At 73.0% G+C, this 54,763-nt stretch carries 53 protein-coding genes, 1 tRNA gene and 2 pseudogenes (1 of these 56 cut by a window edge); 23 read left to right on the plus strand and 33 right to left on the minus strand.

Features of this window, described 5'->3' with window-relative positions; genetic code table 11:
* Nucleotides 1–599, minus strand: partial view of a serine hydrolase domain-containing protein gene (locus tag ACFVU3_RS14495; protein WP_390066218.1) — the 5' portion only. 493 nt of this gene lie to the left of the window's left edge; the window shows 599 of its 1,092 coding nt (coding positions 1–599); the start codon lies at nucleotides 597–599; its stop codon lies beyond the left edge, outside the window.
* A 450-nt stretch (nucleotides 600–1,049) separates the two neighbouring features.
* Here ACFVU3_RS14495 and ACFVU3_RS14500 point away from each other — a divergent pair, with 450 nt between their 5' ends.
* Together ACFVU3_RS14500 and ACFVU3_RS14505 are read left to right on the plus strand one after the other, a co-directional pair.
* Entirely contained in the window at nucleotides 1,050–1,340 is a 291-nt protein-coding gene (locus ACFVU3_RS14500; RefSeq protein WP_390066219.1) for a hypothetical protein, read from the plus strand.
* A gap of 1 nt (nucleotide 1,341) precedes the next feature.
* On the plus strand, nucleotides 1,342–2,859 hold the full coding sequence (locus tag ACFVU3_RS14505; protein WP_390066220.1) for a S1 RNA-binding domain-containing protein: 1,518 nt from the start codon (nucleotides 1,342–1,344) through the stop codon (nucleotides 2,857–2,859).
* 152 nt (nucleotides 2,860–3,011) lie between these two features.
* Here the strand turns inward: ACFVU3_RS14505 and ACFVU3_RS14510 are convergent, their stop codons facing one another.
* Nucleotides 3,012–3,743, minus strand: a complete 732-nt coding sequence (locus ACFVU3_RS14510; RefSeq protein ID WP_390066221.1) for an SOS response-associated peptidase — start codon at nucleotides 3,741–3,743, stop codon at nucleotides 3,012–3,014.
* A gap of 158 nt (nucleotides 3,744–3,901) precedes the next feature.
* On the opposite strand from ACFVU3_RS14510, the gene ACFVU3_RS14515 reads away from it, so the two are divergent.
* The gene (locus ACFVU3_RS14515; protein WP_390066222.1) at nucleotides 3,902–4,513 is read left to right on the plus strand and encodes a hypothetical protein; all 612 of its coding nucleotides are present in this window, start codon (nucleotides 3,902–3,904) and stop codon (nucleotides 4,511–4,513) included.
* Between the two features lie 180 nt (nucleotides 4,514–4,693).
* Here ACFVU3_RS14515 and ACFVU3_RS14520 read toward each other — a convergent pair whose 3' ends face one another.
* Nucleotides 4,694–4,999, minus strand: a complete 306-nt coding sequence (locus tag ACFVU3_RS14520) for a hypothetical protein (protein WP_390066223.1) — start codon at nucleotides 4,997–4,999, stop codon at nucleotides 4,694–4,696.
* 56 nt (nucleotides 5,000–5,055) lie between these two features.
* Entirely contained in the window at nucleotides 5,056–5,616 is a 561-nt protein-coding gene (locus ACFVU3_RS14525) for a GNAT family N-acetyltransferase (RefSeq protein WP_390066224.1), read from the minus strand.
* Nucleotides 5,617–6,364: 748 nt separating this feature from the next.
* On the opposite strand from ACFVU3_RS14525, the gene ACFVU3_RS14530 reads away from it, so the two are divergent.
* Nucleotides 6,365–8,839, plus strand: coding sequence for an FG-GAP repeat domain-containing protein (locus tag ACFVU3_RS14530; protein ID WP_390066225.1), 2,475 nt, complete (start codon nucleotides 6,365–6,367; stop codon nucleotides 8,837–8,839).
* Nucleotides 8,840–9,006: 167 nt separating this feature from the next.
* Here ACFVU3_RS14530 and ACFVU3_RS14535 read toward each other — a convergent pair whose 3' ends face one another.
* Nucleotides 9,007–9,288 (minus strand): hypothetical protein, encoded by a 282-nt coding sequence (locus ACFVU3_RS14535; protein WP_390066226.1) that lies wholly within the window; start codon nucleotides 9,286–9,288, stop codon nucleotides 9,007–9,009.
* 242 nt (nucleotides 9,289–9,530) lie between these two features.
* Between ACFVU3_RS14535 and ACFVU3_RS14540 the strand changes: the two genes are divergently transcribed.
* A complete protein-coding gene (locus tag ACFVU3_RS14540) occupies nucleotides 9,531–9,818 on the plus strand; it encodes a DUF3027 domain-containing protein (protein ID WP_390066227.1) in 288 nt (95 codons plus the stop codon).
* Nucleotides 9,819–9,868: 50 nt separating this feature from the next.
* Here the strand turns inward: ACFVU3_RS14540 and ACFVU3_RS14545 are convergent, their stop codons facing one another.
* On the minus strand, nucleotides 9,869–10,738 hold the full coding sequence (locus tag ACFVU3_RS14545) for a LysR family transcriptional regulator (RefSeq protein ID WP_390066228.1): 870 nt from the start codon (nucleotides 10,736–10,738) through the stop codon (nucleotides 9,869–9,871).
* A 131-nt stretch (nucleotides 10,739–10,869) separates the two neighbouring features.
* Here ACFVU3_RS14545 and ACFVU3_RS14550 point away from each other — a divergent pair, with 131 nt between their 5' ends.
* The 4 genes and pseudogenes from ACFVU3_RS14550 (at nucleotide 10,870) to ACFVU3_RS14565 (ending at nucleotide 13,693) form a co-directional block, all read left to right on the plus strand.
* On the plus strand, nucleotides 10,870–11,763 hold the full coding sequence (locus ACFVU3_RS14550) for a DMT family transporter (protein ID WP_390066278.1): 894 nt from the start codon (nucleotides 10,870–10,872) through the stop codon (nucleotides 11,761–11,763).
* Nucleotides 11,681–11,896 (plus strand): annotated as a pseudogene (locus ACFVU3_RS14555) (hypothetical protein); the annotation flags it as partial. The gene ACFVU3_RS14550 and the pseudogene ACFVU3_RS14555, both read left to right, overlap by 83 nt.
* A 57-nt stretch (nucleotides 11,897–11,953) precedes the next feature.
* Entirely contained in the window at nucleotides 11,954–12,085 is a 132-nt protein-coding gene (locus ACFVU3_RS14560) for a hypothetical protein (protein ID WP_390066281.1), read from the plus strand.
* A 570-nt stretch (nucleotides 12,086–12,655) separates the two neighbouring features.
* Nucleotides 12,656–13,693 (plus strand): SGNH/GDSL hydrolase family protein, encoded by a 1,038-nt coding sequence (locus tag ACFVU3_RS14565; protein WP_390066229.1) that lies wholly within the window; start codon nucleotides 12,656–12,658, stop codon nucleotides 13,691–13,693.
* A 260-nt stretch (nucleotides 13,694–13,953) separates the two neighbouring features.
* Here ACFVU3_RS14565 and ACFVU3_RS14570 read toward each other — a convergent pair whose 3' ends face one another.
* Entirely contained in the window at nucleotides 13,954–14,646 is a 693-nt protein-coding gene (locus ACFVU3_RS14570; protein WP_390066230.1) for a YoaK family protein, read from the minus strand.
* 510 nt (nucleotides 14,647–15,156) lie between these two features.
* On the opposite strand from ACFVU3_RS14570, the gene ACFVU3_RS14575 reads away from it, so the two are divergent.
* Nucleotides 15,157–15,573, plus strand: a complete 417-nt coding sequence (locus tag ACFVU3_RS14575) for a hypothetical protein (protein WP_390066231.1) — start codon at nucleotides 15,157–15,159, stop codon at nucleotides 15,571–15,573.
* A 239-nt stretch (nucleotides 15,574–15,812) separates the two neighbouring features.
* Here the strand turns inward: ACFVU3_RS14575 and ACFVU3_RS14580 are convergent, their stop codons facing one another.
* Both ACFVU3_RS14580 and ACFVU3_RS14585 read right to left on the minus strand, forming a co-directional pair.
* Entirely contained in the window at nucleotides 15,813–16,526 is a 714-nt protein-coding gene (locus ACFVU3_RS14580) for an alpha/beta fold hydrolase (RefSeq protein WP_390066232.1), read from the minus strand.
* 57 nt (nucleotides 16,527–16,583) lie between these two features.
* Nucleotides 16,584–17,186: a TetR/AcrR family transcriptional regulator gene (locus ACFVU3_RS14585; RefSeq protein WP_390066233.1), complete on the minus strand. Its 603-nt coding sequence runs from the start codon at nucleotides 17,184–17,186 to the stop codon at nucleotides 16,584–16,586.
* A gap of 54 nt (nucleotides 17,187–17,240) precedes the next feature.
* Here ACFVU3_RS14585 and ACFVU3_RS14590 point away from each other — a divergent pair, with 54 nt between their 5' ends.
* Both ACFVU3_RS14590 and ACFVU3_RS14595 read left to right on the plus strand, forming a co-directional pair.
* Nucleotides 17,241–18,149, plus strand: coding sequence for a haloalkane dehalogenase (locus ACFVU3_RS14590; protein ID WP_390066234.1), 909 nt, complete (start codon nucleotides 17,241–17,243; stop codon nucleotides 18,147–18,149).
* Between the two features lie 244 nt (nucleotides 18,150–18,393).
* On the plus strand, nucleotides 18,394–20,961 hold the full coding sequence (locus tag ACFVU3_RS14595; protein ID WP_390066235.1) for a hypothetical protein: 2,568 nt from the start codon (nucleotides 18,394–18,396) through the stop codon (nucleotides 20,959–20,961).
* 30 nt (nucleotides 20,962–20,991) lie between these two features.
* On the opposite strand, the gene ACFVU3_RS14600 is transcribed toward ACFVU3_RS14595, so the two are convergent.
* The 3 genes from ACFVU3_RS14600 to ACFVU3_RS14610 all read right to left on the minus strand — a co-directional run bounded on the left by ACFVU3_RS14600 (nucleotide 20,992) and on the right by ACFVU3_RS14610 (nucleotide 22,557).
* Nucleotides 20,992–21,369, minus strand: coding sequence for a fic family toxin-antitoxin system, toxin component (locus tag ACFVU3_RS14600; RefSeq protein WP_390066236.1), 378 nt, complete (start codon nucleotides 21,367–21,369; stop codon nucleotides 20,992–20,994).
* A complete protein-coding gene (locus ACFVU3_RS14605) occupies nucleotides 21,369–21,608 on the minus strand; it encodes a hypothetical protein (protein ID WP_390066237.1) in 240 nt (79 codons plus the stop codon). Before ACFVU3_RS14605 ends, ACFVU3_RS14600 begins: the two co-directional genes overlap by 1 nt.
* Before the next feature lie 256 nt (nucleotides 21,609–21,864).
* Nucleotides 21,865–22,557 (minus strand): TetR/AcrR family transcriptional regulator, encoded by a 693-nt coding sequence (locus tag ACFVU3_RS14610; protein WP_390066238.1) that lies wholly within the window; start codon nucleotides 22,555–22,557, stop codon nucleotides 21,865–21,867.
* 53 nt (nucleotides 22,558–22,610) lie between these two features.
* Here ACFVU3_RS14610 and ACFVU3_RS14615 point away from each other — a divergent pair, with 53 nt between their 5' ends.
* Nucleotides 22,611–23,729 carry an FAD-dependent oxidoreductase gene (locus ACFVU3_RS14615; RefSeq protein WP_390066239.1) on the plus strand — a complete coding sequence of 373 codons (1,119 nt, stop codon included), beginning with the start codon at nucleotides 22,611–22,613 and terminating at the stop codon, nucleotides 23,727–23,729.
* A 162-nt stretch (nucleotides 23,730–23,891) separates the two neighbouring features.
* On the opposite strand, the gene ACFVU3_RS14620 is transcribed toward ACFVU3_RS14615, so the two are convergent.
* Complete coding sequence (locus ACFVU3_RS14620) at nucleotides 23,892–24,770, minus strand: LysR family transcriptional regulator (RefSeq protein WP_390066240.1); 879 nt, start codon at nucleotides 24,768–24,770, stop codon at nucleotides 23,892–23,894.
* 145 nt (nucleotides 24,771–24,915) lie between these two features.
* Here ACFVU3_RS14620 and mgrA point away from each other — a divergent pair, with 145 nt between their 5' ends.
* Complete coding sequence (gene mgrA, locus ACFVU3_RS14625; RefSeq protein WP_390066279.1) at nucleotides 24,916–25,908, plus strand: L-glyceraldehyde 3-phosphate reductase; 993 nt, start codon at nucleotides 24,916–24,918, stop codon at nucleotides 25,906–25,908.
* Nucleotides 25,909–25,970: 62 nt separating this feature from the next.
* Nucleotides 25,971–26,957 carry a polyphosphate kinase 2 gene (gene ppk2 / locus ACFVU3_RS14630; RefSeq protein WP_390066241.1) on the plus strand — a complete coding sequence of 329 codons (987 nt, stop codon included), beginning with the start codon at nucleotides 25,971–25,973 and terminating at the stop codon, nucleotides 26,955–26,957.
* Nucleotides 26,958–27,082: 125 nt separating this feature from the next.
* Here ppk2 and ACFVU3_RS14635 read toward each other — a convergent pair whose 3' ends face one another.
* The 5 genes from ACFVU3_RS14635 to ACFVU3_RS14655 all read right to left on the minus strand — a co-directional run bounded on the left by ACFVU3_RS14635 (nucleotide 27,083) and on the right by ACFVU3_RS14655 (nucleotide 31,717).
* Nucleotides 27,083–27,502, minus strand: a complete 420-nt coding sequence (locus tag ACFVU3_RS14635; protein ID WP_390066242.1) for a subtilase-type protease inhibitor — start codon at nucleotides 27,500–27,502, stop codon at nucleotides 27,083–27,085.
* Nucleotides 27,503–27,863: 361 nt separating this feature from the next.
* A complete protein-coding gene (locus tag ACFVU3_RS14640) occupies nucleotides 27,864–28,973 on the minus strand; it encodes an aryl-sulfate sulfotransferase (protein WP_390066243.1) in 1,110 nt (369 codons plus the stop codon).
* Between the two features lie 94 nt (nucleotides 28,974–29,067).
* A complete protein-coding gene (locus ACFVU3_RS14645; protein WP_390066244.1) occupies nucleotides 29,068–30,060 on the minus strand; it encodes an ABC transporter substrate-binding protein in 993 nt (330 codons plus the stop codon).
* 86 nt (nucleotides 30,061–30,146) lie between these two features.
* The gene (locus ACFVU3_RS14650) at nucleotides 30,147–30,941 is read right to left on the minus strand and encodes an ABC transporter ATP-binding protein (protein WP_390066245.1); all 795 of its coding nucleotides are present in this window, start codon (nucleotides 30,939–30,941) and stop codon (nucleotides 30,147–30,149) included.
* Nucleotides 30,938–31,717 carry an ABC transporter permease gene (locus ACFVU3_RS14655; RefSeq protein WP_390066246.1) on the minus strand — a complete coding sequence of 260 codons (780 nt, stop codon included), beginning with the start codon at nucleotides 31,715–31,717 and terminating at the stop codon, nucleotides 30,938–30,940. The genes ACFVU3_RS14650 and ACFVU3_RS14655 overlap by 4 nt, the downstream gene beginning before the upstream one ends.
* Before the next feature lie 138 nt (nucleotides 31,718–31,855).
* On the opposite strand from ACFVU3_RS14655, the gene ACFVU3_RS14660 reads away from it, so the two are divergent.
* Nucleotides 31,856–32,425, plus strand: a complete 570-nt coding sequence (locus tag ACFVU3_RS14660; protein WP_390066247.1) for a helix-turn-helix domain-containing protein — start codon at nucleotides 31,856–31,858, stop codon at nucleotides 32,423–32,425.
* A 43-nt stretch (nucleotides 32,426–32,468) separates the two neighbouring features.
* Here the strand turns inward: ACFVU3_RS14660 and ACFVU3_RS14665 are convergent, their stop codons facing one another.
* The 3 genes from ACFVU3_RS14665 to ACFVU3_RS14675 form a co-directional block, all read right to left on the minus strand.
* Nucleotides 32,469–33,347: a DMT family transporter gene (locus tag ACFVU3_RS14665; RefSeq protein WP_390066248.1), complete on the minus strand. Its 879-nt coding sequence runs from the start codon at nucleotides 33,345–33,347 to the stop codon at nucleotides 32,469–32,471.
* Between the two features lie 88 nt (nucleotides 33,348–33,435).
* Nucleotides 33,436–34,413, minus strand: coding sequence for an alpha/beta hydrolase (locus tag ACFVU3_RS14670; RefSeq protein ID WP_390066249.1), 978 nt, complete (start codon nucleotides 34,411–34,413; stop codon nucleotides 33,436–33,438).
* Nucleotides 34,414–34,599: 186 nt separating this feature from the next.
* A complete protein-coding gene (locus tag ACFVU3_RS14675; protein ID WP_390066250.1) occupies nucleotides 34,600–36,804 on the minus strand; it encodes an FUSC family protein in 2,205 nt (734 codons plus the stop codon).
* A 271-nt stretch (nucleotides 36,805–37,075) separates the two neighbouring features.
* Between ACFVU3_RS14675 and ACFVU3_RS14680 the strand changes: the two genes are divergently transcribed.
* Nucleotides 37,076–38,275, plus strand: coding sequence for a cytochrome P450 (locus tag ACFVU3_RS14680; RefSeq protein ID WP_390066251.1), 1,200 nt, complete (start codon nucleotides 37,076–37,078; stop codon nucleotides 38,273–38,275).
* A 50-nt stretch (nucleotides 38,276–38,325) separates the two neighbouring features.
* Nucleotides 38,326–38,529 (plus strand): ferredoxin, encoded by a 204-nt coding sequence (locus ACFVU3_RS14685; RefSeq protein WP_390066252.1) that lies wholly within the window; start codon nucleotides 38,326–38,328, stop codon nucleotides 38,527–38,529.
* 244 nt (nucleotides 38,530–38,773) lie between these two features.
* Here ACFVU3_RS14685 and ACFVU3_RS14690 read toward each other — a convergent pair whose 3' ends face one another.
* Complete coding sequence (locus ACFVU3_RS14690; protein WP_390066253.1) at nucleotides 38,774–39,148, minus strand: FKBP-type peptidyl-prolyl cis-trans isomerase; 375 nt, start codon at nucleotides 39,146–39,148, stop codon at nucleotides 38,774–38,776.
* A gap of 227 nt (nucleotides 39,149–39,375) precedes the next feature.
* Here ACFVU3_RS14690 and ACFVU3_RS14695 point away from each other — a divergent pair, with 227 nt between their 5' ends.
* Nucleotides 39,376–39,933 carry a TetR/AcrR family transcriptional regulator gene (locus ACFVU3_RS14695; RefSeq protein WP_390066254.1) on the plus strand — a complete coding sequence of 186 codons (558 nt, stop codon included), beginning with the start codon at nucleotides 39,376–39,378 and terminating at the stop codon, nucleotides 39,931–39,933.
* A 71-nt stretch (nucleotides 39,934–40,004) separates the two neighbouring features.
* Nucleotides 40,005–41,690: an alpha/beta fold hydrolase gene (locus tag ACFVU3_RS14700; RefSeq protein ID WP_390066255.1), complete on the plus strand. Its 1,686-nt coding sequence runs from the start codon at nucleotides 40,005–40,007 to the stop codon at nucleotides 41,688–41,690.
* Nucleotides 41,691–41,787: 97 nt separating this feature from the next.
* On the opposite strand, the gene ACFVU3_RS14705 is transcribed toward ACFVU3_RS14700, so the two are convergent.
* From ACFVU3_RS14705 to ACFVU3_RS14750, 10 genes and pseudogenes are all read right to left on the minus strand, one after another.
* Nucleotides 41,788–43,242 (minus strand): amino acid permease, encoded by a 1,455-nt coding sequence (locus tag ACFVU3_RS14705; protein ID WP_390066256.1) that lies wholly within the window; start codon nucleotides 43,240–43,242, stop codon nucleotides 41,788–41,790.
* 122 nt (nucleotides 43,243–43,364) lie between these two features.
* Nucleotides 43,365–45,155, minus strand: a complete 1,791-nt coding sequence (locus ACFVU3_RS14710) for an LVIVD repeat-containing protein (RefSeq protein ID WP_390066257.1) — start codon at nucleotides 45,153–45,155, stop codon at nucleotides 43,365–43,367.
* Nucleotides 45,156–45,227: 72 nt separating this feature from the next.
* Nucleotides 45,228–46,472: a kynureninase gene (gene kynU, locus ACFVU3_RS14715; RefSeq protein ID WP_390066258.1), complete on the minus strand. Its 1,245-nt coding sequence runs from the start codon at nucleotides 46,470–46,472 to the stop codon at nucleotides 45,228–45,230.
* Between the two features lie 65 nt (nucleotides 46,473–46,537).
* Nucleotides 46,538–46,726, minus strand: a pseudogene (locus ACFVU3_RS14720) (4-hydroxy-2-oxovalerate aldolase); the annotation flags it as partial.
* A 146-nt stretch (nucleotides 46,727–46,872) separates the two neighbouring features.
* Nucleotides 46,873–47,895: an amidohydrolase family protein gene (locus tag ACFVU3_RS14725; protein ID WP_390066259.1), complete on the minus strand. Its 1,023-nt coding sequence runs from the start codon at nucleotides 47,893–47,895 to the stop codon at nucleotides 46,873–46,875.
* Nucleotides 47,892–48,464, minus strand: coding sequence for a 3-hydroxyanthranilate 3,4-dioxygenase (locus ACFVU3_RS14730; protein WP_390066260.1), 573 nt, complete (start codon nucleotides 48,462–48,464; stop codon nucleotides 47,892–47,894). Before ACFVU3_RS14730 ends, ACFVU3_RS14725 begins: the two co-directional genes overlap by 4 nt.
* A complete protein-coding gene (locus tag ACFVU3_RS14735; RefSeq protein WP_390066261.1) occupies nucleotides 48,461–48,880 on the minus strand; it encodes a RidA family protein in 420 nt (139 codons plus the stop codon). The genes ACFVU3_RS14730 and ACFVU3_RS14735 overlap by 4 nt, the downstream gene beginning before the upstream one ends.
* Nucleotides 48,877–49,644 carry a 2-keto-4-pentenoate hydratase gene (locus tag ACFVU3_RS14740; RefSeq protein WP_390066262.1) on the minus strand — a complete coding sequence of 256 codons (768 nt, stop codon included), beginning with the start codon at nucleotides 49,642–49,644 and terminating at the stop codon, nucleotides 48,877–48,879. Before ACFVU3_RS14740 ends, ACFVU3_RS14735 begins: the two co-directional genes overlap by 4 nt.
* A complete protein-coding gene (locus tag ACFVU3_RS14745) occupies nucleotides 49,641–50,480 on the minus strand; it encodes a 2-keto-4-pentenoate hydratase (protein WP_390066263.1) in 840 nt (279 codons plus the stop codon). The genes ACFVU3_RS14740 and ACFVU3_RS14745 overlap by 4 nt, the downstream gene beginning before the upstream one ends.
* A 17-nt stretch (nucleotides 50,481–50,497) precedes the next feature.
* Complete coding sequence (locus tag ACFVU3_RS14750) at nucleotides 50,498–51,913, minus strand: 2-hydroxymuconic semialdehyde dehydrogenase (RefSeq protein ID WP_390066264.1); 1,416 nt, start codon at nucleotides 51,911–51,913, stop codon at nucleotides 50,498–50,500.
* A gap of 219 nt (nucleotides 51,914–52,132) precedes the next feature.
* On the opposite strand from ACFVU3_RS14750, the gene ACFVU3_RS14755 reads away from it, so the two are divergent.
* The gene (locus ACFVU3_RS14755) at nucleotides 52,133–53,113 is read left to right on the plus strand and encodes a LysR substrate-binding domain-containing protein (protein ID WP_390066265.1); all 981 of its coding nucleotides are present in this window, start codon (nucleotides 52,133–52,135) and stop codon (nucleotides 53,111–53,113) included.
* A 177-nt stretch (nucleotides 53,114–53,290) separates the two neighbouring features.
* On the opposite strand, the gene ACFVU3_RS14760 is transcribed toward ACFVU3_RS14755, so the two are convergent.
* A tRNA-OTHER gene (locus ACFVU3_RS14760) sits at nucleotides 53,291–53,384 on the minus strand.
* A gap of 265 nt (nucleotides 53,385–53,649) precedes the next feature.
* On the opposite strand from ACFVU3_RS14760, the gene ACFVU3_RS14765 reads away from it, so the two are divergent.
* Together ACFVU3_RS14765 and ACFVU3_RS14770 are read left to right on the plus strand one after the other, a co-directional pair.
* Nucleotides 53,650–53,913: a hypothetical protein gene (locus tag ACFVU3_RS14765; protein WP_390066266.1), complete on the plus strand. Its 264-nt coding sequence runs from the start codon at nucleotides 53,650–53,652 to the stop codon at nucleotides 53,911–53,913.
* A 340-nt stretch (nucleotides 53,914–54,253) separates the two neighbouring features.
* On the plus strand, nucleotides 54,254–54,682 hold the full coding sequence (locus tag ACFVU3_RS14770) for an STAS domain-containing protein (protein WP_390066267.1): 429 nt from the start codon (nucleotides 54,254–54,256) through the stop codon (nucleotides 54,680–54,682).
* Nucleotides 54,683–54,763 lie beyond the last annotated feature (81 nt).

A 54,763-nucleotide genomic window follows, 5' to 3' on the forward strand; every position in this document is an offset into this window, starting at 1 on the left:
AAGACCTCCTCGGTGACGACCTCCTCGAAGGAGCGGCCGGTCACGGCCTCGATGAGCAGGCCGAGCAGGATGTAGCCGGCGCCGTTGTAGAGGTGCCGCTCGCCGGGCGGGAAGTGGGCCTGCTTGCCGGCGAACAGGGGCACGTAGTCCTTGTTGTCACGCAGCAGGTACAGCGGATGGGACTCGGTCAGGGCCAGCCACTCCGTCTCCCATTCCTCGCTGCCCTCCTCGAACCAGTCCCCGATGCCCGAGGTCATCGCCAGGGCCTGATGTACCGTCACCCGCGGGTCGAGGTGCGGCATGTGCTCCCGCACGTGGTCCACCAGCGCGTCGTCGAGGCGGATCTTCCTGGACTCGACGAGCTGCAGCACGGCCACCGCCGTGAACGTCTTGGACACCGAGGCCACGCGGAAGCGCGTACCAGGGGTGTTGGGCACGGACCAGCGCCGTGACGCCATCCCGAAGGCCCGGGTGAACAACGGCTCCGCGCCGCGCGTCACACGGACCGTGCCGGAGAACTCCTTCGAGCCCGCCCACGTGGCGACCGTCTCCTCCAGGCCCGCCGGATCGAAGCCGTCCACACCATCAGCCCCAGTCATCACAAACTCCCACAGAATCGAACCAGCCTCGGTCGATGATCATCAACGGCTCTCTGTCAGCGGTCAAACGCTTTTCCGGGTGGGGACCTTGGTGAGGCTCCATCCCCTCGGTGCTCGTGTCGTCGCCCTCCGGATCGGCGAGGTCGCGAGGTCTCTCGCCGGCTGTCGGACCACGGTCCGATGCGGGGCGGCCGGAGGTTCGGACCGTGCTCCGACGCGGAAAGCGCCGTCCGGGCGTGATCGTTGAGGGCATGACGGCAACACGGCTGAGCCCACCCGCCGCACAGGGCACGGACACTCCGGCCAAGGCTCCCCTGCTGCCCGTGACATGGGACAGTGACGCGCCCTTTCCGGGTCGGTGGGTGGGCGGGGTCTCCCTGGTGGTGGCGCCGTTGCTGCTGGGCGGCTGGTGATCTGTACGCTGAGCGGGGCTCGTCGTACGCTCTGGGCATGAGTGATCGTGTGGGCGCTGCGCGTCTCGGCCTGGACGATCGGGACATCACTGCCCAGTGCGAGATCCCGATCGGCCTTGACGTCCGGGACGAACGGATCTGCCTGGACCATGGGGCGACCGGAACCGGCCGTGAGCGGCCCGGCCTGGACCGGTCGCGCGCGGCCGGGCGTGCCGGCGAGGGCATCTCCATGGCACGGGCCAAGGACGCGCTCAAGGGGAAGCGGCCCCGGCTCACCGCCCGCCGGCAGACCCACCTGGTCCAGCGGCACCGGTCCGGCGGGGAGTGACGTGCTGCCCTACGTCTACCGGGTCACCAAGTACGACCCCGCCGACCGCGACCGGCACGGATACTACGACGGACCCGAGCCCTCCACCAGCGACCACGGACCGGTCGAAGCCGCCTACCTGCGAGCCGTCGCCGCCTTCGCCGAGGACACCGGCATCGAGCAGCTGGCCATCCGCGAGCCGCAGCTCGGTGGATTCGTCCATTTCGGCTTGGAGCCACCGGTCGACGGCTACGGCCTGGCCGGCCTCTTCCCCGCCGGCCCCGCCGGGTTCCACGACGGCGCACTGGTGTCGATCCCCGTCGCCACGGAACTGGTCCGGGCCATGCTCCGCGACAACGGCGCCTGGTGCCGGCTGGAGGCGGAGGGAGCGTTCACGGTGCACGTCGGCTGGGACCAGTACCTCTACATCGGCAGCAACCTGCCCTGCGAAGCCGCACTGGCCCGCAGCCGCGCGCTCGGCCTGTTCCCGGAACGCCTGGACGCATCACCGTACGACTTCGCCCCCGACGACCCCACGTATGTACAGCGCCCGGCCGACGCCGACTTCTGGGCCCGTCTGCACTGGACCGTCAGCACCCACCGCGCCGTGTTCCTGGAGGAGATCTCCGCCTCCAACGCCTCCCGGTGGCACCGCCTGACCCGCGACACCATCGAGACCGTGCGCTCCCAGCTGGCCCCACGCGCCCAGTTGGCTGTCTGGCCGGATCTGCTCACCGACGTCGACAAGGCCGTGGCCGCTCTGCCCGACGAGGGCCTGGTGGAGGTGATCAGGGAGGGCGAGGACGGGCAGATCACGAGCATGATCGTGGACGAGACCCAGTTCGAGGCAGTGACCGCCCAGCTCGCCGGCGCGCGTGCCGCCGGCGTCGTATCCATGTATGCCGGTGAAGATCTCCCGTCGTTCACCGCTGTGCTGCCCGACCGTGACGGTGTCCTGCGCGCTCGCTGGCAGACCGAGCCGACGCCCGGCGACCGGGACTGGGCGTTCCTGAAGACCCTGCGGCGCGGCCAGGTCGTCACCGGCACGGTGACGCGCATCGCCGACTTCGGCGTCACCTTCGTGGACATCGGCGGCTTCACCGCGATGATCGACATCCCCGAGCTGTCCTGGCGCCCGTTCGGCCACCCGTCCGACGTGGTCAGCGTCGGCCAGGAGGTCACAGCCGAAGTCCTCGACATCGACATGGTCCGGGAACGGGTGCCGCTGTCGCTGCGAGCCGTGCAGGAAGACCCGTGGCCGCAGGTGGCGCGGCGGATCGGGCAGGTGGTCACCGGACCGGTCACCAGGATCCTGCCGCAGGGCGTCCTCGTCCGGGTCGAAGACCGGGACGACGGCTTCGAGGGGCTCGTGCACACCAGCGAGCTGGACGCGTCACCCGGTGAGAACGTCGTCGAGGTCGGCGACGCCCTCACCGTGAAGATCATCGGGGTCGACGTCGCACGCCGCCGTGTCTCCTTGTCACAGACCCAGGCCCGCGCGACGCGTCCTGAGGGCGGCAGTGAGAGTGGATCGGCATGAGGGGCAAGGAGGCCGAGCCCGACCTGGGCGTTTCCGCGCTCTTGGCGGTCGCGGCGTTCACCCCGCTACGGCATCCGGCCGGAAGGCCATAGCGCGGGGTACAGGACCCTCCCAGGACCAGGTCTCTCCCGTGGACCTGCCACGGGCGCGCGTCATGCTTCGTCGACGAGGTGCGGCCCGTTGTTGCGGACGCTGTTCACGGCGGTGGAGACGGGACGGGCGTCGAGCCGGCCGTCAGCCGGCTGGGTGAGGAGGGCGCGCAGGTCGTCGGTGTCCTGGTGACGGGGATCGAGCCAGGTGTCGTAGTGGTCCGGCGAGAGGGCGAGTGGCATGCGGGGGTGGACCCGGCCGGCGGCGTCGGTGGCTTCCGTGGTGATGATCGTGCAGGTCGTCACCCAGGCTCCTGGATCGTCGTCGTGTGCGACGTCAGGATCGCGCCAGTACTCGTAGAGGCCGGCCAGAGCCATCACCTGCCCGTCGGTCGGATGGATGAAGTAGGGCTGCTTGGAGACCTTGCCCGACGTCCCGTCCCTGACCGGGTCCCACTCGTAGAAGCCGTCGGCGGGAAGCAGGCAGCGGCGGCGGGCGAAAGCACTGCGGAACGCGGGCTTCTCGTGCACCGTCTCCACTCGGGCGTTGATCATCCGCGCCCCGATCTTCACGTCCTTCGCCCAGGAAGGAACCAGGCCCCACCGCAGTGTCCGCAACTGCCTGGACACGTCGTCGCCGGTCCCCCGGTCCGCTCGTTCCAGGACCGCGTACACCTCGTCCGTCGGAGCGACGTTCCAGCTCGGGGCCAGGGCCTCCTCTGGGCACCAGTCCGTGACCTGGAAGAGCTGGGTCAGGTCCTGGGGACTGCGGGTGGATGCATAGCGGCCGCACATGTCTCCACTGTGCCACCCACGCCCGGCTCCGAGCCGCTCGCGCCCCCCGACACGCGAGCAGACCGCTGCCCGCCCGGGCTGCGCCGGGTCACCGCCGAGTTCAGCCCCGGAGACCCCTGTCGGTCGACACCGACATCGACGCGTGGCAGGGTGCCCACATGTCCAACGGCGTCTCCTATCCCGTCTTCCGCACGTCCGACCCGGCAGTGGCCCTCGCCACGGGGCGCCGGCTCCTCGCGCTGGGCGCGCGCGAGTATGCCCAGGTATCGGTGGACGTGGAGCTCCGCACCGTCACGGAGGTGCTGGAACTGCGTCGGTCGCTGCCGGACGCCTGGTTCCGCACGGAGAGTGAAGAGTTCTGGGCGAGGGAGTTCGATGACGCGCAGGCGGGCTTGCGGTGCGACTGGCACGCCGCCGAGCTTTCCGAGGATCCGGATGACCTCGCCGGCCTGCTCCCCCTCTGGGCGTCGATGGTGGACCAGCCGGTCGGCAGCGTCGAGGACGCCTTCACCACCTTGGTGGGGACCAGATACGGTTCGATCCGCTGGGACCAGGTGATCTGGCCGGCGGTGCCAGAGCGCGGGTACGACGGGCGGGTCCAACACGACGGGGTCACCCTGGTCTTCAACTGCGACGCCCCTGGAACCGACCGCCAGATCGGGACCCACACTGTATGCGTCGACGTCCACAGGACCGGGGACTCGCAGGGCCACGCCGCCTGGCTGGCCGAGCAGATCGGCCAGGCGGTCATCGGCCCGCCATATGTCTAGGATCCGTGTGAGAGCGCTGGTCACAGCCCTTCGTCGGCGGCCGGCCCCGCGCGCTCCGCGACCCAGGCGGTTTGCGGACCCGGTCCGCCGGGACCGGTGCACCGCAGAGCCCTACCGGCCGGCCGTCGCTCTCCCCCGCTCTTGATGTGGGCGTGAGGTCCCGACGGCGAGCGCCGGTCCTCACAGATGGAGTTCCGTCTCCCATGCCTCGAACGGCGGCTCGGCCCGATAGTCCGGGTCGCAGCACGCCCGAATCCACTGCGCGACCCGGTACTGCGCGTCCCCGTCATTCAGCACCATGCCGTCCGCGTCGACCTGCAGCACATTGCCGTAGATCGCGAAGACCTGCTCCAGCGAAGAGCCGGAGTGAAAGACGGTCGGGCGGTAGTCGAACCCGTCGAGCAGCTCGACGTCGAGGGTGCCGTTCGCCAAGTAGAAGGCGAACAGCCGGAGCGAAGCCCGCACGTCGACAGAGAGATGTTCCACGCAGGCATCATGCACGACCCTCGCACCGCCTCGGCAAGAACCCTTGACGGCAGTCCCTAGCGCCCGCCCGTCGGGTGCCACTCGCGGCGGAGGAGGCCGAAGACCCAGGAGTCGGAGACGTCGCCGTTGACGACGCAGTCCTCGCGGAGGGTGCCTTCGCGGACGAAGCCGAGCTTCTCCAGGACCCGGGCGGACGCCACGTTGCGGGTGTCGGTCTCCGCCTGGACGCGGTTCAGGTCCAGCGTGTCGAACGCCCACCGCAGGACGGACTGCGCGGTCTCCGTGGCGTAGCCGTGGCCCCACGCGGCGGCGTCGAAGACGTAGCCCAGGGACGCGCTGCGGAAGTCCGGGTTCCAGCTGGTCAGGCCGCACCAGCCGATGAACGCGCCGTCGGAGGCGCGGTCGACGGCGACCCGTGCTCCCGTGCCTTCCTCCTCGATCGTCCGGCAGTGCGCGAGGAAGCGCTGGGCAAGGGCCGGTTCGGTCCACGGCGGGGAGTCCCAGTAACGCAGGACGTGGGCGCTGCTGTGCAGCGCGTACAGCGACTCCGCGTCGGCGCCGGTGAAGGGCCGCAGACGCAGGCGGGCCGTGTGCAGCTCAGGGGTGGGCAAGGTCATGCGGAGCATCCTGCCGCGTCACACTCGCCCCCGACCATCCGTTTTTCGGGGCGGTCGGGGCACGTGCGGGCGACAGCCCTGGTCAGCACGGCGGCGAGGCGCCGCGGACCAGGCGTATCGACAGGCCGACCGCCCGCTCCCGCACGGCCGTCGAGCCGGCACCGTCCCGCAGGCCGCAGAGAACCAGCGACAGCCTGCGGCGGGTGTCGGACCGGAGGAGGGCCGTCCTCGCGGACCGCGGCGTCATGGCACCGGCAGCGAGACGTCAGGGCCGCGTCAGAGCGGTGCGGCACCCTGGCTCAGCCTGCCTCATCGAGAGGGCCGCATCGTGAAGAAGACCTCCGGGCTCCGGGGCCCTCGGCCCGCGGTCGTACCCCCTGTCGCTCCGCACGGGACCGCAAGCGCTCCCGCGGCGTCGGCCGATTCCGGATGCGCCACCCGGGAGAGCTCGCCGCACGCCGGCGGGGGGAGACAGGTCCTTCCCCGTCGGCCTCTACCGCGCCGGCACGCGCGGCGACGCGATGTCCCGTCCTTCCCGAGCAGGCGCGTGACCGGCCGGATGACCACGGCGACCAGCAGGTGCGTCCGATGGAAGATCGGCGCCCCGCACGCAGTCCGGGGCCGGGCAGCTGCCGGCACTGCCCGCACCCGGACCCGGCTCCTCTTCCCCAGCGGTTCAGCTCTGAAAGGGGTGTGATCGGTGATGTCCAGAACATCCAGAACATCACGAACGACGAGGCGAAGCAGGGTGGTGGCTTCCTGCGCCGCCCTCGCGATGACCGTGACGGCGCTCGGCTACGCCGCGTCGGCGGCCGAGCCGGGCAACGCCCCGCCCGAAGGCGTCGGCGTCTCCCCGCTGGCTGAGGCGAGGGCGTCGGGCAAGCCGGTGGAGGTGGTGGCGAACCGCACGGAGTCGTCCGAGACGTATGTGAATCCGTCCGGCACGCTGACGGTCACGCGGCACCTGACGCCTGTGCGGGTGCGGCAGGGTGGCAGGTGGGTTCCCGTGGACACGTCGCTCGTGTCCCGCGAGGGGCGCGTGGTGCCCAAGGCCGCGGCCGCAGGGCTGGAGCTCTCCGACGGCGGGGGCGGGCCGATGGTGCGGCTCAACGACGACCGGCACGTGCTGGAGATGAGCTGGCCCGGTGAGCTGCCGAAACCGACCCTCGCGGGCCCGGTGGCGACGTACGCGGAGGTGCTGCCGGGGGTCGATCTCCAGGTCACGGCGGAGGCGGAGGGCTTCGCGCAGGTGCTCGTGGTCAAGGACGCGAAGGCGGCGAAGAACCCGAGGCTGAAGAGGCTCGCCTTCGGGCTGAAGGCGGACGGGCTGAAGGTCACCGGCGACGGCGAGCAGGGGCTGAAGGCGGTGGACGCCAAGGGGTCTACGGTCTTCTCCGGCCCGGCGCCACGGATGTGGGACAGCGCGAAGGGGCGGAAGAAGGAAGCGGTCATGGAGAGCGAGGTCACCGCCGGCGGCCTCGCCGTGGTCCCCGACCAGAAGCTGCTCACGGACCCGGACACCACCTATCCGGTGTACGTCGACCCCTCGTTCAGCAAGAAGGCGTCGGCCTGGAGCCAGCTTTCGTCCTACTGGCCCACCCGGTCCGGCTGGATGTACGGGCACGAGCTCCAGACCGGTCAGTACCAGATCGGCAGCACGTACCCGCGCCAACGCGCCTTCTTCCAGGTGGATGTACCGTATCTGGCGGGCCGTCAGGTGCTGAACGCCTCTCTGACCCTCAAGGACATGTCCTGGTACACGGGGGCCTGTGCGGCCTCGCCCGTGGAGCTGTGGCACACCGGCCGCGCCACACCCGCGACCACGTGGAACGACCAGCCGGAATGGAAGACCAAGCTCGCCTCGGCCGCCTGTCCGGCCGGAACGCTCACCTTCGACGCCCTGGGCGCGGTACAGGCGGCCGCCGCCGCCGGCACCACCCTCGTGGACCTGGGGCTGCGGGGCTCGGCCGCCGCCGAGACGCCGCCGACCGAGACCATCCGGCGGTTCGAGGTGGACACGGCCAGCCTCACGGTCGAGATCGCGTACAACGGGGAGTGCTTCCTGCGCGACCAGGTGGCGTACGAGGACCCCGACGGCAACGCCTTCCACACCGAGATGAGCTGCGAGGCGCAGGCGTCGGACGTCCGGATCGAGCCGTACGCCTCCGCACAGGTCACCGGCCAGATCCTGGCGGGGCCGCACGGCTTCGTGTGCTGGCGCAGCGGTGACATGAACGGCGCGGGCAACCGCATCTGGTACTACGTCAAGGGCGACACGTCCACCGGCTGGACGAACTGGCAGGGCTGGGGCTACGTACCGGCCGACAGGATCACCGGGGCCGGCTCCGTGCCCTTCCCCGGCCTGCCCGCCTGCAACGTCTACAACGTGACTCCGGGCCTGGCCTCGCCCCAGGACTTCAACTCCGACGGCGTCACCGATGTCGTCGCCCTCCAGAGCGACGGCAACCTCGCCCTCCACGCGGGCAACGGCAACGGCACCCTGGCGGACAAGCGGCTCATCTGGTCGGACGGCCGGGGCAACGGCTACAAGGAGATCTTCGCCGCCGACTTCAACACCGACGGCAGGGGCGATGTCGCCGCCGTCGACGCCGACAACCGCATCTGGTGGTGGACCGGCAACGGCGACGGCGGCGTCACCGGCCCGGCGCTGCCGCTGACCGATGACGTCCATCACGCCCACGGCGTGTTCGCGGAGGGCTCCCCGCCACGCTGCCGGGACTTCGTCTCCACCGACGTCAACGGCGACGGCAGGAGCGACATCCTCGCCGCCTGCGGAATCCAGGAGATCGACCCCGAGACCGAGGTGCTGTCGTGGTGGCGCGGAAACGGCAGGGGCGAGTACGTCCCCGGGGCCTACATGACCCAGCACGCCTTCGAGCGGGGCGTGATCACGCTGGACTCCAACGCCGACGGCCGGATGGACGTGGCGGAGCACGTACCTGACGGCCGGCTTCTGATCCAGCCCGGGTACGCCGACGGCCACTGGGACTACGGCACCGTGCAGACCTGGCCCGCCGCCGGTTTCGGTCCGGTGACCAAGCCCTTCGCCGGCGACTTCAACGGCGACCGGCGCGGCGACCTCGCCGCCGTCGACGCGAGCGGCTCCCTGTGGTGGTGGGCGGGCGACGGCAACGGCGCCTTCGGCGCTCCGTCGAAGATGTCGGCCGCGACGGACTGGGAAAGCGCGAAGGACCTCATGTGACAGCTGTGGGCTCCATTTCCCGTGGCTCGGACTCGTCCCTTCCGAGGAGGCGATGAGGGCGTGAAGCGCGGGGTGAAGGCCGTACGTACGGCTCTCACCCCACGCAGGGCTGGACCGGTTCCGCAGCGGGGACCGGGACGCGGCGGAAGGTCCGGGCCCGACCTCGCTCAGCCCCCGCAGCCGCCGCAGCTCTCCAGGCCACGGGGCCCGGGCTTCGGACGGTCGTCGTCGTCGGCCCAGGACACCGGCTCGCCGTCACGGGGCTCATCGAGGACGGCCACGCCCACAGCCGTGAGCAGCACGGGCGCGATGGCGATGGCGATCATCCACCACCCGATGGCCTCCTGGATTCCCTGGAGGTCCGTGTCCAACACGATCCAGACCTGCGCCACCCACACCGCCATGGACAGCCCGCTGCTGATCACGACCCAGCGATCTTCCCGACTCACACTCCACCCCCGTCACCTTCGTTCCTGGCGTCGTGCCCCCGCCGCGCCCACGGAACACACGAGTCCGTCACGGGGTACCTCTCAAGGCCCGCTCGCTGTGTCGTCCACGGCACGACGACACAGCGCCAGGAGGGCGGCGCGGCGGCGGCTCCCTCCGCGTGCTGTCGGGAAATCTCCTGGCGATCGGGGGCCGACTCCGTACAGATTGGCCCTCCGGAAACAGGCGAAGGAGTGGGGCACGGATGGCGTCGGGCAGGGCGGAGACTCACGGCGGAGGCAGGGGCGGTGACGACGACGTCCACGGACGCTGGTCGCGGCTGCTCCATCGTTCCACGGGAGATCCCGGTTACCGGGAGGAGTGGTGCGACGAGCAGTGCGGCGGATGCCGGTCCTGGATCGCGCTGAGCGGAGAGCGGGGGCTGGACTGGGGGGCCTGCACCCGTGCCGGCTCCGCGTTCGACGGGCGGGTGCGTTTCGAGCACGACGGCTGCGAGCACTTCTCCGCTCGTGACGACGGCTCGTTCGGCTGACGCCGCCCACTGAGCCGCCGAAGCGGCGTCCCCGCCCCGTGTCGGCTCCGTCAGTCCCCTTCGCGGTACAGGTCCGCCAGCAGGGCCACCGCCGCGTGGGTCATCGGGTGAGGGTCGTGGCGGCGCCAGATGAGGTGGACCGGGACCAGCGGGGCGTCGCGCACGGGGCGATAGACGATCCCGTCACGGCGGTACTGCGCCACGGTGGACTGGGCCGTCACCCCGACACAGCGGCCTGTCGCGATCGCCGCCAGCCAGTCGTCGATGTCCTGAGTGAACTCGCGGTCCGGCCCTGCGTCCTCGGACCACAGATCCTCCGTCGTCGTTCCCGTGCCGCGGTCCAGCACGACCCTGCGCCCCGCGATCTCGGCCAGGCGCACGAATCTGCGCCGGGCCCACGGATCGTCCGCCGCCAGAGCGACGTAACGGTGCTCCTGACCCACGAGCGCGTGATCGTAGCGGCGCCCGTCGACAGCGACGCGGACGACGGCGAGGTCGCACAGTCCCTCTGCCAGACCGCCGGTGCGGGTGTTGTGGCGGATCAGATGCAGTGCGACATCCGGGTAGCGGTCGTGCCATCGACGCTGGAACTCGGTGGTGTGCCGGCCCATCGCCGACCAGGCATGACCCATGCGGAGCCGAGTGTGACCGGTCGTCGCCTGACGGATCAGTTCCCCGGCCTCGGACAGCAGGTGACGGGCCCGCGCGAGGACCTGGACACCTGCCGTGGTCGGCGTGACGGTGCGGCTGGTGCGGTGCAGCAGCTGAACGCCGAGGATCCGTTCCAGGGACAGCAGCGTCCTGGAGACCGCCGCCTGCGACACGCCCAGCTCCACCGCGGCGTCGGTGAAGCTGCCCGCGTCCACGATCGCCACCAGGCAGCGCAGGTGCCGCAGCTCCAGTTCGGTCCCTCTGTCCATACGCTCAGCGTATAGGTGATCCCTCAGATGCATTTTGCGTATGAGCCGGCGTACCGGAAGGTCGCGGCATGACGACAGAAGTTCCCCCGCGCGACGGCGTCGCGACGTCGCGCTGGCACGGCCCCGCGCTGATGCTGGGCTCCGGCCTTTCCAACCAGATCGGCGCGAGCGTCGCGGCCCTGGCGTTCGGGTCGATCGGGCCGGCCGGTGTGGTCGCGATCCGCCAGTGGGTGGCCGCCGGGGTCCTGGTCGCCGTGGGCCGGCCCCGTCTGCGTGCCTTCACAGCGGCGCAGTGGCGGCCCGTACTCGGCCTCGCGGTGGCCTTCGCGGTCATGAACCTGTCCCTGTACTCGGCGATCGACCGCGTCGGCCTCGGCCTCGCCGTCACCCTGGAGTTCCTCGGGCCGCTCACCGTCGCCCTGGCCGGCTCACGGCGCCGTCTCGACCTCGGCTGCGCTCTCGCCGCCGCCGCTGCCGTGGTCGTACTGACCCGTCCGCGGCCGAGCACCGACTACGCCGGCATCGCCCTGGGCCTGCTGGCCGCGGTCTGCTGGGGCTCCTACATCCTGCTCAACCGGACCGTGGGCCGACGCCTTCCCGGACTCCAGGGGTCGGCCGCCGCCGCACTGGTCTCCGGTGCGCTGTACCTCCCCGTCGGGATCGTCACCCTCACACAGGACCGACCCCAGCCCACGGTCCTGCTCTGCGCGCTGACCGCCGGGCTCCTGTCCTCGGCCGTGCCCTTCCTTGCCGATCTGCTGGCGCTGCGCCATGTTTCCGCCCAGCTCTTCGGGGTCTTCATGAGCGTCAACCCCGTGTGCGCCGCCGTGGTCGGCCTGGTCGTCCTCGACCAGCACCTCGACCCCGCGTCCTGGCTGGCCATCGTCGTGATCATGGCCGCCAACACCGTCGCCCTCAGCACCCGACCCCGTGCCCGCCCCAGTGCCGACCCCAGCGCCGGCCCCGGACCCGGCGCCGGCGGCCCCGGCCCCGGACCCGGCCCCGAAAGGCAGACCGCAGCATGACGCCCTGATCGCCCACCTCATCGCATTCAGAAGCGCACCGGAAGGCCGGCCATCCCCCGCAGACACGGACGGCGTGCGACGGCAGGTACGAACCGGTGTCCCGTGGCGTGACCCGCCGCGTGCGTACGGGCCCTGGCAAACCGTCTACGGGCAGTTCCGCAGATGGCAACGGCGGGGAGTGTGGGCCCGGTTGCCGACGTCGCTGCGGGCACGGGCCGATGCGGCCGGGCTGATCACCTGGGAGATCAGCGTCGACTCCACGGGCTGCCGTGCCCACCAGCACGCGGCTGGTGCCCGCCGGAACGGCGCCGAGCGGTCCTGAACACGATCCGGGTTCCCAGGCACGGTGGTGGCCCGCCACGGACTCGCCCGCTGCGGGTGCGGGGAGAAAGGCTCTCGGTTCGGTTCGAGGCTGCCGTTCACGTCGCGGCGATCCACCAGTGGCTGTGATGAGGTTCCCGGGCCTCACCTCGTCCGACTCTCAGGGGTGAGGCGGCCTGGTGACCCCGTCGTGGGCGGAATTCAGGCCGGTTCGAGCTGCACGACCGCGTCGACCGCTGTACATGCCTGCGGCGACCGCTCTTTCGTTCGACAGGAAGGGCCGTGTGCCGACTCCCGTCGCCCCTCCAGCAGGCGGCTTCGCGGTCCGGCTCGCATCGCGGCCGCACCGGCCCTCCCCGTTCGGGTCATGAACGTTCTCGATCTCGGCAGCCGCTCCTGCTCGACACCCCCGCTGAGCAGGCGAGACGAACGGGTGTGACGAGTCTGGCCAAGATCGCCCGGTTGCGCTTCGCCGCCACTGGAAGATCACGTTCCGTTTATGGATGAATACCTGGCGTCACATACTTCTCTCCTTCCCTCCTCTCGTGGGCCTCGATGAAAGGGCACAGCCATGTCTTCGGCCATGTGCAAGACGACGAGCACTCCCTGGGCGCGGCGGCTGGCCGCCGCCACGATCGCGCTAGGCAGCTGCCTGGCCCTCGCCGGCCCGGCGGGAAGCGCGGGTGCGGCTCCCGCCGATCCCGTACCGACCGTCTTCTTCGGCGACTCCTACACCTCCAACTTCGGCATCGCTCCCGTGAACAACCAGGACAGCGAGAGGGGCTGGTGCTTCCAGGCCACGGACAACTATCCCGCCGTCGCCACCCGGCGCCTCGCGGACAAGGCCATCACGCTCGACGTCCAGTCGGACGTCTCCTGCGGAGGAGCCCTCGTCCACCACTTCTGGGAGAAGCAGGAGCTGCCCTTCGGCGCCGGCGAACTCCCGGCGCAGCAGGACGCGCTCAAGCAGGACACCCAGCTGGCCGTGGGCAGCATGGGCGGCAACACGCTGGGTTTCAACCGCATCCTGAAGCAGTGTTCCGACGAGCTCCGGCAGCCCTCTCTGCTGCCGGGAGACCCGGTGGACAGGGACGAGCCGGCCGCCAAGTGCGGTGAGTTCTTCGAGACCGGGGACGGGAAGCAGTGGCTGGACGATCAGTTCGAGCGGGTCGGTGGGGAGCTGGAGGAGCTGCTGGAGCGCATCGGCTACTTCGCCCCCGACGCGAAGCGCGTCCTGGTCGGCTACCCCCGGCTCGTGCCCGAGGACACCACCAAGTGCCTGACCGCGGCGCCCGGTCAGACGCACCTGCCGTTCGCCGACATCCCCCAGGACGCCCTGCCGGTCCTGGACCAGATCCAGAAGCGGCTGAACGACGCCATGAAGAAGGCCGCCACCGACGGCGGCGCCGACTTCGTCGACCTCTACGCCGGCACCGGCAGCAACACGGCGTGCGACGGTGTCGACCGGGGCATCGGCGGCCTGCTGGAGGACTCCGAGCTCGAGCTCCTCGGTACCAAGATCCCCTGGTACGCGCACCCCAACGAGAAGGGCCGCGACATCCAGGCCGGGCGCGTAGCCGCCAAGATCGAAGAAGTCCTCAACCGCTGACCGGCCGCACAACCGCTTTCCCCGCATGAACGAAGCCCCAGGACCCGCCGTCGGCCTGGGGCTTCGCAGCACGGCTGATTCCAGGGGGCTTGCCCCCACCGGCCCTCACCACCGCACGGTGCGCCTGGCAGCCGCTCACCACGAACGGCTCCGCTCAGCACCGTCCCGGCCGGCGGACCACCTGACAGAGCAGGGCCTGGCCGAGCCGCAGTGGCGGCCCACGCGCCAGGGCACCGAGCCGTCGGCACCACGGTGTGCGCTCAGGGCACCGGACCGTGTCCGTCCGGCGCCCCGCCCTGGCGTCGGCGTGCGACCAGCACGACGGCGAGCAAAAGGCCCAGGGCTGCGGTCAGGACGCCCTCCACGCCGAGGCCGGCGTGGAGAAGACCTCCCGCGAGAGCTCCCGCTGCCAGCGTGGCCACCGACACCGCGCGCCGTACCGTGGCAGGTCCCCGTCGGTCCACCGCGAGGCCGGTCAGCGTCCTGGTCATCACGGTGGTGGTCAGATCCGGCACTCCCAGCCGGTGCACGACGGCGTTCTGCAGCCCCATCCCGCAGGCCAGAGGTACGAGGACCGCATACCGCCCCCCACCGGCCGCCTGGCCGGTGAGAGCCGCCGCGACCAGCAGCGCTTGGACCGCGGCCAGCGGTGCGAAGAGTCGTCCCGGCTCCGCGTCCCGGCGCCACGCGCCGCCCGCGAGCGCCCCGGCGAGAAACGCCGTGAGGACGACGGCCACGGCCGGCGCCGACAGCTGTGTCACCCCCGCCAGAGCGAACCCGAGGAAGAGCACGTTGCCGGTCATGTTGGCCACGAACACCCGGCCCAGCCCGAGGAAGCTCGCGGCGTCCACCAGCCCGCTGACGAACGTCAGCACGAAGAGCGGCGGAACGAACCGCGCGTAGCGGTGTCCGCCGGGGAACATCCACCGTTCGACCACCCCTCCCCCACTCACCGAGGCCCCTTCTCCGCGATGCGCTCCCGGCCCCCGCGGGCGTGCCCGGAACGATGGGCGCCGCCCTCGTCGATGACTCGCGTCCGTCTCACCTCCTCACTGGACCAGAGGCGGCGAGGAAAACCGGCGTCCCACGCCCGACGGGTCCCCTGGATCGCTACGCGGCCGGACGAGGCGAGCTGCGTCTCGGCCGACGCGCCGCCGCACGCGATCGGCATGCTGGTGTCCTTCCCCAGCACGCGCCGCGATCGCCGGCGGATGAGCATCCGATCCTGCGCCTCCTGTTCGCCGCGACCCGTCGCACCGAGACGACCGACCCGACGACCACGCCCGTCGTCTCGGCCCTCCGTACAGCGGCACGACAGGACCGCGTCCGGCGCTGACGCTACGTGACCTCTGCGGGTTCCGTACGGGTCGTGGCATGCGGGGTCGTCGACGGCCCGTGCCCGGCCTCCGGCGACCCTTGCCCGCGGATCACCTCCAGGAGAAGATCGTGGCGGGGGTGCGGGAATGGAACAGACGGTCTTCGAATCCGTCAGGTACGCCGGTGTGTGCCAGGACTGCGGTGCCGAGCTGGAGTGCTGGGGGGTCCAGGCCCTGGTGGACGGCCGGTTGCGCTGGGACGTCGAGTCGGCCTGTGCCACCTGCGGGTTCGCGGTGGCCATGTGTGACGGCGAGCTGCCGGCGGAACGGCGGGATCAGATGGTGTCCGAGCACGGCCCCGCGAGGCTGGAGGTGAGCGCGCCGGTGAAGAGCGTCGTCCTCATGCGGGTGCTGCGGGCCGAGCTCGGCCTGGCGGTGACGGATGCCAGGGCTGGGCTGCGCAGGGTGCTGGACGGTGACTGCTCCGGAACGCTGCCTGAGATGGAACGTCTGGCCCGGGCGCTCCGGAAGGCCGGCATCGCCGCGGTGGCCGCTCGCCCCTAGCTCGATCGTCAGGCGGTTCTGTCCACTCGGAGCCGGTCCTCCGGTGAGCGGGCGATGGACTCGATGGTGAGGTGTGCCTGATCGGAGGCGGCGAGATCGCCGCGAGCCCCGCACGTCACGTAGTCGCTCCGTCCCCCGCGGGCCACCGGCGCCCGGCCTCGGGCCGGGACGGTGGCGACCGGGACGGGGACCGTCGATTCCAGCGCGTCCAGCACCGGCCCGGAGTGGTGGAGGTGCTCTCACTCCGCGGCGGCGTGGAGGAGAATCTGCGCCAGCTCGCGCGGCTGGGAGAACATCGGCCAATGGCCGGTGTCCATCGTGACCAGCCGCCAGCGCTCGCTCCTCAGCAGCTCAGCCACATCTTCGTCGGGCTCGGCGTCGCCGGGCTCGGTCCCCGGCATCACGCACAGGATGTAGGTCGCCGGAAGGTCACCGAGCGGCCGCGACAGCACGGCGGGCTCGGTCAGCGTGGCACCTGGGTGAGGTGTCGAGCCCCGTACGAGGCGTGCGATCTGCTCATCGGTGAGACCTTCGCCGTCGTAGTGAGCAGCCGGCGCGAGCGGCCAGAATCCCCCGTTCTCGGCGATCGACGCCTCCACCGCTTCCCCGCCGTCCGGCCAGGCGGAGACGAACGACGCGCCGTCCGTGGGAACACTGGAGTCGACGAACACCACGCGGGCCAGTCGGTCACCGATCCGCTCCGCGGCCTGACCGACCGGTATGCCCGAGTAGCTGTGACCCACCAGGACCACGTCGCGCAGACCCTGGCGTTCCACCTCGGCGACGATGTCCTGGACGTGGGTCGCTTGCCCCGCCGGTACACCCCGCTTGTCAGCAAGACCGGACAGCGTCAACGGATGGACGCCGTGGCCGGCCGCACGCAGACGCGGCACCACCTCGTCCCATGCCCACGCCCCGAGCCGTGCACCCGCAACCAGTACGAAATTCACCATGTCCGCACCGTAGCCGGGCAGCCTGTCGATCTCCTGGAAGATATTTTCGATACACGCCTAGGTCGTGGCCGTGCCCCGGAGGTACGCGGCGAGGATGGCGCGGGGCGAAGCGGTCGCGTCGATCGCCGTCCGGTGGAACAGCAGCGCGTCCGTGAGGGCGATCAGGTCCTCGACGTACGGGTCCGCGCTGGGGAGTCCTGCTCGGGTGAGGGCCGTGGCCGTCAGGTGCCGGGTGAGGGCGTGCACGTCGGAGTCCGCTGTCAGTTTGGCTCGGACCTGCGGCTCGTCGTGGAGTTCGAGGAGAAGGGCGTAGCGGGCTCTCATGTCGTCGCGGCGCGACGCGAGGCCCTCGACGAGTCCTGTGATCAGGGCGGCGAGGGCGTCGGCGTCGAGGCTGTGTCCGGGGGCGAATGTCATGTCCAGGGCCGCGGCGAGCTCTTGGGCATCGGCCTTCGAGCGGGCGGCGAGGGCGTCGACGATGAGTTCCACGAGCGCGATCCGTGTCTTCGCGTGGTACGAGGTCGATCCCTGCGGGATTCCCGCCTCGCGGTCGACGGCTCGATGCGTCAGGGCGCGCACCCCGTCCCGAGCGATGATCCGGATCCCGCTGTCGGCGATCGTCTCGCGCCGTTCCCTGCCACTCGTCGCATGCGTAGACACCCCGCGATGCTACAGGTGTAGTGTCTCGCCGTGCAGGCTCTACACCTGTAGCGGATGCGGGGTGTCGAGCCGTCAGGCGCAGCGGCAGAACAGGAGGAGAGCACAATGATCGACTTCGTTCCCGACCCGATCCTGTACCCCTTCACATCGCGGTGGTTCGACTCGTCCGCCGGCCGGGTCCACTACGTCGACGAGGGGACGGGGCCGCCGATCGTGTTCTGCCACGGCTCTCCCACCTGGAGCTTCCTCTATCGCCACATCGTGAAGGAGCTCCGCGGCCGGTACCGGTGCGTCGCGGTCGACTTCCTGGGCTTCGGCCTGTCCGAGCGCCCGGCCGGCTTCACGTACACGATCGCGGAGCACACGGCGGTTCTGGGTGAGCTGATCGACCATCTGCGGCTCGACGGCTTCGTCCTCATGGGGCAGGACTGGGGTGGCCCCATCGGGCTCGGGGCGGCGACCACGCGCGCGGATCGCGTCAGGGGCATCGTGCTGGGCAACACGGCGTTCTGGCCGATCGAACAGGTGGCGAACCGGGCGTTCAGCGTGATCATGAGCAGCCGCCCCATGCAGCGGCGCATCCTGGAACGGAACCTTCTCGTGGAGCGGTTCCTGCTCGGCAGTACCGGTCCCACCCTGACAGCGGCCGAGGCCGATCACTACCGCATGGCGCAACCCACGCAGGAAGACCGGCGGGGACTCACGGCCATGCCCAGGGAGATCCGGGCCGCGCGTCCGCTGCTGGAGGAACTCGCCCGTGACGTACCCGCCCTCCTCGGCGCCAAGCCGGCCCTGGCGGTATGGGGCATGCGGGACATGGTGTTCCGGCCGGGGGCGTGCCTCCCCCGGATACGCGCCGCGTTCAGCCGGCTCGAGGTCGTCGAACTGCCCCGGGCGAAGCACTTCGTCCAGGAGGACGCGCCTGATCGGATCGCGGCGGCGATCACCGAACGATTCCGCTGACGCAGGGCCGTCGCCTTCTGCTCGGGACGGTCCGGCCGTGCGGGTCCGCGTCTCCGGTCGTCACGTGATCGCCCCGACGGGGGCGGTGCGGCTCCGGGCCGGTCTCCGGCGAGCCTCCACCGTCCCCGCCCTCCGAACGGCGCCCGTGCGGCCGGGTGCTCCGCAATCGGGTTGGCGGGTGGGCGAGTTGTCGGCCCGTCTCACGGCGGACGGTGCGCGGAGGGCCCGCCGTTATGATCCGTCGATGGGCACAGTGGCCGAAGTCTGCGGCGAAGCGCGCGCGGCGACGACCGGCGATCAGGACCGGACGTCGGTCGCGCGCGCGGCCGCCCATCACCTGAGTCTGCTGCGGTGGGCGGCGGCGCTCCTGCCTCCCGCCGAAGCGGCGCGCGCCGGCGACGAGCTGGACGCGACAGCACTCGCCGCCGCGGCCGTGCCCTTCCTTCCGGTCGCGGTCGCCGAGAAGGGCGACGGCGAGAACGACGCGCTGCCGTTCGAGGAGCTGGTCGTCGCCCTGCGCGGAGCGCCGACGGTGCTGGACGGCGACGCGCTGCTCGACGCCGGGCCCGTGGACTGGGAGGCGATGACCGCCGAGCACGCGCGGGAGCCCTTCGGCTCCGTGGCGTCGCGTGGGCTGATAGCCCGCCGGGACTGTCCCGACGGGCTGACCCTGGCCCTGCTCGCGCCGTGGCGGCCGGAGGTGGCCGACCGCCTCGCGGCCCGGCAGAAGGCCCGGCCGGCCAAGCGGCGGCCGGTCGGCATGCCCCGGGGACACCGGTGGGACGCCCCGCCGCCCCCGCCTCCACCGTACGAACTGCCCGATCCCGTCCGCGCCCTGCTTCTGCCCCGTCTGTCCGGCCTCCGGACCCCGCTGCTGCGTCTGGTGCTGACCCCGGACAGGGCGGACGAGGTGGTGTGCGCGACGACGCGGCTCGACCGGCTCCTCGCCGCCGTCGATCACGGCGACCGCGGCCACACCCAGAAGGTCCTGGCGTTCTGGGAGGCGGCCGGCGCCGCGTTGCGGGCGGCGTTGGGGACGGACCGGACGGCGTGGACGGCCGCCGCCGAACGACTGGCCCGGCACAAGGGCAGCCTGCGCGACCTCGTCGACGGGCTCGGCGAGCCGACGCGGTCCCGGCGGCTCCCTCCCGACCTGCGCGTCCTGATCCAGGCACCGCCGGAGCTCCTTCCCGCCCTCGTCGCCGGTTTCGACGACGAGGCCCTCGCCGGAGGGGCCGAGGCGTGCGCGGGACGTCGTGGTACCCGTACGGGACATGCGCTCCTCGCCATCGCCCTGGCGAGGTTCGAGGCGGCCGGCGTTCCTCCGCGTCCGCTCTTCGCCCGTTGGGCGCGCGACGGCCTGTCCTCCTGGAACGGCGAGATCGCGGCGGCCGGATGGCTGTACGGGCTGGACGGCGAGCTGGACGTACGGCTCGACCGGCGCGCCCTCACCGACGCGGGCCTCCGCCGCCTCATCGCCGCCCGACTGCCGCAGCGGCCCCGGGCCGGGGACCTGGTGGCCGAGTTGCGCGCGCACCCCGCTCCCGTCCGGGCACAGCTCACGCTCGACGGCGCGGGCGCCGAGCCCACGCCCTGGGCCGAACTCCTCCAGGCCCATCACGCCGAGCCGCTGCCGTACCCGGTGCTGTGGGTGCTCGCCTCCCTCCCCGGCTGTCCCGCCGCCCTGCTCCCCGAACTGTCGGGGGAAGGACGGCACCACCAGCTGAGCGACCTGGCGAGCCAAGGACCCGAGTCGGCCCGCGTCGCCCTCACCCGCCTGGCGGAGTCGGCCCCCGTCTCTCACCACACCCCCGCCGGCACGGCCCGCCCGGCGATCCACACGGTCCGTTGCGCCCGGCTCCTCGACGACCTGACGATCCTGGAGACCGCACGGCCCGCCGCCGCCGTCCTGCTCTACGGACGCGACCTGCCCGACGACGCTCCGGACGGGGACGCGTGGAACCGGCTCTGCGGCGAACACCTCGTCGCCGCCTCACGCCGCTTCGGTCCCGGCTTCTGGCAGGTACTCGCCGACCGGCTGCCCACCTTCGACGGCACCCTGCCCGAACTCCTCGCCCCGGCACCGGGCGACGCCACCCTCTCCGCACTCCACGCCTCCGCGCAGGGCGACCTCCAGCCGTCCGAGGCGCGCGCCCTCCGCACCCTCCTGGACCGGTACGAGTCCCGGGTGCGCGCCGCCGCCGCACTCCAGCACGACGACGCGCCGGCGCCCCGGACGCCCGAGATCCCCGACCGCGGGGCCGCCTCGGCATGGCGGGACGACGAGCCGGCCACCCTGCTCGCCCTCGCCCGAGCCGCGGCCACGGTGCGCCCCGAGTTCACCGTCGCCCTGCCGGCGCTCCTCGCCTCCTCCCTGGACGCGCCGGACCGCGTCGCCGCGCTGATCCCGCTGGCCGCGCTCGCGCAGCGGACCGCGGCCCGGATCGGCGACCGTCACGGCGAAGCCGTGGCCTGGGCCACGGCGGGCCTGGCCCTGAACGGACTGCGGCGTCACGAGGAGGCCGCGGCCGTGCTGGAACGCGCTCGCGCTCTCATCCGCACGACGGACGACCTCGAACGGGAAGCCCGTATCCACCACCACCTGGGCCACGCCCTGAGGAGTCTGCGCCGCGACCGACAGGCCGCCGTCGCCTTCCGCGAGGCCGTCGCGCTCTTCGGGAGGACCGGCCACGAGCGGGAACGCGGCGAGGCGGCTTCCGATCTGGCCCGCCTCACCGAGCGGATGGCCTCCCGTCCGACAGGCCCGGCCGGAAGGGCACCGGTCGCGGGGGACTCCGCCGACGCCGGGTGAAGAGCGAGGGCCCGGTGCCCTCCCGCTCTCTCAGTCCTGGCGGGACCAGGTGCGCAGCAGTGTCGCGATGGCTCCGGCGCTGCATGCGGGGTCGCGCAGGAGGTCCCGGAGGGCGGTGGCGTTGTCGTGGGTGGGCTTCAGGTGGATGCCGGAGGCTTCCAGGTACATGACGCCTGTCGCCGCCGCCACGGCCAGGTTGGAGCGGTCCAGCCAGCGGCAGCGGCCGAGGACGTGGACGAGCGCGGCGGCGCGTGCGTACGCGTCGTCGTAGACCGGCTGGTCCAGCAGCTCTGCCCGGTGGCAGGCGACGGCGGCGACCGGCACCCCGTAGTCCTCGGGTGCCGGATCGTCCGCGCCCGCGAGTTCGGCGACCTGGAGGATCCAGGGGACGTCGATGTGGAGTTCCATCAGGCCGCCCGCGTCCCCGCGGGTCGCTGTGCCGGGGCCTCCGCCTCGTCGAAGAGGGCCTGGTGTTCGTCCAGGAAGCGGCGGGCCGCGTCCAGACCGCGCCGGCGCATGCCGTCGGCGTCGTCCCGTACGAGCGAGGCGATGTAGTCGCCCAGGCTCATGCCGCGGTCCTTCGCGCGGGCCCTGGCCAGCTCCGCGATGTCGTCGTCGACGCGGGCTCCGAGTTGTGTCTTCCCCATGCCCCGATGGTAACGAGTGTTACCAAGGAGGGAAAGGCGCTCTCGCCGGCGCGGGGAGCCGGCAGGACGGTCCGTCAGCAAGCGTCGCCGGCAGCGCACTCGGGCGGAAAGCCGGACACGGGCGGCGACCGCGCCGGTACCGGAACCAGGCCAGCGCCCGTGGGTACGTGCTCCGCGGCTGCCGCGCGTCCCCGAGGCGTCCGCGCGGCGCAGGGCCGCGACCCCGGTCCCGCTCACGTCGGGGAGGAGCCGGGCGTCACGCCGGCGGCGGGGCGAGTCTGGCCGTCACGGCGTCGAGGACCCAGTCCAGGCCGGTCGCGAAGGACGTCTCGGCGTCCACATCGGTGCCGTCGTGCACGGCCTTCGCCAGCGCCGGGAAGCGGCCCGTGGCCAGCATTCTCGTCACGTGCGGGCCGTTGGCGCGCTGCCAGTCGTCCTTGGACAGGCCGGTGGCGCGCTCGGCCCGCAGGTTCGCGATCTCGCGCCTGATCGCGCCGGTGAAGTAGGCACTGACGGTCTCCACGGCGCGCATGACGGTGTCGATGTCGGCGAGGCCGTCGAGGGCGGCCAGGGTCGCCTCGGTGACGGCGAGGCCGTTCGGGCCCAGGGCCGGGCGGCCGCCGAGCAGGTCGGCCAGCCATTCGTGGCGGAGAGCGGCCCGCCTGGTGCGGTGGGCGAGGATCCGGAGCGCCTCCCTCCCGTCGCCGGCCCGCTCCTCGGGGAGGATCTCGGCCTGGACCTCGTCCACCATGAGGTCGAGCAACTCCTCCTTGGTGGCGATGAATCCGTACAGACGCATCGGGCCGGCGTTCAGGCGGGCGGCGACCTTGCGCAGCGACACCGCCTCCAGTCCGCCCTCGTCGGCCAGCGCGACGGCTGCGGCGACGATCCGCTCCCGGTCGAGCGGCACGGGGCGCGCCGGCGGCTCCGGCCGGTCCCACACAGTCATGGTCACACCGTTCTGTTGCGATGCCTCACATCGGAGAAATACAGTGTATCGGCATGAGACATCGTATCGCCGTCGTCGGGAGCGGTCCCGCCGGCCTCACCTTCGCCCGGGTCCTGCACCGCCACGGCCACCCCGTCACCGTTCTCGAACGCGACCCCGCCCCCGACGCGCGCCCCCCGGGCGGCACGCTGGACCTGCACGCGGGACTGGGCCAGCTCGCGGTGGACAAGGCGGGGCTGCTGGCGGAGTTCCAGGCGCTGTCCCGCCCCGAGGGGCAGGCCATGCGCATCCTGGACACGGACGGCACCGTCCTGCGCGACTGGCTGCCCCGTCCCGACGACCGGGCCAACCCTGAGATCGACCGCGGGCAGCTCCGTGACCTGCTGCTCGGTCCCCTCGATGTCCAGTGGGGCCGGAGCGTGACACGGGTGGTGCCGGGAGGCAGGGACGGGGTGCTGGTCCATTTCGCGGACGGGCGACGGGAAGCCTTCGACCTCGTGGTCGGCGCGGACGGCGCCTGGTCACGGACCCGCCCGGCGGTCTCGCCGGTGACGCCGCACTACACGGGCATCACCATGGTCGAGACCTCCCTCGACGACGTCGACACCCGCCACCCGGGTCTCGCCCGGTCGATCGGCGACGGTTCCACAGCCGTGTACGGCGTGAACCGGTCCCTCGTCGCCCAGCGCAACAGCGGCGGACACGTCAAGGTCTACGCCCAGTTCCGCGCGCCGCTGGACTGGCACGCGCACCTGGACCTGGCCGACACCGAGGCCGTCCGGTCGACGCTGCTCGCCCTGTTCGACGGCTGGGCCGCTCCCGTCCTCGACCTCCTCCGCCACGGCACCGCTTTCGTCCACCGCCCCCTCCACGTCCTGCCCGTGGACCACACCTGGACCCACGTCCCCGGGGTGACGCTCCTGGGCGACGCGGCCCACCTCATGCCTCCCTTGGGGGCGGGCGCCAATCTCGCGATGCTGGAAGGAGCCGAACTCGCCGAGTCCCTCGCCTCCGGCCCCACCGATCCGGACGAGACCGTCCGCGCCTTCGAGCGACGGATGTGGACACGGGCCGCCAGGTGGGCCGGGATCACGACGGCCGGCCTGGAACGCCTCGTCAGCCCGGACCCCGCCCAAGCCCTCGCCCTCTTCGACGAGGTCCAGCCGTCCTGAACACCCCGCTCGCCGGTCTCCTTGTCCCGGCCGTCGTCGTCACGCACCTGGCGGGGCGACGCGTCGGCAGGTCCTGGAGCTTGCGTCAACTACCGCCGGGGCGGAGGCGCTTCGGTCTACGTCTCCTCGTCACGCGGACCGGCGTCACGTGGAGGCCCGGCCTCAGGCCGGCTGGAGGAGCGCCATCAGGGCGCGGGCCGCGGGGCTGGTGGCCTCCGAGGGCGGGAGCAGGGCGACGGTCCTGTAGACGGTCTCGGGCACGCCCTTCACGGGCAGGGCTCGCAGGGTCTCGCGCTTCTGGCGGAAGTGGCGCGGGACGACCGCGACTCCCAGGTTCTCGTCCACCAGGTCGAGGAGGCTGTGGACGTCGTTCACCTCCAGGGCCACCTTGCGCCGCACGCCCGCGGCGGCGAAGGCCGCGTCGGTGGCCCGGCGCGGGCCCCAGTCGGGGTGGAAGTCGACGAAGACCTCCGTGGCGAGGTCGTCGGGCGCGAGGGGCGCGCCGGCCGTCGCGAGCGGGTGCTCGGGGTGGCACAGCAGGGTCATCGGCTCGGTGGCGAGCGGTACGGAGCGCAGCTGGTCGGAGTCGGCGGAGGTGCGGTAGGCGAAAGCCAGGTCGAGCCGCCCGGCGGAGACCTCCTCGGCGAGATCGAGGGAGCCGGACTGGCGCAGCCGGATCTCCACGTCCGGGTGGCGGCGGCGGAACGCGGCCAGCAGCCCGGCCGCGTACACGCCGGCGATGCACTGCTCGGTGCCCAGTGTCAGAGTTCCGCGCAGGACGCCCTGCACGGCGGCCACCGCTTCGTGCGCGGTCCGTACCTGGGCCAGGATCCGCTCGGCCTCGCCCAGCAGCGCCCGTCCGGCTTCCGTCAGGGTCACCTGTCGGGTGGTCCGTACGAACAAGGGGGCCCGCAGCTCCCGCTCCAGCGCCCGGACGGACGCGGACAGGCCCGACTGGGAGACCATCAGGCGTTCGGCGGCCCGGGTGAAGTGCCGTTCCTCGGCGACGGCGACGAAGTGCTGGAGGTGGCGCAGTTCCATGATTGAGAAGCCTAGCCGCGATTGAGAAGCCTAGCCGCTGAATCCCATCGGATTCTCCTGTTGGACCGATGGTCCCGGGTGGGTGCAGATTGGTTCCGGCGCGGCCCCACGGGCGGCCGGCACCCCTCGACCCCATGGAGCCGTGTTGTACACCGCACACCCCGACCGTTACGCCCGCATGCCCTACCGCCGCACCGGGAAGAGCGGTCTCAAGCTGCCCGCGCTCTCGCTGGGCCTGTGGCACAACTTCGGTCCCGACCGTACGGCGGAGAGCCAGCGCGCCATCCTGCGCCGCGCCTTCGACCTCGGGATCACCCACTTCGACCTGGCGAACAACTACGGCCCGCCGCCCGGCGCGGCCGAGTCCGCCCTCGGCGATGTCCTCAGGACGGACTTCGCGCCGCACCGCGACGAGCTGGTCGTCTCCACCAAGGCCGGGTACCTGATGTGGCCGGGGCCGTACGGCGAGTGGGGGTCGCGCAAGTACCTGCTGTCGTCGCTGGACCAGAGCCTGACCCGCCTGGGCCTGGAGTACGTCGACGTCTTCTACTCGCACCGCTTCGACCCGGAGACTCCCCTGGAGGAGACGATGGGCGCCCTGCACTCCGCGGTCCAGCAGGGCAAGGCGCTCTACGTCGGCGTCTCCAACTACTCGGCGGAGCAGACCCGCGAGGCCGCCCGCATCCTCGGTGAGCTCGGCACCCCGCTCCTCATCCACCAGCCGCGCTACTCGATGCTCGACCGGCGCCCGGAGACCGAGGGCCTGCTGGACGCGCTCGACGAGCTCAGGGTCGGCTCCATCGCCTACTCGCCGCTGGAGCAGGGCCTGCTCACCGGGCGCTACCTGAACGGCGTCCCCGCCGACTCGCGGGCCGCGAGCGACAGCCCCTTCCTGCAGCGCGAGGCCGTCACCGAGGACCTGGTGACCCGGCTGCGTGCCCTGAACGCCCTCGCGGAGGGACGCGGCCAGACCCTGGCGCAGCTCGCCCTGGCCTGGGTGCTGCGCGGAGGCCGTGTGACCTCGGCCCTGATCGGCGCGAGCAGCACCCGCCAGCTCGACGACAGCGTGGCCGCCATCGCGCACCTCGACTTCGATACCGAGGAGCTGGCCCGCATCGATGCCCTGGTCGGCCCGTGAGCCACGGGGGTCGGGTCGCGCACGGGGCCATAGGGACGGTCCGCGGCGGGTAGGTGCGGGGCGTGGACGAGCAGGAACCGCCGCGGACGGAAGCCGATGACCTACTGGCGGGCCTCAGCGTGGACGACAGCCGGCCGGAACAGCCCGTGCTGCTGGACTCCTCCGGCGCCCCGATCCGCACCTGGCGGGAGAACTATCCCTACGACCGCAGGATGCGTCGCGCGGAGTACGAGCGGACCAAACGGATCCTGCAGATCGAGCTGCTGAAGCTGCAGCGGTGGGTCAAGGACACGGGGGCGCGGCTGGTGGTGATCTGCGAAGGGCGGGACGCCGCGGGCAAGGGCGGCACGATCCAGCGGTTCACCGAACGGCTCAACCCCCGCGGGGCGCGCATCGTGGCCCTGGACAAGCCCACCGAGCGGGAGGCGGGGCAGTGGTACTTCCAGCGGTACGTCCCCCACCTGCCGGCCGCCGGAGAGATCGTCTTCTTCGACCGTTCCTGGTACAACCGCGCCGGTGTCGAGAAGGTCATGGGGTTCTGTACGCCTGAGCAGCACGCACTGTTCCTGCGCCAGTGTCCCGTTTTCGAGGCCATGCTCGTGGAGGAGGGGATCCTGCTGGTCAAGTTCTGGTTCTCGGTCTCCCGCGCCGAACAGCGCACCCGCTTCGCGATCCGGCAGGTGGATCCGGTGCGGCAGTGGAAACTGTCGCCCACCGACCTCGCCTCGCTGGATCTGTGGGACGCCTACACCACCGCGAAGGTCGAGATGTTCCGCGCGACCGACACCGGCCACGCGCCGTGGACGGTGGTCAAGAGCAACGACAAGCGGCGCGGCCGCCTCGAAGCCATGCGCAGTCTGCTGTGGCGCGTCGACTACGACCGCAAGGACCGGGAAGCCGTCGGCCGTCCCGACGGTCTCGTCGTCGGTGCCGCCGACACGCTCCTGGAGCCCGGGGAGGAACCTTCCGCCCTCTCCCCAACTCCCCTGGCCAGCCCTCCTCTGGGCCCCGGCCTCCATCCCCCCGGATCCCGGCCCACCGCTCCCTGACACACGCCGAGCGGCCGGCGGATCCCGTCGCGTGCGGCGGGATCCTGTTCGGCGGATCCGGCTGCCGCCCTGCCACGCCCGGGGCGTGGCGGGGCGGCCCGTCCGGCGACGCCTGGTGCGGCGTCTCAGAACGCGAACACGCGGGTGCCGTTCAGCGTGACCGACATGGCGCAGGTGTTGGAGAAGGTGTGCTTCCAGGCGACGCGCTTGCCCTGCCACACGCCGTCGGCGGAGACGGTGACCGGGTCGTAGTGCAGAGGACAGGCGCGGCCCGGCGCGGGGGCGGCCACCAGCCGGTCGAGGGAGCCGGAGGTGGCGGCGAGCGCCGCGCAGGCGGCCTCGGGGTCGGGGTGAGTGCCCTGGGCCGTGGGCGCGCAGCTCAGGGTGGACGCCCGGACCACCGCGGCCTGCTCGTCGCCCTGGGCGACGGTCAGGACGAGGGCCGAGGGGGCGTACAGGCTGTCCGGCGCGGCCTCCGCGACGCCGGCGGAGCCGGCGAGGACGAGGAGGGCGGAGGCGGAGACGGCGGCGATGCGATGACGCACGACAGAACTCTCTTTCGGAGAGGAGTGATATCGCAGAAGATTTCTGCGCCCTTGCGGTCGGGCACCGCAGATACTGTCGCGTACGGAGGCCGCCTGCACACCGATGGCCTACTTACGGACAAGTCCGTCCATGAACGGCGACCGACCGGTCGTTCCGCCTGCTCGCAGCGCCGGGAAGACCCCGCGGACGCACCGGCGCAGGCCCGCCGCCGTGCCCGCGCACCCGGACACACCGCTCCGCCCTTCCACTCCGGCAGGCTGGCGTTCACCTTTCGTGCACGCAAGATGACCGATTGTCATCACCCTGCGATCGATACGGGACGCACGGCCCGACCGGGTCCGCCCTCGGCGCCGTGGCCCGTCACAGCCAGGGCAGCCGCTCCGCCGCGTAACGGTAGGCGCGGAAGACGGAGTTCTGGGCGCCGGCGGACGACTCCAGCCCCACCCCGTCGCCGAAGGAGCGGAACTGCGGCACCACGAACTCCCACACCACCTCGCCGCCCGGCGTCACCTCGAAGAGCCGTCCGAACGACCCCTCCGCGATGAAGGTGTTCCCGTTGGGCAGGCGCTGGGCGCTGGACATGTAGGGGCTGTAGAAGTTCTGCGGCGGGTTGTCCTGGTAGGACCAGACCTCCTTGCCGGTCAGGGGATCCAGCTCCAGCACCCGCGAGTACGGCACGGAGGTCGTGGCGCGGTAGCTGCCGTTGTCGAAGACCAGGAGGGTGCCGCCCGGCAGTTCGTGCGGGTGGTGCTGCTGGGCCAGGACGTCGGGTCCGATGCGCCACAGGACGGAGCCGTCCGCGCGGTCGATCGCGACGGCGGAGGACACGCTGCGGAACCCGAGGACGAGCGAGCCGTCGGCGCGCTCGTTGACGGTGTTGGCCATGGGCCAGTGCTCGCGGGCGAAGTGCGGGTCGAGCGGGAAGTCCTCGGGGTCGAGGTGGTCGATGGCGGCCCAGCGCCACACCTCTCGCCCGTCCCAGGTCAGTTCGTACACGACGTCCCCGTAGATCACCCCGCCCGGGGCCTCGGAGCCGGGGATACCGCCGCGGATCCGTGCGGCCTGGGCCGGCTCCAGCGGCTCGACGACCGTGATGACGAGGTTCCCGTTGCGCAGGACCGAGGCGTCGTGGTGGTGGAGCGGGTGCCGCACTTCCCGGAGGACGGTGGAGTCCGGGGCGAGCTCCTGGAAGATGCCGCCGTGGTACACGTCCCAGATGGGGAAGAGGGTCGGGCCGGCGGTGTCCTTGGCCGCGTAGAAGAGGTTCCCGTTCGGCAGGAGCTGCGCGTGCCGGCCGGGCGGGTGCGGGGAGTTCCAGGTGTGCGCGGAGCGGCCCTCGATGTCGACGAGGTGGATCTCACCGGCGCTGGTGATGGGCGTGTAGAGGGTGTAGCCGCCGTAGGTGCGGTCGGGGTCGTGGGCGATCAGGCCGACGCCACGGCGGCGCAGGGTGTTCTGGTCGACGGTCATGGGGGCGATCTCCTCGTACGGTGCGGATGAAGGTCGGGCGGAGGGCGGATGAGGGGCCGCGGGCGCGGCCGAGCGCGTCGGGATGCCGCGTGGCTCAGCGCACGGTGACGGCGGCCGGGTCCACGGCCTTCAGCGGCGCGGGGTCCAGGTGCCGCAGCAGCGTGGCGCGGTCGGCGGATCCGGGCAGCTTCTGGGCGGTCTTCGCCCAGGCGGCCTCCTCGGTCAGCTGGGCGAGCAGCTCGGGCGAGAGGGTGGCCCCGTACGCGTACCGGGGCTGGAAGGCGTCGACGTAGCCGGCCTGGAGTGCCCCCTTGGACTGCGCGAGGACGTCCTTCCGGGCGCCGGCCGGATCCGCGGCGAGGCGGCCTTCGGCCTTCCGGAGGGCGCGGAGCACGGCGGCCGTGGTCCTCTCGGTCGCCTCGGGGCCGGCGACGAGCAGCGTGCGGGCGGTGTATCCGGTGAAGGGGAGTTCGGCGTACCGGTCGCCGAGGGTGGTCCGGGTGGAGTCGTAGAAGCTGGGGAAGGTGACCCCGGCGTCGACGTCGCCGCGTGCGAGGGCCGAAGTGACCTGGTTCGGTGCGAGGTTGACGATGGTCACGTCCGCGGCGGTCAGCCCCGCGGAGGCCAGCATGCGCGAGAGCGCGTACTCGACGTTGGTCCCCTGCGGAACGCCGACCTTGCGGCCCTTCAGGGCGGCGAACCCGGTGATCCCGTGGTCGGTGCGGGTCAGCAGGCGCCAGTCGGAGAACCGGGACAGGTCGGCGACGACGCGCAGTTCGCGCCCGCCCAGGGCGGCCGTGACGGCGGGCAGGTCGCCGACGACGCCGAGCTGCGCCTGCCCGCCGAGCACGGCGTTGAGCGCGTCCCGGCCGGTCGGCTGGGTGGTCACGGCGGCGTCGATGCCCTCACCGGCCCACAGCCCCCGCTCCTGAGCCACATGGACGGGCGCACCGCCGAGATGGTCGCTGGTGGCGAGGGAGACGGTGTCCCGGCCGCCGGAGGGCTCGGGGTCCGCGGCGCAGCCCGAGGCGAGGGCGCCGGCGAGCACCACCGACAGGAGGGCGGCCACGGTGCGGGGTCTGGGCATGATGCGGTCCTTCCGGGGACGGAGAAGAGCGAAGCGGGACGACGGGAAAGGCAGGAGGAGGGAGGGGCGGGAGGGACGCGGGGGTACTACTCCGGGCCGAGCTGGCGCGCGATCAGCGACCGCAGCCCGGGCGCGGGGCCGGCGGCGGTCCCGCCGGACGGCAGGTGCGCGGCTTCCGCCCGCACCGGGGCCACGGGGGGCTCCGACGCCATGGGGGTGCCTTCCGGCACCGTGTGGTCGGCGAGCACCCGCCCGGGGCTGCCGCCGAGCACGACGACGCGCTCGGCGAGGGCCAGGGCTTCGTCGATGTCGTGGGTGACGAAGAGGACGGTGGTGCCGCGCCGCCGCCACAGCTCGCGCAGCAGGGTCTGCATCCGGGCCCGGGTGAGGGCGTCCAGCGCGCCGAAGGGCTCGTCCATGAGCAGAACCTCGGGCTCGGCGGCCAGGGCGCGGGCCAGCGCGACGCGCTGCTGCATGCCGCCGGAGAGCTGTGCCGGGTACTTCTCGGAGCCGTCCGCGAGCCCGACCTCGGCCAGCGCCTCCAGGGCGCGACGCCGTCGCTCCGCGCGCGGGAGCCCCAGGCGCTTGAGGGCGAACTCGACGTTGCCGCGGGCCGTGCGCCAGGGGTAGAGGGCGTAGTGCTGGAAGACGACTCCCCGGTCGGGCCCGGGGCCGCGCACCGGTGCGGCTCCGGCCGTCACCCGCCCCTCCGAGGGGCGTACGAATCCGGCGACAAGGTTCAGCACGGTGGACTTGCCGCATCCGCTGGGGCCCAGCAGGGCCGTGAACGAACCGGCGGGCAGGTCGAGGTCGATCGGGTCCAGGACGCGGGCGGTGCCGTAGCGGACCGCCGCGCCCTCCAGGCGTACGTCCTTGCTCATGCGGCGCTCCAGTGCACGACCCGCCGGCCGAGCGCGGCGAGGAGGAGGTCGACGGCGACGCCGAGCAGCCCGAGCACCAGCAGCCCCGCGAACATCCGGTCGACCCGGAGGAACTGCCCGTCCACCTGGAGGCGGTACGCCAACCCGCTGTCGGCCCCTCCCAGTTCCGCGGCCACGAGGGCCAGCAGGGCGACGGAGGCCCCGTACCGCAGGGCGGCGAGGAGGGCGGGGGCGGCGGCCGGCAGCAGCACCTCGGTGAACCTGCGGTGCAGCGGGGCGCCGAGCGTCCGGGCGGCCCGCAGGTGGGACACGGGGACGCGGGACACGCCGTCGTGGACGTACAGCCAGACGGCGAGGAGCACGGCGTAGGCGATGAGCAGCCGCTTCGCGGTCTCGCCGATGCCGAACCAGGCGGTGGCGAGCGGCACGAGGGCGATGGCGGGGATGGGCCGCAGGAAGGAGACGACCGGCGTGACGGCGGCCGACAGTCCCGGGAGGTACCCGGTGGCGAAGCCGAGGGCGCCTCCGGCGACGGCGCCGAGCGCGAAGCCCTGTCCGGCGCGGGCCAGGCTGACCCCGAGGTCGGCGGCGAGCAGTCCGCTGCGCGCGCTGTCGGCGAGTGCGGCGGCGGTCTGGGCGGGCGTGGGCAGCAGGCCCGGGGCCACCGCCCCGGACCGGGCGAGGAGGTACCAGAGCGTGAGCACGGCACCGGCGGCGCCGAGGGCGGGCACGAGCCTGCCGCGGGCCCGGCCGGGTGGTGAGGGGGTGACGCGCACGGGGCAGCTCCTTGTTCAGCCACACATCTTCATAAGCAGGGTCAATAATTGACGACGCTTATGAAGGGGGTGTTGCGGCGGCATGAAACGTCAGCGGCCCTCCCGGCCCCCCGCGCCCGATGAGGTACGTTCACCTGCGTGTCTCGACCCGAACCCACGCCCGAGGCCATCGAGGTCGGCCGGGTGGTCCGGAACTGCCGCAAGCAGCGCGGCGTCTCCATGGCCGTCCTCGCCGCCCGTTCCGGCCTCTCCCAGCCCTTCCTCAGCCAGCTCGAACGGGGCCTCACCACCCCCAGTCTCAGCTCGATCTACCGGATCGCCGAGGCCCTGGACGTCACCCCCGGCACCTTCCTCCGCCCGCCGGCCCGCCCCGGCACCGTGACCCACGAGGCCGACCCCCAGGTCATCCGCGTCAGCGAGACCGCCGGCCAGATCGCCCAGGTCCTCATCCCCGGCGGCCGCAGCACCCTGATGGAGGCGTACGAGCACCACTTCGAACCCGGCCTCGGCGAACGCGGCTGGTTCGAGCACCCCGGCGAGGACTTCCTCTACGTCCTGGAGGGCGAGATCGTCCTGGAGGTGGAGGGCGAACCCCCGCTCACCCTCACGGCGGGCCAGAGCGCCCACCACCGGGGCGAAGTCCCCCACCGCTGCCGCCTGACGGGCTCCGCCCCCGCCCGCACCCTCCTGGTGATCGCCAACGCCTGACGAGCTCGCGGGCGGTGAGCGGTACGACGCCGGGCCCGGACCGTCAGCCGCCCGCGGTTCGGGCCGGAGCGGGGGCCGGCTCACGGAGGTGGACCACGGCGCGGGAGAGGGCGAGGACACCGGCGACGATCAGCGCCGCGCCCGCGGCCTCCGGCAGGAGGTACCAGCCCGTGCGGATCGTCTCCTGGAAGAGGAAGACGCCGATCAGAAGACTGACGACGGCGTCGCCGATGGTGAGCGCGGGCTGTGAGGCCGCGAGGGATCCGGCCTGCAGGGCGTTCTCCAGCAGCAGCACGGCGGCCACCCCGGTGACGGCGAACCCGTACGTCTGCCAGCTGGTGAGGAACGCGGTGGGGCCATGCTCGGAGAACACCCCGGTGGAGGACTTCAGCAGCGCCGCCGTCAGGGCGTTGGCGATGGCCGCCGCCGTGCCGAGGCAGACCGCCCGGCCGAGCGAGGCGCGGCGCCGGGCCACGAGCACCGCGACGCCGATCGCGCCGAGGCAGGCCGTCAGCACGACGGCCCACCGGGTCATCGGCGCGTCGGTGGCGGCCCCTGTCGGCGCGGCCGCGCCCAGGAGCAGGGCCAGACCGGCCACCACGCCCGCCACCGCCCACCAGCCGGCGGCGGGCAGCCGCCGGTGCAGGAGAGGCACCGCGATGACGAGAGCGAACGGGAGCTCCAGCACGAACACGGGCTGGACCAGGGACAGGGGTCCGAAAGACAGGGCCAGGGCCTGGAAGAGCGCCGCGCCGATGACGCCGGCGATGCCGATCAGCCACACGGGACGGCGCGCCAGGGTGAGGATCAGCCGCAGGCCACCGCCCTGGGGGACGGTGGCGGCCGCCTTCCGCTGGAACACGGTGCCGGTGGCGTTGCTGGCCGCCCCGAGGACGGCGAAGACGACGGCGAGGAAGAGCACACCGGCCACACTGCCCCGCCCGGAGCGGGTCCATGACCGGCCTCGGCGGGGAGAGGGCCGAACGGACGCACGGACCGCCCGGCGGAGATCAGCTCCCGTGGAGCGCGTCGTGCAACGCGGTGACGGCGAGCCGGCGGGCCACGTTCGCCGCGCGGGTGTCGCGGAGGCTGTCCAGGAGCAGGAAGTCGTGGACCATGCCGGCCACCCGGACCGAGGTCACGTCGACACCGGCCTCGCGGAGCTTGTTGGCGTACATCTCGCCCTCGTCGCGCAGGACGTCGGCCTCGTCGGTGATGACCAGGGTGGTGGGCAGGCCCCGGAGCTGTTCGAGCGTCGACCGCAGCGGGGAGGCGTAGTGCTGCCTCCGCTCGGCGGGGTCGGTCGTGTACGCGTCCCAGAACCACTTCATGCCGTCGCGGGTCAGGTAGTACCCCTCCGCGAACTGCAGGTAGGACGGCGTGTCGAAGTCGGCGTCGGTCACCGGGTAGAGCAGTACCTGGGCCTTCAGGCCGAGGCCGTCCTCACGCTCCTTGTTCATCAGCGCGAAGACGGCGGACATGCAGCCGCCGACCGACTCACCGGTGACCGCCACCCGTGAGACGTCCATCCCGTGGTCCGCGCCCTTCTTCCGCACCCACTGGCCCACCGCGTAGTTCTGCTCGACCTGCGTCGGGTACTTCGCCTCCGGCGCGCGGTCGTACACCGGGAAGACGCCCACCGCCCCGGCTCCGACGACGAGTTCGCGAAAGAGCCGGTCGTGGGTCCTGTCGTCGCCGAAGACCCATCCCGCCCCGTGGATGTAGAAGACCACGGGCAGCGGACCCGTGACGCCCTTCGGCCGGATGACACGGGTGCGCACCGTGCCCCACTCCCCCGCGTCCACGTCGACCCACTCCTCGTCGACCTCCGGCCGCGGCACGCCCTCGCCGCTCTGGAGACCGGCGAGGATGTCCCTGCCCTGCTCCGGCGGGACCTCGTAGATCCGCGGGTGCGGGTCGGTCGCCTCGGCGAGCTCCTTCGCGGCGGGCTCCAGGAAAGGCGTGACGGGCGGGGGAAGCTGCGTCATGGACACTCCAGTGTGTGGTGCCCCGGGCCGAGGCGCGATCCCCCCTGGTGATCTCCCCGGGTTCCATGGTGCCCGCTCCTAGCGGCGCCGCAACCGGCCGTCCGCCCCCGCCCCCGGCTCACCCATCCGTCCCCGCCCCGCTTCCGTCTCAGTTCCGGCCGCCCGCCCCCGCCCCGCTTCCGGCCGTCACCCTCGCTCCGTGGTGGTGTCCGCGGCCCCCGGCTCTCCCGCGAGGCGCACCAGATCCGCCGTCAGCGAGGCCAGCCACGACATGGTCGCGTAGTACGCGTGCGGGGCGCCCGGCGGGGCGTCGGTGAAGAGGCCGGGGTGCGTGGGGCCGGGGAGCGGGAGCGGTGTCTCCGCGGTGTCACCGGTGGGGTCCGTGCGGGCGGAGGTCAGCAGCATCCGGGCCGCGACCCGGTCGCCCGCGCGGACGACGGACGCGGCCGCCCGCCTGCCCAGCGGGGGAACCTCGACCGGCTCCGGGGGCACGAGCAGTCGGTCGGCGCCCCAGAGCGTGTGGTGTCCTGCGATGAGCGCGGCCTGCCAGTCCTGGCCGGCGGGCGGCGTATCCGGGCCGGCCGGCTCGCTCCGGTACTGGGCGTACGCCGACTCCGCCATGACCAGGGCGTGCTGGAGCGACCGGCTGCCGGGCGCGGTGAGCACCGGTGCGCGCCGGCCGCCCGCCGCGACCCGGTCCGTCGTGGCCACGACGATCTCCGCGGCGATCCGCAGCAGCACCGCGACCGAGCGCCGCAGCTCGTCGTGGGCGCCGCGCGGCCAGGCCAGCAGTCCGAACACCGCTCCGATCGCGCTGCCCGTGACCACGTCGAGCAGCCGGAACTCGGCGAGCTGCCAGGTGGCCGGCGCCAGCTGGGCGAAGACCAGGGCGACCACGACCGTGAACAACGCCTGGGACCAGCCGACGCCCTTCACCGGCCCCAGGGTGAAGGTGACGAGCATCAACGGAGGCAGAGCCACCGCGTACACCTCGATGTCGGTCCCGACCAGCGCCAGCAGGGAGGCCGCGACGAGCGCGCCGGCGAGGGTGCCGGTGAGCGCCCTCCGTACCGTCGTCCGGGTCTCCCGCACCGTCGTGCGCGTCAGCGTCAGGGTGGCCAGGAGGACCCAGAAGCCGTGCGGGAGCGTGTCGATGCCGGCGATCAGCCGGGCCGCGGCCAGGGCGAGGCTGATGCGTACGGCGTTCTGGAAGAACACCGACCGGCCGCCCACGTGGCCCGACAGGCGCCGCCACCACAACTGCGGGGCCCGCATCCCCGCGTACCAGAACCGGCCGGGCACCGGCGTGGCGGCGGCCCGGCCCCGCACGGCGAGGTCGGCCGCGGTGGACACCGCGAGCGCCGCGTCCGTCACCTCCAGGAGCGCGGCGGTGCGGCGCTGCGCGGCGGGCAGGGCGTCCTCGGCCGTGGTCAGCGCCCGGCGGACCTGCCGCAGACGGGCGTGGGCCCGGCCGTCCGGGGTTCCGCCCCGCAGCCGGGCGGCGGTCTCCTTCGCCGCCTCCGCGACCGCCCGCAGCGCGTCCGGGTCCTCCGTCGCGTCCGCCGCGACCACCTCGACCGCCACGCCTGGCGCACCCGCCTCCGGTCCGGCACCGGCGGAGCAATCCGGCCCCTCCGCGGGCGGTGGCAGTGCCGCCAGCCGGCCGAGCAGGGTGCGCGCGGCCAGGCCCGTGTGGGCCAGCGCCCGCTGGCGCAGACCGGCTCCGGCCGGCCGTTCCGCCTCCGGGACCTGGGAGGAGCGGAGTTCCGTGCTGAGCGTGCGGGCCGTACCGCGCAGGGCTTCCGGAAGGGTGTACGGCGCCGAGCGCAGCCGCTCCGCGCAGCGCGCCGCGCCGTCGGCGGCCCGGGCGGCCCGTTCGCGGTAGGGCAGCGCGGCGGGCTCGGGCAGCAGCGTCAGCTCCGCGACGATCAGCAGGGCGATCCCGAGCGTCGCCCCCACCAGCCGTTCGCCCAGCGAACCGGGGGCGTACGGCGGGAACGACGGCAGGATGTACATCAGATGCAGGCCCGTGGCGGCGCCCGCGAACCTTGGTCCTCCGACCGCCATGAAGGCGAGCGCGAACCCGACGACCAGCATGCCGACGACGGCGCTCCAGGTCCGCACGGACAGGTAGGTGCCCAGCGTGATCAGCGCCCAGCACACCGGCACGGCGCCGAGCAGCAGTGCGGCCCGCTGGCGCCCGGAGCCGGGGAGGTGCGACAGCCCGGCCATGGCGATCGCGCCGAACAGGGCGTACGTCGCGCCGACCGGCCGGCCGAAGCCGTAGAGGAGGACGTAGAACCCGGCCGACGCGGCGATCGTGACCCGCAGCGCCCTCCGCCCCGCCGTCCGGTAGGCGGTCGAGGGCCGTCGCGGGAACGCGCCAGCCATGCCCCCAGGATCCCCCGGCCCGGCGCGCCCTGCGCGACGGAGCGGGGTCGCGGCGGCGTGCGGGCGGCCGCGGTCCGCCGGGGCGGGCCGCGCCCCGCCGTCGCGCGCCCGGCCGTCGCGCGCGGGCGCCGTCGCACGCCGCCCGGGGGAACGGTGCCACCCGTTCCGGCGGATTGGCCGAACTCCGCGTAGACCGGATAGATGCCTGAGGCATGTAGTGGAGGTGGCGCCCCCGCCGGAGCCAACGACCCGACGTCTGCGAGGTTCCCAGATGACGACCACGGACGAAGCCGTCGCCTTTCCCCAGAGCCGATCCTGCCCCTACCACCCGCCGGCCGCCTACGACCCCCTGCGCGAGGACCGCCCCCTCTCCCGGGTCACTCTCTGGGACGGCCGGGAGGTGTGGTTCGTCACCGGCCACCGGACCGCCCGGGCCCTGCTGGCCGACCAGCGCCTGTCCACCGACTCCACCCGCCCCGACTTCCCGATCCCCACGGAACGCGCGCGAGCCATCCGCAGCCGCCGGCGTGCCGCGCTCCTCGGCTGGGACGATCCCGAGCACAACGTCCAGCGGAGGATGCTGATCCCGAGCTTCTCCCTGAAGCGCACGGACGGCATGCGTCCCCGGATCCAGGCGACCGTGGACAGGCTGCTCGACGCCATGGAGGCCGCCGGTCCGCCGGCCGAGCTGGTGAGCGCGTTCGCGCTGCCGGTGCCCTCGATCGTCATCTGCGACCTGCTGGGCGTGCCGTACGAGGACCACGACTTCTTCGAAGAGCAGTCCCGCCGGCTGCTCCGCGGTCCGGCGGGCGAGGACATCGAGGACGCGCTCGCCCAGCTGGAGGGCTATCTCGGCGACCTCATCGACGGCAAGCGCACCCGGCCGGGCGAAGGCGTCCTGGACGACCTGGTCGCCCGGCAGCAGCGGGAGGGCGGTCCCGACCGCGAGGAGCTGGTGCAGCTGGCGACGATCCTGCTCGTCGCGGGGCACGAGACCACCGCGAACATGATCTCCCTGGGGGCGTACACGCTGCTGCGCCACCCCGAGCGGCTCGCCCAGCTCCGCGCGGATCCCGGGCTTCTGCCCATCGCCGTGGAGGAGCTCCTGCGGTTCCTGTCGATCGCGGACGGGATGCTGCGCGTGGCCCGCGAGGACGTGGAGACCGACGGGGTGGTCATCCGCGCGGGTGACGGGGTGGTGTTCTCCACCTCCCTCATCAACCGCGACGGCTCGGTCTACGCCGACCCCGACGCACTCGACTGGGAACGCACGGCCCGGCACCACGTCGCCTTCGGCTTCGGCATCCACCAGTGCCTCGGCCAGAACCTGGCACGCGCGGAGCTGGAGATCGCCCTCGGCACGCTGCTGCGGCGGCTGCCGGGACTGCGGCTGGCGGCGCCCGCCGAGGAGATCCCGTTCAAGCCCGGCGACACGATCCAGGGCATGCTCGAACTCCCCGTCTCCTGGTGAGCGCCCCGGCGCGGCCCGCCCCCGGCTCCACGACGAAGGGAACCCCACCGGTGCGCATCGCCATCGACCCCGACCTCTGCATGGGAGCGGGCCAGTGCGCCCTGGTCTCCCCCGACGTCTTCACCCAGGACGACGACGGCTTCGGCGCCGTCCTGCCCGGCCGCGAGGACGGAGCGGGAGCGACGCTGGTGCGCGAGGCCGCCCGCGCCTGTCCCGTCCGGGCGATCAGCCTGGGGGACGGGCCGGCGGGGTGAGGAACGGCGCGAGCGGGTGCGGCCGGACTGCGCCGAGCAGTCCGGCCGCCACCCGGCCCCTGTCCGTTCCGGTGCGATCCGCCCGGGGATCCGGCCTTCCAAGGACGGTGCCGGTCTCGCCGTCGACGCGGTCCTCCGTCGCCTCGCCGCGGGCGGGGCACCAGGGATGCTCCCGTGGCGGAGGGCGGATTCCCCGCTGCCCACGAGGACCTGGGGACCCGCCCCGGAGGGCGCGGCCGGGGCGTCAGCCGACCGCGAGGAGGTCGACCACGAAGACCAGGGTCTCGCCCGGCTTGATGGCCGGCGACGGCGAGCGGTCGCCGTAGGCCAGGTGGGGCGGGATGACCAGCTTCCGCCGGCCACCGACCTTCATGCCCCGCACCCCCATCTCCCAGCCCTTGATGACCTGTCCCCCGCCCAGGGTGAACGCGAAGGGCTCACCGCGGTTCCACGAGGCGTCGAACTCCTCGCCGGTGGAGTGGGCCACTCCGAGGTAGTGCACCGACACCACGGATCCCTTGGTGGCCTCGGCCCCGTCTCCGACCGTCACGTCCTCGATGTGCAGGTAGGGGGACGGACGACCCCGAGGGAAATCGATCTCCGGTCGCTCCAGGGCCATCACGCGCTCCTCGCTCTCATCGCCGGCCGACCTGCCGTCGGCCGACATGCCTGAGTGATCACTCTCGCACGCCGCCCGCCACGACCGTGACGGAACCCTCGCCCGGGGAATCAGGCGCACACCCTCGCGGACGGACGCGGAGGGCACCCGTTACCGCGGGTGCGTCGCCCGCATCGGCGGGTGCCTCACGATGGCGAGAATATGTAGATCGGTCTACAGTGGCACTCATGGGACTGAAGGGCGCCGAGACGCGGGACCGACTGCTGGACGCGACGCAGGAGTTGATCGAGACCGGGGGGTACCTCGGCGCCGGGCTCAACCAGGTGATCGCGGCCAGTGGCGCGCCACGCGGTTCGCTGTACTTCCACTTCCCCGGCGGCAAGGACCAGTTGGTCGGCGAGTCCGTCCGGCGGGCCGGCCGCGTGATCGGCGGCGACCTGGAGACCCTCGCGGACACCAGCACCTCGGTGGCGGAGTTCGTCGGGGCGGTCCTGCGCCACCTGGGCGAGCGGCTGGAGGAGTCGGGATGGCGCAAGGGGTGCCCGGTGGCCACGGTCGCACTGGAGACGGCCAGCACCAACGACCCGCTGCAGCAGGCGTGCTCGGAGGTGTACACCTCATGGGAGGGGGCTCTGCGCGCACGGCTGGCGGGACACCCTGACGCCGACGACCTCGCGGTCACCATCCTGGCCCTCGCCGAGGGCGCGCTCCTGCTGGCCCGGACGCACCGCAGCAAGGAGCCTCTGGACAGGGTCGCCCGCCAGATCGGCGCCCTGGTCGGCTGACACGGCCCGCCGTCACCGGCGGGCTTTTCACTGCCCCAAAAATATGTAGACCGATCTATTCGAGGAGTTCCATGGACGCGATCGTCTTCGGCGCAACCGGCTTCATCGGCCGCTCCCTCGTCGCCGAACTGCTCACCCGGGGCCAGCGCGTGGCGGCGGCCGTACGCGACGACACCCTCACCCCCTGGCTGACGTCCCAGGGCGTCGACATCCACGAGCTCCGGATCGTCACCGCCGACATCACCCGGCCGCTGACGGAACTGCCCGACGTCCGGGACGTCTACAACGCCGCCGGCCGCTTCGCCTTCGGGCTCGGCGAACGCGAGGCGCGGTCGGTCAACGTCACCGGTGCGCTCAACGTCCTCGAATGGGCCGCCACGCTGCCCCGGCTGCGCAGGCTCGTGCACATCAGCGGGTACCGGGTGAGTTCCGCCGACGGCCACCCCGACTACGCCCGCCTGGGAGCCTACGAGGCGTCGAAGTCCGAGGCCGATCTCGCGGTACGGGCCCGGGCCGAGGACCTGTCGGTCCCCCTGACCATCGCCAATCCCAGCACCGTGATCGGCCCTGGCCAGTACGTCGGGCTGGCCACCCTCGTCGAGGACCTGTGGAACGGCCGGCTCCCCGTGCTGCCCGGCGGCTCCGACACCTTCCTGCCGATCACGACCATCGACCACCTCGTACGGTTCCTGGCGGAGATCCCCGCGTCGCCCGCGGGCGAGCACTACTGGGTGCTCGACGACGACACCCCCCTCCTGCCCGACCTGATCGGCACGATGGCCGCCCACATGGGTGTACGGGCACCCCGCCGGACCATCCCCGCGAGCGTGCTCCGGCGGCTGCCGCGACGCCTGACCGGTGCCGACCCCGAGACGCTGTCGTTCCTGTCGGCCGACCGCTACCCGACGGCCTCCGCCCACGCCTTCGCCGCGAGCACCAGACTGGAGATGCCTCCGGCGGCCGACGCCCTGCGCGCCTGGGCCGACGACCTGGTGGCCGCCCGCTTCGGCTCCGCCTCGCCCTGGCAGCGCCCGTACGGCTTCCACACCGTCGCGGGCGGTCCGACCTGGGTGACCGGCGACCGGCATCACCCCTCCCACGTCCTGCTGCACGGCCTGCCGATGAACGCCGACCTCTGGGCGCCCCTCGCCGCCCGCCTTCCCGGCCCGGTCCTCGCCCCCGACCTTCCCGGCCTCGGACGCTCGGCCCCCTCGGCGCAGCCGGTCGACGCGTGGCTGGCCGATCTGATGGGCCCGGTGCGGACCCGCCCCGTGCTGGTCGCGCACTCCCTTGCCTGCGGGCCCGCCCTCCGCTACGCCACCGACCACCCGGACCGCGTCGGCGGACTTGTCCTGGTCTCCCCGGCGTTCCTGCAGGCGCCCGCCTCACGCTTCTCCCGCTCGCCCCTGGCCGCGCCGATCCTGCGCCGCATGCCGGCCCCTCGACTGGCCCGGACGCTCGGCGTCCCCGAAGGACCGGAGGTACGGAGCGCCGCGGCCGATCTGCGGCGTCCCGGCGTGGCTCGGCGCGTCGCCGCGTCCCTGCGCGCGGCCGACGCCGAGCGCGGGCGGTGGCGGACGCTGTCGGCCCGGGTGGACGTCCCGGTCCGGATCGTCGTCGGCTCGGAGGACCCCCTGGTCGAGCCCGTCGGCCTACCGGTCACCGAGATCCCGGGGGCCGGCCACTACCCCCAACTGACCCACCCCACCCAGCTCGCCCACCACCTCGCCCCGGCCCACATGCCGACCGGCAGCTGACACCGGCGCGGGCTGGTCTGTCGCCCTGCGTCGTGCTCAAGGCCCAGGGGCCGTGCCGCGTCGGTGCGGTACGGCCCCTGGGCGGTGGGAGCGCGGGTCACGGGCGGCGGCGCCGGGCCGTCAGGGCGTAACAGGCGAGGAGGACGACGGTGAAGGCGAGGCCGATGCCGGCGGCCTGCCGCATGTCGGGTACCTCCACCGCCGTCGCCGCCACCGCGAGGACCCCGACCGTGGCGACGATCGCGAGCTTGTCGCCGCCGGGGACGCTGAAGCCGGTGAACTCCTCCGGGTGCGCGTTCCGGTGGCGACGGAAGGCGACGTACGAGGCGAGGATCAGCAGCCACACAAGGAGCACCGCGAAGATCGCGATCGACATCAGGATGCCGAAGAGGCCGCTGACGTCGTAGAAGGCGAGCAGCGCCGCCACCGCGATGCCCAGGGTGGACGCGGCGAGGGCGGCCGCGGGGACGCCGCGCCGGCTGAGCCGGGCCAGGGGGGCGGGGGCGAGGCCGTCGCCGCCGAGGGAGTGGAGCAGCCGGGAGGCGCCGTACAGGTGCGCGTTGGCGGCGGACATGGCGGCGATGAGGACGACCGCGTTGGTGACGGTCGCCGCTGCCGGCACGCCGACCTCGGTGAAGACGCGGACGAACGGGCTCGACTCGACGCTGCCGTCGCCGCCGGCCAGGGTCCGCCACGGGATGAGGGCGAGGACGAGGGTGATGGAGAGCAGGTAGAAGAAGGCGAGGCGCCAGGCCAGCTGGCGCATGGCGGTGCGGATGGTGCGCTGCGGGTCGGCCGCCTCGGCGGAGGCGATGGCGACGACCTCGAAGCCGGCGTAGGCGAACATCACGATCGACATGGCCAGCCAGATGGAGCTCGCCCCGTGCGGGAGGAAACCGCCGTCACCGGTGAGGTGCGCGAAGCCGGTGGCCTCGGTGTCCGGCAGGCCGAAGACGACGAGCAGGGCGGCGCAGAGGATGAAGGCGCAGAGCGCGACGACCTTGACGGTGGAGAGCCAGAACTCGGTGGTGCCGAAGGACTTCACACTGATGACGTTGACGGCGAGGACCACCGCCGCGATGACGAGGATGGCCGCCGACATCGGGACCTCGGGCCACCACCAGCGGATGTAGAGCGCGGAGGCGACGACCTCGGTGCCGATGACGACGACGGCGCTGAACCAGTACAGCCAGCGGCTGAGGAAGCCGGCCCAGGGGCCGAGGTAGCGGTGGGCGACGGTGCCGAACGAGCCCTGGACGGGGTGGGCGGCGGACATCTCGCCGAGCAGGACGGCGATGATCGCGACGAGCACCGCGCCGATGACGTACGAGACGATGACGGCGGGTCCGGCGACGGATATCGCGGATCCGGAGCCGAGGAAGAGGCCGGTGCCGAGCGCGGAGCCCAGCCCGATCATGGTGGTCTGGCGGTGGGTGAGGGAGCGGACCAGGCCACCCTCGCCTCCGGGCGCCGGTCTGGCGCCCGCGTCGGCGTCGGTTCCGCCGCCGTCGGCGGGCGGGGCGGGGGGTGCGGATTCGCTGGATGCGGTCATGGCGGTGTGACCCTTCTGCGCGGGGAGGGCGGGGATCGGGGAGGGACGGGGGGCGTCCCCGGTGGCGCTGCTCAGAACCCTGGGGATCGGAGAGCGAGGAGGAACGCCCCCAGGGGCGCTGCTCAGAACTCGCTGGTGCGGAACGGCTTCGCGGGGGCGTCGAGATCGGGCTTGCCGAGGACCTTCGACGAGAGGGCGTAGATGCCGTGGTTGGTCAGCGCCCAGGCGATGTTGCGGTCCCACTCGACGTAGACGCCGTGGGTCTGGTTGCCGTACGCGTACTCTGCGGTGTCCCGGCCGTACGCCTTGGGGACGAAGTACGCGGAGATCTCCGGGGCGGCCGGGTCGGAGACGTCGAAGAACTGGACGCCGGCGTTGTAGAACCCGTAGCCGAGGAGTCCGGCGTCGTGCTGGCCCGGGTTGGTGTAGTAGCCGGTGCGCTTGGGGCCGAAGCTGCCGCGCCGCTGGCAGTAGTCGGTGAGGCCGGACGCCTTCGGCGGGACGGGGCGGGGCAGGGTTCCGACGACGCGCGGCCGGGCGGGGTCGCGGACGTCGATCTGGTAGACGTCCTTGTAGGGCTCGTAACAGTCCTCGGTCAGCGGGTAGCCGGAGTAGTAGATCATCCCGGTCTTCTCGTACTGGGAGACGTCGATGTTGTCGCCCTCGGTGCCCGCGACCGAGGCGGGCAGGTCGAGGTGGCCGACGGTCCGCATGTGCGCGGGGTCGGAGACGTCGAGCACCGTGAGGCCGTACCCGCCCATCGCGGCGAAGGCGTAACGCCCGCCCTTCTCCACGGGCTTGGGGAGGAAGAGCGGCATCCGGGCGCCCATCCAGCTGGTGCGGTTGCCGCAGCGCGGGTTCTTCCGGTAGGCGGCGTCCTCGTCGGTGCGCTGGCCCGGCAGGTGCCAGGTGCCGAGGAGCCTGGGGTGGGCAGGGTCGGACATGTCCCAGGACTGGTAGCCGGCCGAGTGCAGGTTGGTCGGGTACTCGGTGCCGGAGTAGGTGTCGTCGGGGGCCGTGGCGATGAACATGTATTTGTCGCCGGTCCAGTACGGCACGTCGATGGAGCCGGAGCCCTGCTGGGCGGCGGCGGGGTCGCTGCGCAGCGCGTCCTTCTGGGTGGCGTCGGTGGAGACGGTCGCGAGGAGCTTCCAGTCCTTCTTGCGCGGGCCGTCGAGGCGGTAGACCTTGAACCCCTTGAGGCCGGGCTTGGCGCGCAGCTTCCGGACGCCGTCGGGGTTGTTGTACTTGTCGAGCGGTGGGTGGTCGGAGAGTTCGGAGATCTGCCGCTTGCTCTCGAAGCTCTGCACCATGACGTACGCGCCGAGCTTGCGGTTCCACTGGATGGTGGAGGCGCCCCAGTAGTCGTGCGCGGCCCAGTCTCCGTTGGCGCGGGTCTCGTCGCCGTCGACGTCCTCACGGCTCAGCGTCTCGACGACCTTGACCTTCTTGACGTCGGTGATGTCGTAGACGCGGCCCTCGGAGCGGTCGTACTGGAAGAGGTAGCGGCGGCCGTGGAAGTCGACGACGTTCTGCCAGGTGTGGAAGTAGTCGGGGGTGAAGTCGGTTCCCTCGTAGGCGGCTTCGACCTTCATGTTCTTGATGTACGCGCGGGTGTCGTACTGGTCGGCGCGCCCGGGGAAGGGGTGGTCGGACTCCTCGTCGACCGGGGTGAGGGAGGGGTGGCGGAACGTGCCGTCGAGCTGCATCCCGTACGCGCCGGGGTCGGCCGGCTCTGGCCGGCGGTCGGCGCAGACGTCCCGGACGTCCGGGTCGCCGGCGGTGGCGGTGGCGGCCGTGGCCGCGGTCGCGGTGGTGCCGGCGGTGGCGGAGACTCCGGGGGCGAGCAGTGTGGCGGTGGCGGCGGCCGCGACGACGGTGGCGAGCACCGTGTTCCTGCGGGTGAGACGCATGGACGTTCCTCTCGGGGGCTGCGGGGGAAGCGGGGGCGGGGGTGGCCGACGGATGCCGAGGGGGCGGGGCTGTCAGGTGACGGTGGGACGCGCCCGGAACTCGGGGGCCCGGTGGGCGCCGGTGACCGCGATGTCGCGGAGCTCGCGCACCGCGCGCAGGACGTCCGCGTGGGTGACGTAGAGGGCGTTGAAGCCGAAGCGGAGCAGGTCGGGGGCGCGCATGTCGCCGATGACGCCGCGGGCGGTGAGCGCGGCGACGAGGGGGTACGCCTCGGGGTGGCGCAGCGCGACCTGGCTGCCGCGCCGGCCGGGGTCGCGCGGGGTGGCCGGGGTGAAGCCGAGGCCGTCGAGGAGGGTGTCGGCGCACTCCTGGAAGAAGCCGGTGAGGGAGAGGCTCTTCTCCCGGACGGTCTTCATCTCGACGCCGTCGAAGGCGGTGAGCGCGGCCTCCAGGGCGAGCAGGGAGAGCAGGGCGGGGGTGCCGACGCGGGCCCGGGTGATGTCCGCGGCCGGGGTGTACGTGCCCGACATGGCGAACGGCTCGGCGTGTCCGTGCCAGCCGGTGAGGGGGTGGTCGAAGGCGGACTGGTGGCGGCGGGCCACGTACGCGAAGGCGGGGGCACCGGGTCCGCCCGACAGGTACTTGTAGCCGCAGCCGACGGCGAAGTCGGCCTCGATCGCGTCGAGTTCGACGGGGAGGGCGCCGGCCGCGTGGCAGAGGTCCCAGTGCGTCAGGGCGCCGGCGGCGTGGGCGGCGGCGGTGAGCGCGGCCATGTCGTGGAGTTCGCCGGTGCGGTAGTCGACGGGGGCGTACGCGGCGACGGCGACGTTCCCGCCCTCGGCGGCGAGCACGGCGGCGGCGTCGCGGGCCGGGACGCGGCGCACGTCGAGGCCGAGGAGCCGGCCGACGGAGTCGGCGATGTACTGGTCGGTCGGGAAGTGGTCGGGGTCGGTGAGGAGCAGGCGGCGGCCGGGGCGGAGCCGGGCGGCGGCGAGGAGGGTGTTGAAGAGCTGGACGCTGGTGGAGTCACCGGCGACGACCTGGCCGGGGGCGGCGCCGACCAGCCGGCCGATGGCGTCGCCGGTGCGGACGGGAGCGTCCCACCAGCCGTTGGCGTTCCAGGATCGGATGAGGTCGGTCCCCCACTGGCGGTGGACGGCGTCCTCGACGACGGCGGGGACGGCGGCGGGCAGGGCGCCGAGGGAGTTGCCGTCGAGGTAGACGACGTCGTCGGGGAGGAGGAAGCGGTCCCGGACGTCGGCGAGCGGGTCGGCGGCGTCCAGGGCGGCGGCGCGTGCGGTGAGGTCGTGCGTCATGCGAGGGCTCCGGGTGCGGAGGGGACGGGGGTGCCGATGGCGTCGGTGATGTCGGTGGAGGGGGCGGCACCGGCGCCCTGTCCGGCGAGGGAGGCGTCGACGCCGCGGGCGCCGGCCTCGACGGCGACGATGCTGTTGGCGATGCCCAGGCCGAGGTGGTGGTGGGCGTGGATGCCGATCTCGGTGGCCGGGGCGAGGACGGCGCGGACCCGGTCACGGACGCCGTCCATGGTGAGCCGGCCGTCCGAGGTGGTGGGGACCCCGAGCCGGCGGGCCCGGGCGAGTCCTTCCGAGGCGGGGTCGACGCCGGCCATGGCGGCGGCGGTGACGTGCCCCTCACCCCGGATGATCTTGATGAGGAGGTCGGTGCCGATGTTGCCCGATCCGATGACGGCTGCCTTCACCGCGCGGCCTCCTTGAGCCTCGGGGTCAGTCCGAAGAAGCGGACGGCGTTGCCGCCGAGGACGGCGGCCCGTTCCTGGGGGGTGAGGTCGCTCTCGCGGACGAGCCGGCCGATGGCCTCCTCCCCGAGCGGGAAGGGGTGGTCCGAGCCGAGGAGCACCCGCTCCGCGCCCATCACGTCGACGAGGAGCCGCAGCGCGCGCGGGTCGAAGACCGCGGAGTCGACGGAGAAGCGGTCGGTGTACGCGGACGGCGGCCGGGGGCTGTCGGCACGGACGATGTCCCGGCGGTGCCACGCGTTGTCGGCCCGGCCCAGCAGGTACGGGAAGCTGCCGCCACCGTGCGCGAAGAGCAGCCGCAGCGAGGCCGGGAGCCGCTCGAAGGCGCCGGAGAGGATGAGCGAGAGGATCGTCAGGTGGGTCTCTCCGGCCATGCCGGCCAGCCAGGCCAGCATGTACCGGGCGTGGCGGGGTCCGGAGGGCAGGTCCCACGGGTGGACGAGGACGGCCGCGTCCTCGTGCGCGCAGTGCGCCAGGAACTCCACGAGCGCGCCGTCGTCGAGGTCGCGGTCGCCGAGGTGGTTGCCGATGTGGACGCCGTGGAACCCCTGCCGCATCGCCTCGGTGACGGCCTCGCAGGCGGCCTCGGTGTCCTGGAGGGGGACCTGACAGAGCGGGGCGAGCCGGTCGGGGGCGTGGGCGGCGTACGCGAGGAGGTGGGCGTTGACGGTGCGGCACCAGTCGGCGGCCCGGTCGGGTTCGAGTCCGTAGCCGAAGAGCAGCGGGGTGCTGGAGAGCACCTGGGCGTCGACGCCGAGCCGGTCGAGGTCGGCGACGCGTTCGGCCGGGTCCCACAGGGTGCGGCGCACCGGGCGGTACTCGGCGGCGCCGGCCATCATCATCCCGGCGCCGGGTCCGTCGGTGGTGCGCAGCCAGGGCGCGTCGTCGCTGCCGGTGATGCGGCGCGCCTCGGCGCGGCCGATCTCGGGGAAGACGTGGGCGTGGATGTCGACGACGGTCATGCGCCGTCCGCCCCGTCGCGGCGGGTGCGGGGGCGGAGCTCCTCGGGCCAGTCCTTGCCGGGGTGGAGGGCGCCGCAGTGGCCGCAGGTGCGGGCGGCCTCGTCAGCGTAGAAGGCGCTGAAGACGGGCGGCAGGTCGTCGACGATGGAGGTGAGCTGGACCTCGCTGCGGTGGACGAGGTGGTGGCACGCGACGCAGTACCACTCGAAGGCGTCGCGGTGGCCCTGGGGGCGGGCGAACTCGACGACGAGGCCGATGCTGTCCTCCTCGGGGCGCTGTGGGGAGTGCCGGAGGTGGGCGGGGGCGAGGAAGACGTCGCCCTCGCGGATGTGGAGGTCGCGCGGCGGGCTGCCCTCCTCCTCCATGACACGCAGGACCATGTCGCCCTTGAGCTGGTAGAAGAACTCCTCGATGGGGTCGTCGTGGAAGTCGGTGCGGCGGTTGGGGCCGCCGACGACCGTCACCATCAGGTCGGCGTCCTGCCAGATCTGCACGTTGCCGACGGGCGGCTTGAGCAGGTGGCGGTGCTCCTCGATCCACGCCTGGAGGTTGAACGGTCTGAGGTTCATCGGTGCGTGTCCTTGTCGTGCGGGAGGTGGGCCACCGCGCTGATCTCGATCAGCAGGTGGGGGTGGGGCAGCTGGTGGACGGCGACGGTGGTCCGGGTCGGTCCGGTCTCGTCGAAGTACTCGCCGTAGACCTCGTTGTAGCCGCCGAAGTCGTTCATGCTGACGAGGTAGGCGGTGACCGACACCAGGTCGCGGAGGCTTCCGCCGGTGGCGGCGAGCAGATCGCCGATGGTGTCGAGGACGGCCCGGGTCTGGGCGCGGATGTCGAGATCGGTGACGCCCATCGGGTCGGCGCTCGCGCCGGCGAAGGTGCCGTCGGGGCGGCGGGAGCTGGTGCCGGAGACGAAGACCAGGTCGCCCGCGCGCCGCAGGTGCGGGAAGCGGCCGCGCGGCGGGGCCGCGCCGGGGACGATCACTTCGCCTCCCCGGTGGTGAGGTGGACCGCGCCGAGCCGGGCGACGGTGGCCCGCACGTGGGTGCCGGGCGGGAGCGGTACGGCGGCGGTCGCCGCGCCGGCGAGGATCACCGTCCCGGCGGGGAGCGGGCCGGCGAGCCGGGCCGCGGCGGCGAGGGCGCGCAGCGGGTCGCCGAGGATCGCGGCGGTGGAGCCGGTCTCGGCGGGGCGGCCGTCGAGTTCGAGGACGACGCCGAGGTTGGCGAGGGCGCGGAGGCCGCCGAGGGTCTCGGGCCGGGTCCAGGGGCCGGTGGCGTATGCGGCGGCGGAGGTGTTGTCGGCGATGACCTCGGGCAGCGAGAAGCGGAAGCCGTCGTAGCGGGAGTCGATGACCTCCAGGGCCGGGGCGACGCCCGCGACCGCGGCGGCCGGGTCACCGCCGGGGACGAGTTCCGCCCCGAGGAGGAAGGCGATCTCGGGTTCGACGCGCGGGTGGATGAGGCCGGCGGTGTCGAGGCGTCCGCCGTCCGGGATCTCCATCCGGTCGGTGAGCCGTCCGTGGATGAGGTCGGCGACGCCTATCTGGCGCATCTTGGCGAGGCTGGTGAAGCCGAGCTTGACGCCAGTGGGCCGTTCGCCGCGGGCGAGCCGGAGGGCGACCAGCGCCTCCTGGACGGCGTAGGCCGCGTCGGTGTCGGCCGCGGCGAGGCCGGTGGTGCCACCGGGGAGCGGGCGGGCGTCGCGGGCGGCGGCGTCGAGCCGTTCGGCGAGTGCGGTCGGGTTCATCGGGCGTCTCCTTCGGGGCCGGCGGGGCCGAAGGCCGCGCGCACCGAGCCGAGTCCGTCGATGCGGGCCTCCAGGACGTCGCCGGGGGCCACTTCGGCCATGGGGCCGAGCGCGCCGGTCAGGACGGTGTCCCCGGCGCGCAGCGGCCGGCCGAGGCGGACGAGGGTGTCGGCGAGCCAGACGGCGGCGTGCAGCGGGTTGCCGAGGCAGGCGACGCCCGCGCCGGTCGAGACGGGTTCACCGCGGCGTTCCAGGACCATCCCCGCGGTCCGCAGGTCGAGGTCGCGCAGGAGCACGGGGCGGGTGCCGAGGACGTAGGCGCCGCTGGAGGCGTTGTCGGCGACCGTGTCGACGGCGGTGATGTCCCAGTCGCGGACGCGGCTGCCGACGATCTCGACCGCGGGCAGCGCGAAGGCGGTCGCCCGGAGCACGTCGGCGACGGTGTGCCGCTCGTGGCCGAGGTCGTGCCCCAGGACGAGGGCCACCTCGGCCTCGGCCTTCGGCTGGAGGACCGCGCCCCAGGGCAGCTCCGCGCCGTCGGGGACGGCGGTGCCGTCGAGGAGGGCACCGAAGTCGGGCGTTTCGACGCCGAGTTGCCGCTGGACGGCGGCCGAGGTGAGTCCGACCTTCCAGCCGGTGATCCGGCGGCCCTCGGCGAGCCGGCGCCCGGTGAGGAGGGCCTGGACGGCGTAGGCGGCGTCGAGGTCCCCGGGCGGCAGGAGGTCACGCACCGGGTCGCAGGGGACGCCGGCCCGGCGGGCCCGGTCGAGGCGGTCGGCGGCGGCCGTCACCGCCTCGGTCGCGTGCGGGATCGTCGTCCCGTGGGTCGTCGTCACAGCTTCACGCACACGCGTCACAGCTTCACGCACACATTCATCGGTTCGGAGAAGAAGTCCAGCGAGTGGTCGCCGCCCTCGCGCCCGATGCCGGACGCCTTCACCCCTCCGAAGGGGGTGCGCAGGTCGCGCAGGTTCCAGGTGTTGACCCAGGCGATGCCGACGTCGAGGGCCGGGGCGACGCGGTGGGCCCGGCGCACGTCACGGGTCCAGACGGTGGCGGCGAGCCCGTACGGACCGGCGTTGGCGAGGGCGAGCGCCTCCTCCTCGGTGTCGAACGGCGCCAGGTGCACGACGGGGCCGAAGATCTCGTCGCGAACCGCCGGGTGGTCCTCGGGGAGCCCGGTGAGCACGGTGGGTTCGACCCAGAAGCCGCCGTCGCGGGCGTCGCCGAAGTGCGGGACTCCCCCGCCGGCGAGCACCTGGCCGTCGGCGGCGGCCCGTTCGAGATGGCCGCGGACCTTGTCGCGGTGGGCGGCGGAGATCATCGGGCCGTAGCCGGTGAGCTCCTTCGCCCCGGCGGCGAGGGCGGCCGCGAACGCGTCGAGGACCGGCCTCTCGACGTACACGCGCTCGGTGCAGAGGCAGACCTGGCCGCTGTGGGTGAAGGAGGAGCGGAGAGTTCCCGCCACGGCCTCGTCGAGGTCGGCGTCGGCGAAGACGAGCCCGGCGTTCTTGCCGCCGAGTTCGAAGGAGACCGGTGCCAGCCGCGCCGCCGCCGCCCGCATGATCGTCGTCCCGGTGCGGGACTCGCCGGTGAAGGCGACCGCGTCCACGCCGGGGTGCTCGGTCAGCCACTGGCCGGCGGCGTCCGCGCCCCGTCCGTGCACGAGGTTGAAGACACCCGCCGGGACCTCCGCCTCCGCCATGACCTCGGCGAGCAGGCAGGCGGTGCCGGGGGTGAGTTCGGACGGCTTGGCGACGACGGCGTTGCCGGCGGCCAGGGCCGGTGCGACCTTCCAGGTGAGGAGCAGCAGCGGGAGGTTCCACGGCGAGATGACCGCGACGACGCCGAGCGGCTTGTGCACCGTGTAGTTCAGCGCGCCGCGCCCGTCGGGGGTCGGCGTGTTCCAGGCGCGCTCGTGGCGGCCGGTCAGGAGGTCGGCGTAGGCGCGGAAGTTGGCGATCGCGCGCGGGATGTCGACCGTCGAGGCCAGCTCGCGGGGCTTGCCGGTGTCGGCGCACTCGGCGGCGGTGAACTCCTCGGAGCGCCGCTCGATGCCGTCGGCGATCCGGTGCAGCAGCCGCGACCGCTCCGCCGGGCTCCACGCGGCCCACGGCCCGCGCAGCACCGCACGGGCCGCGCCCACCGCCCGGTCGACCAGCTCCCGGGACGCCTCCGGCACCTCGCCGACGACGCGCCCGGTGACCGGGTCGACCAGCGGGAACGGCACGCCGGACGCGTCGAACCCGCCTCCTACGTAATGCCGCACGGGTGAACTCACTGTGCAGACCTCCCTTGCTGAGCCGGGGACTGTCCGAAACTCGCCCCCGGGGCGTGCCGGTATAGTGCGCCCACTCAGCTATGCCGATCCAATGCCGATCGACGAGAGAGGTATAGCGAACCTGGTATGTCAGGGGGTGGCGGGCGTCCGGAGGCACCGGCGCCGGGCCCTTCCGCCCCGCGCGTCCCCCGGAAGGAGCCCTGGGCGATGGACCTCCTGGACGGCCGGCTGAAGTTCCGGCACCTGACCCTGCTGATCGCGGTGTACGAGCACGGGAGCGTCGTCCGCGCCGCCGAATCGCTGCACCTCACCCAGCCCGCCGCGACCCGCACCCTGCGCGAGCTGGAGGCGGTCGCGGAGCTGCCGCTCTTCACCCGCGTCCCGCGCGGCATGCTCCCCACCGTCTACGGCGAGGCGCTCGTCGGCCACGCCCGCGCGGTCGTGGCCGAGGTGCGGCGCGCCGAGGAGCACCTCACCGGACTGCGGCAGGGCCGGGACGGGACGGTCACCGTCGGCACCCTGCTCGCCGGGGCGAACGTCCTGCTCCCCCGCGCCGTCGCCCGGCTGAAGCGCGAGCGCCCCCGGCTCACCGTCGTGGTCCGGGAGGGCACTCCGGACGTCCTCCACCCCGCGCTGCTCGGCGGCGAGCTCGACGTGATCGTCGGGCGGGTGGGAGCCGTTTCGGGCGATGGCGAGGGGGGTGAGCGGGTCCGCCAGCGCATGCTCTACCGCGAACCCATCCGCCTCGCGGTACGGGCCGGGCACCCGCTGCTGGAGGGGGCGCGGCAGAGCGGCGGGGGCGGTCCGGAGGTCACGCTCACCGACGCCCTCGGCCACCCCTGGATCCTGCCCGTCGAACAGACCGCCCTGCGGCAGGAGCTGGCCGCCCTCTTCGTCGACCGGGGCCTCTCGCTCCCCGCCGACCGGGTCGAGTGCACGTCCATCCTGACGATGCGGGCGCTGCTGCTCCAGACCGACATGGTGGCGCTCCTGCCCGAGCTGGTCCTCCGCGACGACGAGCACCTCGCCGCCCTGCCCGTCGAGCTCCCCTCCGTCGGACGCACGGTAGGCGTCACCGAGGCCGCCCACCGCACCCGTACCCCCGCCCTGGAGGCACTCCTCCGCCACCTCGACGAGGAGGCGGCCCTGCTCCGCGCCACTCTGACGGGAGGGGGGCGGACCGAGTGAAGCGGCGCCCGTGCGTCACGGTCCCAGCGACGCCCGCCGGTGGCCGGTCGGTGTCGTCGCGGACCACGCCGACCGTGACAGCAGACGGACGAAGCCCGCTCCGGAAGTCGCCGAGACGTCTTCCGGAGCGGGCTTGGCCGCCGGGAGATCGTCCCCCGGAGCTCTTGCGTTCCTCTGCGGAGAGGGCAGGATTCGAACCTGCGCGGGCCCGATGGACCCGACCGTGGAGCCTGAGCTCCGGTCCCCGATAAACCACTCCGGGCACCTCTCCAGAAGCCACCCGGTGCGTCCGCCGGGCTTGTTCCTGAGAACAACCTTCGCAGACGCCACTGACACGGCCCTTACGTGCCACTGACGCGTTGCTCACACCCTGCCGGAGCACTCCTCCGGCACCCGCCGCGCGATGCTCCGGTCCCCCCTGCCGCACCCTGGACCACGACGACCGGCACCCGCTCCGCGCATCGATGTCAGACCCGCGTCCTACCGTCGAATCGAGGGCCCGGACCGGCCGGGCCACCACCGCGCGGGAGACCGCCATGGGCACCCTTTCCATCCCCTCCGCCGACGTCCACCGCCTGCTCACCGACAGCGCGCGCGGCAGCGCCACCTCCTACCAGCGGGCCTTCACCGACATAGCGGCCACACACCACGGCCGGCCCGCCGCCGAGATCCTGCCGCTCCTGCGCGCGGCCGCCGACGTCGCCCTCCTCGGCTTCACCCGTGCCGACCTCGAAGACCAGGCGGCAGCCATCAGCCACGGCGCCCGGTACGAGCTGCGGGTACGCATCACCGACCGCTGACCGCCTCGCCTCGCCTCGCCTCGCCTCGCCTCGGCGGGAGCTCGGGGGTTCGGCGCCGCCGGCTGGGCCCGGGTCCCGATCAGCACCCGCCGGCAGCTCCCGGAACGCGACCCGCGGGCGCCCACGGCCACGCGTGCCGATGCCTCGGCCCCCCTGCCCGCACGGCGGATCCCATGGGGGGAGAATTTCCCTCTTTTCGGGGATCGTTGCTGGTCAGTTGGGGTGAACGGAGGACTGGGGGCGTGCCTGGCGATGGGCGGACGGCGTTGGGGTGGGCGTGAGTACCGCAAGCACAGCTCCGATACTGACCGTTCTTCTCGACACCCCCGCCCCTCCTGTCGTGCACGACTCGGGCGCGGACGCCGCGCCCGGCGAGATAGTCGTCGTCTCCTGCACCACCCTCGGCAGCACCCTGGTCGTCCACCTCGCCGGCGAGGTCGACTGTCACAGCGTCGGCCCGCTACGGGCCCTGATGGCCTCGGCGGCCGACCACGGTTGCACCGGACTCGTCCTGGACACGGCCCAGGTCACCTTCTGTGACTCCGCGCTCCTCAACGCTCTGGACTGGTGGCCGCACCGCGGTCGACGGCTCAGGCTCGCGAACCGCTCCAGAGCCGTCGAGCACCTGCTGCGCGCCGCCGCCCAGGGACGGCAGCGGCCGGAGCGGTCCGTCTCCCCCGACAAGAATCCACGCGGCCGGCCGCGGGGCCTCGCCCCGACGCGTCTCAGCGACCCCACGGCGGGCTTCTGGACCGCCCGCGAGCGGTAGCCCGTCCCCGACGAACAGCGGAAGAGGGGGTGGTGGGGGGGGGGGGGCAATGCCGCCCCCCCCCCCCCCCCCCCCCGGACC

It is taken from the genome of Streptomyces sp. NPDC058052, from assembly GCF_042885515.1.
GTDB lineage: Bacteria > Actinomycetota > Actinomycetes > Streptomycetales > Streptomycetaceae > Streptomyces.

What these genes read in the sequence shown, in the direction of transcription:
- ACFVU3_RS14500 (WP_390066219.1), top strand. Translation starts at nt 1,050, where the DNA reads ATGAGTGATCGTGTGGGCGCTGCGCGTCTCGGCCTGGACGATCGGGAC.
- ACFVU3_RS14510 (WP_390066221.1), bottom strand. Translation starts at nt 3,743, where the DNA reads ATGTGCGGCCGCTATGCATCCACCCGCAGTCCCCAGGACCTGACCCAG.
- ACFVU3_RS14515 (WP_390066222.1), top strand. Translation starts at nt 3,902, where the DNA reads ATGTCCAACGGCGTCTCCTATCCCGTCTTCCGCACGTCCGACCCGGCA.
- ACFVU3_RS14525 (WP_390066224.1), bottom strand. Translation starts at nt 5,616, where the DNA reads ATGACCTTGCCCACCCCTGAGCTGCACACGGCCCGCCTGCGTCTGCGG.
- ACFVU3_RS14540 (WP_390066227.1), top strand. Translation starts at nt 9,531, where the DNA reads ATGGCGTCGGGCAGGGCGGAGACTCACGGCGGAGGCAGGGGCGGTGAC.
- ACFVU3_RS14545 (WP_390066228.1), bottom strand. Translation starts at nt 10,738, where the DNA reads ATGGACAGAGGGACCGAACTGGAGCTGCGGCACCTGCGCTGCCTGGTG.
- ACFVU3_RS14550 (WP_390066278.1), top strand. Translation starts at nt 10,870, where the DNA reads ATGCTGGGCTCCGGCCTTTCCAACCAGATCGGCGCGAGCGTCGCGGCC.
- ACFVU3_RS14565 (WP_390066229.1), top strand. Translation starts at nt 12,656, where the DNA reads ATGTCTTCGGCCATGTGCAAGACGACGAGCACTCCCTGGGCGCGGCGG.
- ACFVU3_RS14575 (WP_390066231.1), top strand. Translation starts at nt 15,157, where the DNA reads ATGGAACAGACGGTCTTCGAATCCGTCAGGTACGCCGGTGTGTGCCAG.
- ACFVU3_RS14580 (WP_390066232.1), bottom strand. Translation starts at nt 16,526, where the DNA reads ATGGTGAATTTCGTACTGGTTGCGGGTGCACGGCTCGGGGCGTGGGCA.
- ACFVU3_RS14590 (WP_390066234.1), top strand. Translation starts at nt 17,241, where the DNA reads ATGCGGGGTGTCGAGCCGTCAGGCGCAGCGGCAGAACAGGAGGAGAGC.
- ACFVU3_RS14595 (WP_390066235.1), top strand. Translation starts at nt 18,394, where the DNA reads ATGGGCACAGTGGCCGAAGTCTGCGGCGAAGCGCGCGCGGCGACGACC.
- ACFVU3_RS14600 (WP_390066236.1), bottom strand. Translation starts at nt 21,369, where the DNA reads ATGGAACTCCACATCGACGTCCCCTGGATCCTCCAGGTCGCCGAACTC.
- ACFVU3_RS14605 (WP_390066237.1), bottom strand. Translation starts at nt 21,608, where the DNA reads ATGGGGAAGACACAACTCGGAGCCCGCGTCGACGACGACATCGCGGAG.
- ACFVU3_RS14610 (WP_390066238.1), bottom strand. Translation starts at nt 22,557, where the DNA reads ATGACTGTGTGGGACCGGCCGGAGCCGCCGGCGCGCCCCGTGCCGCTC.
- ACFVU3_RS14615 (WP_390066239.1), top strand. Translation starts at nt 22,611, where the DNA reads ATGAGACATCGTATCGCCGTCGTCGGGAGCGGTCCCGCCGGCCTCACC.
- ACFVU3_RS14620 (WP_390066240.1), bottom strand. Translation starts at nt 24,770, where the DNA reads ATGGAACTGCGCCACCTCCAGCACTTCGTCGCCGTCGCCGAGGAACGG.
- ACFVU3_RS14640 (WP_390066243.1), bottom strand. Translation starts at nt 28,973, where the DNA reads ATGACCGTCGACCAGAACACCCTGCGCCGCCGTGGCGTCGGCCTGATC.
- ACFVU3_RS14645 (WP_390066244.1), bottom strand. Translation starts at nt 30,060, where the DNA reads ATGCCCAGACCCCGCACCGTGGCCGCCCTCCTGTCGGTGGTGCTCGCC.
- ACFVU3_RS14650 (WP_390066245.1), bottom strand. Translation starts at nt 30,941, where the DNA reads ATGAGCAAGGACGTACGCCTGGAGGGCGCGGCGGTCCGCTACGGCACC.
- ACFVU3_RS14670 (WP_390066249.1), bottom strand. Translation starts at nt 34,413, where the DNA reads ATGACGCAGCTTCCCCCGCCCGTCACGCCTTTCCTGGAGCCCGCCGCG.
- ACFVU3_RS14675 (WP_390066250.1), bottom strand. Translation starts at nt 36,804, where the DNA reads ATGGCTGGCGCGTTCCCGCGACGGCCCTCGACCGCCTACCGGACGGCG.
- ACFVU3_RS14680 (WP_390066251.1), top strand. Translation starts at nt 37,076, where the DNA reads ATGACGACCACGGACGAAGCCGTCGCCTTTCCCCAGAGCCGATCCTGC.
- ACFVU3_RS14690 (WP_390066253.1), bottom strand. Translation starts at nt 39,148, where the DNA reads ATGGCCCTGGAGCGACCGGAGATCGATTTCCCTCGGGGTCGTCCGTCC.
- ACFVU3_RS14695 (WP_390066254.1), top strand. Translation starts at nt 39,376, where the DNA reads ATGGGACTGAAGGGCGCCGAGACGCGGGACCGACTGCTGGACGCGACG.
- ACFVU3_RS14700 (WP_390066255.1), top strand. Translation starts at nt 40,005, where the DNA reads ATGGACGCGATCGTCTTCGGCGCAACCGGCTTCATCGGCCGCTCCCTC.
- ACFVU3_RS14705 (WP_390066256.1), bottom strand. Translation starts at nt 43,242, where the DNA reads ATGACCGCATCCAGCGAATCCGCACCCCCCGCCCCGCCCGCCGACGGC.
- ACFVU3_RS14710 (WP_390066257.1), bottom strand. Translation starts at nt 45,155, where the DNA reads ATGCGTCTCACCCGCAGGAACACGGTGCTCGCCACCGTCGTCGCGGCC.
- kynU (WP_390066258.1), bottom strand. Translation starts at nt 46,472, where the DNA reads ATGACGCACGACCTCACCGCACGCGCCGCCGCCCTGGACGCCGCCGAC.
- ACFVU3_RS14725 (WP_390066259.1), bottom strand. Translation starts at nt 47,895, where the DNA reads ATGACCGTCGTCGACATCCACGCCCACGTCTTCCCCGAGATCGGCCGC.
- ACFVU3_RS14730 (WP_390066260.1), bottom strand. Translation starts at nt 48,464, where the DNA reads ATGAACCTCAGACCGTTCAACCTCCAGGCGTGGATCGAGGAGCACCGC.
- ACFVU3_RS14740 (WP_390066262.1), bottom strand. Translation starts at nt 49,644, where the DNA reads ATGAACCCGACCGCACTCGCCGAACGGCTCGACGCCGCCGCCCGCGAC.
- ACFVU3_RS14755 (WP_390066265.1), top strand. Translation starts at nt 52,133, where the DNA reads ATGGACCTCCTGGACGGCCGGCTGAAGTTCCGGCACCTGACCCTGCTG.
- ACFVU3_RS14765 (WP_390066266.1), top strand. Translation starts at nt 53,650, where the DNA reads ATGGGCACCCTTTCCATCCCCTCCGCCGACGTCCACCGCCTGCTCACC.